This is a genomic window from Caulobacter sp. GW821-FHT12D05, from assembly GCF_058807295.1.
In genome coordinates, this window is the sequence record NZ_JBXAQO010000001.1 from 52549 (window position 1) to 109311 (window position 56763).

47 protein-coding genes and 1 pseudogene (2 of these 48 cut by a window edge) are annotated in these 56763 nt (G+C 68.0%); 25 read left to right on the forward strand and 23 right to left on the reverse strand.

The annotated features are described in order from the left end of the window. Positions 1 to 1066: the 3' portion of an MFS transporter gene (locus tag AC1RRR_RS00345; RefSeq protein WP_492809596.1), read on the forward strand. 134 nt of this gene lie to the left of the window's left edge; the window shows 1066 of its 1200 coding nt (coding positions 135-1200); its start codon lies off the left edge, out of view; the stop codon is at positions 1064 to 1066. On the opposite strand, the gene cysN is transcribed toward AC1RRR_RS00345, so the two are convergent. Then, the gene (cysN, locus tag AC1RRR_RS00350; RefSeq protein WP_492809597.1) at positions 1054 to 2961 is read right to left on the reverse strand and encodes a sulfate adenylyltransferase subunit CysN; all 1908 of its coding nucleotides are present in this window, start codon (positions 2959 to 2961) and stop codon (positions 1054 to 1056) included. The two genes, AC1RRR_RS00345 and cysN, sit on opposite strands and share 13 nt — an antisense overlap. Next, on the reverse strand, positions 2961 to 3926 hold the full coding sequence (gene cysD / locus AC1RRR_RS00355; protein WP_492809599.1) for a sulfate adenylyltransferase subunit CysD: 966 nt from the start codon (positions 3924 to 3926) through the stop codon (positions 2961 to 2963). The genes cysN and cysD overlap by 1 nt, the downstream gene beginning before the upstream one ends. A gap of 220 nt (positions 3927 to 4146) precedes the next feature. On the opposite strand from cysD, the pseudogene AC1RRR_RS00360 reads away from it, so the two are divergent. The 3 genes and pseudogenes from AC1RRR_RS00360 to AC1RRR_RS00370 all read left to right on the forward strand — a co-directional run. Further along, a pseudogene (locus AC1RRR_RS00360) lies at positions 4147 to 4234 on the forward strand (hypothetical protein); the annotation flags it as partial. A gap of 287 nt (positions 4235 to 4521) precedes the next feature. Continuing rightward, on the forward strand, positions 4522 to 7194 hold the full coding sequence (locus AC1RRR_RS00365) for a polar localization protein TipN (protein ID WP_492809601.1): 2673 nt from the start codon (positions 4522 to 4524) through the stop codon (positions 7192 to 7194). Further along, positions 7195 to 7755: a sugar transferase gene (locus tag AC1RRR_RS00370; RefSeq protein ID WP_492809602.1), complete on the forward strand. Its 561-nt coding sequence runs from the start codon at positions 7195 to 7197 to the stop codon at positions 7753 to 7755. It abuts the gene before it with no gap. On the opposite strand, the gene AC1RRR_RS00375 is transcribed toward AC1RRR_RS00370, so the two are convergent. Both AC1RRR_RS00375 and AC1RRR_RS00380 read right to left on the reverse strand, forming a co-directional pair. Beyond that, positions 7752 to 9200, reverse strand: coding sequence for a mannitol dehydrogenase family protein (locus AC1RRR_RS00375; RefSeq protein ID WP_492809604.1), 1449 nt, complete (start codon positions 9198 to 9200; stop codon positions 7752 to 7754). The genes AC1RRR_RS00370 and AC1RRR_RS00375 overlap by 4 nt on opposite strands. Positions 9201 to 9326: 126 nt before the next feature. After that, positions 9327 to 10151 carry an NmrA family NAD(P)-binding protein gene (locus AC1RRR_RS00380; protein WP_492809605.1) on the reverse strand — a complete coding sequence of 275 codons (825 nt, stop codon included), beginning with the start codon at positions 10149 to 10151 and terminating at the stop codon, positions 9327 to 9329. Between the two features lie 93 nt (positions 10152 to 10244). On the opposite strand from AC1RRR_RS00380, the gene AC1RRR_RS00385 reads away from it, so the two are divergent. After that, positions 10245 to 10865: a TetR/AcrR family transcriptional regulator gene (locus AC1RRR_RS00385; RefSeq protein ID WP_492809607.1), complete on the forward strand. Its 621-nt coding sequence runs from the start codon at positions 10245 to 10247 to the stop codon at positions 10863 to 10865. 1 nt (position 10866) lies between these two features. Here the strand turns inward: AC1RRR_RS00385 and AC1RRR_RS00390 are convergent, their stop codons facing one another. Further along, on the reverse strand, positions 10867 to 12375 hold the full coding sequence (locus tag AC1RRR_RS00390) for a UxaA family hydrolase (protein WP_492809608.1): 1509 nt from the start codon (positions 12373 to 12375) through the stop codon (positions 10867 to 10869). A 160-nt stretch (positions 12376 to 12535) separates the two neighbouring features. Between AC1RRR_RS00390 and AC1RRR_RS00395 the strand changes: the two genes are divergently transcribed. The 7 genes from AC1RRR_RS00395 to AC1RRR_RS00425 all read left to right on the forward strand — a co-directional run bounded on the left by AC1RRR_RS00395 (position 12536) and on the right by AC1RRR_RS00425 (position 22194). Next, positions 12536 to 13609: a LacI family DNA-binding transcriptional regulator gene (locus AC1RRR_RS00395; RefSeq protein ID WP_492809609.1), complete on the forward strand. Its 1074-nt coding sequence runs from the start codon at positions 12536 to 12538 to the stop codon at positions 13607 to 13609. Between the two features lie 111 nt (positions 13610 to 13720). Next, positions 13721 to 15187: a glucuronate isomerase gene (uxaC, locus tag AC1RRR_RS00400; RefSeq protein ID WP_492809611.1), complete on the forward strand. Its 1467-nt coding sequence runs from the start codon at positions 13721 to 13723 to the stop codon at positions 15185 to 15187. A gap of 24 nt (positions 15188 to 15211) precedes the next feature. After that, positions 15212 to 16054, forward strand: coding sequence for a 5-dehydro-4-deoxy-D-glucuronate isomerase (kduI, locus tag AC1RRR_RS00405; protein WP_492809613.1), 843 nt, complete (start codon positions 15212 to 15214; stop codon positions 16052 to 16054). A gap of 126 nt (positions 16055 to 16180) precedes the next feature. Beyond that, on the forward strand, positions 16181 to 16936 hold the full coding sequence (gene kduD / locus AC1RRR_RS00410; RefSeq protein WP_492809614.1) for a 2-dehydro-3-deoxy-D-gluconate 5-dehydrogenase KduD: 756 nt from the start codon (positions 16181 to 16183) through the stop codon (positions 16934 to 16936). Between the two features lie 174 nt (positions 16937 to 17110). Continuing rightward, the gene (ppc, locus tag AC1RRR_RS00415; protein WP_492809616.1) at positions 17111 to 19840 is read left to right on the forward strand and encodes a phosphoenolpyruvate carboxylase; all 2730 of its coding nucleotides are present in this window, start codon (positions 17111 to 17113) and stop codon (positions 19838 to 19840) included. Between the two features lie 566 nt (positions 19841 to 20406). Beyond that, positions 20407 to 21081 (forward strand): bifunctional 4-hydroxy-2-oxoglutarate aldolase/2-dehydro-3-deoxy-phosphogluconate aldolase, encoded by a 675-nt coding sequence (locus AC1RRR_RS00420; protein WP_018113188.1) that lies wholly within the window; start codon positions 20407 to 20409, stop codon positions 21079 to 21081. 6 nt (positions 21082 to 21087) lie between these two features. Continuing rightward, positions 21088 to 22194 carry a sugar kinase gene (locus AC1RRR_RS00425; protein ID WP_099579441.1) on the forward strand — a complete coding sequence of 369 codons (1107 nt, stop codon included), beginning with the start codon at positions 21088 to 21090 and terminating at the stop codon, positions 22192 to 22194. A 4-nt stretch (positions 22195 to 22198) separates the two neighbouring features. On the opposite strand, the gene AC1RRR_RS00430 is transcribed toward AC1RRR_RS00425, so the two are convergent. Both AC1RRR_RS00430 and AC1RRR_RS00435 read right to left on the reverse strand, forming a co-directional pair. Next, a complete protein-coding gene (locus AC1RRR_RS00430) occupies positions 22199 to 22432 on the reverse strand; it encodes a hypothetical protein (RefSeq protein ID WP_492809617.1) in 234 nt (77 codons plus the stop codon). A 774-nt stretch (positions 22433 to 23206) separates the two neighbouring features. Continuing rightward, entirely contained in the window at positions 23207 to 23569 is a 363-nt protein-coding gene (locus AC1RRR_RS00435) for a hypothetical protein (RefSeq protein WP_492809619.1), read from the reverse strand. 142 nt (positions 23570 to 23711) lie between these two features. Between AC1RRR_RS00435 and pip the strand changes: the two genes are divergently transcribed. Next, the gene (gene pip / locus AC1RRR_RS00440) at positions 23712 to 24797 is read left to right on the forward strand and encodes a prolyl aminopeptidase (protein ID WP_492809620.1); all 1086 of its coding nucleotides are present in this window, start codon (positions 23712 to 23714) and stop codon (positions 24795 to 24797) included. 139 nt (positions 24798 to 24936) lie between these two features. Further along, complete coding sequence (locus AC1RRR_RS00445; protein ID WP_492809622.1) at positions 24937 to 25668, forward strand: hypothetical protein; 732 nt, start codon at positions 24937 to 24939, stop codon at positions 25666 to 25668. A 3-nt stretch (positions 25669 to 25671) separates the two neighbouring features. Here AC1RRR_RS00445 and AC1RRR_RS00450 read toward each other — a convergent pair whose 3' ends face one another. Both AC1RRR_RS00450 and AC1RRR_RS00455 read right to left on the reverse strand, forming a co-directional pair. Then, positions 25672 to 26172, reverse strand: a complete 501-nt coding sequence (locus AC1RRR_RS00450) for a PIN domain-containing protein (protein WP_492809623.1) — start codon at positions 26170 to 26172, stop codon at positions 25672 to 25674. After that, a complete protein-coding gene (locus tag AC1RRR_RS00455) occupies positions 26172 to 26441 on the reverse strand; it encodes a type II toxin-antitoxin system Phd/YefM family antitoxin (RefSeq protein WP_492809624.1) in 270 nt (89 codons plus the stop codon). Before AC1RRR_RS00455 ends, AC1RRR_RS00450 begins: the two co-directional genes overlap by 1 nt. A 180-nt stretch (positions 26442 to 26621) precedes the next feature. Here AC1RRR_RS00455 and AC1RRR_RS00460 point away from each other — a divergent pair, with 180 nt between their 5' ends. Then, positions 26622 to 27986, forward strand: a complete 1365-nt coding sequence (locus AC1RRR_RS00460) for a cation:proton antiporter (RefSeq protein ID WP_492809626.1) — start codon at positions 26622 to 26624, stop codon at positions 27984 to 27986. A gap of 258 nt (positions 27987 to 28244) precedes the next feature. Continuing rightward, positions 28245 to 29903, forward strand: coding sequence for a flagellar hook-basal body complex protein (locus AC1RRR_RS00465; protein ID WP_492809628.1), 1659 nt, complete (start codon positions 28245 to 28247; stop codon positions 29901 to 29903). A 176-nt stretch (positions 29904 to 30079) separates the two neighbouring features. Here AC1RRR_RS00465 and AC1RRR_RS00470 read toward each other — a convergent pair whose 3' ends face one another. After that, positions 30080 to 31627, reverse strand: coding sequence for a tryptophan halogenase family protein (locus AC1RRR_RS00470; RefSeq protein ID WP_492809629.1), 1548 nt, complete (start codon positions 31625 to 31627; stop codon positions 30080 to 30082). 205 nt (positions 31628 to 31832) lie between these two features. On the opposite strand from AC1RRR_RS00470, the gene AC1RRR_RS00475 reads away from it, so the two are divergent. Then, on the forward strand, positions 31833 to 32942 hold the full coding sequence (locus AC1RRR_RS00475) for an epoxide hydrolase family protein (protein ID WP_492809631.1): 1110 nt from the start codon (positions 31833 to 31835) through the stop codon (positions 32940 to 32942). On the opposite strand, the gene AC1RRR_RS00480 is transcribed toward AC1RRR_RS00475, so the two are convergent. The 3 genes from AC1RRR_RS00480 to AC1RRR_RS00490 are packed head-to-tail and all read right to left on the reverse strand — an operon-like array spanning position 32930 to position 35764. Beyond that, positions 32930 to 33601 carry a helix-turn-helix domain-containing protein gene (locus AC1RRR_RS00480; protein ID WP_492809632.1) on the reverse strand — a complete coding sequence of 224 codons (672 nt, stop codon included), beginning with the start codon at positions 33599 to 33601 and terminating at the stop codon, positions 32930 to 32932. The two genes, AC1RRR_RS00475 and AC1RRR_RS00480, sit on opposite strands and share 13 nt — an antisense overlap. Continuing rightward, positions 33601 to 34830, reverse strand: coding sequence for a PQQ-dependent sugar dehydrogenase (locus AC1RRR_RS00485; protein ID WP_492809633.1), 1230 nt, complete (start codon positions 34828 to 34830; stop codon positions 33601 to 33603). The genes AC1RRR_RS00480 and AC1RRR_RS00485 overlap by 1 nt, the downstream gene beginning before the upstream one ends. A 34-nt stretch (positions 34831 to 34864) precedes the next feature. Continuing rightward, the gene (locus AC1RRR_RS00490; RefSeq protein WP_492809634.1) at positions 34865 to 35764 is read right to left on the reverse strand and encodes a LysR family transcriptional regulator; all 900 of its coding nucleotides are present in this window, start codon (positions 35762 to 35764) and stop codon (positions 34865 to 34867) included. 94 nt (positions 35765 to 35858) lie between these two features. Here AC1RRR_RS00490 and AC1RRR_RS00495 point away from each other — a divergent pair, with 94 nt between their 5' ends. Continuing rightward, positions 35859 to 36251 carry a RidA family protein gene (locus AC1RRR_RS00495; RefSeq protein WP_492809635.1) on the forward strand — a complete coding sequence of 131 codons (393 nt, stop codon included), beginning with the start codon at positions 35859 to 35861 and terminating at the stop codon, positions 36249 to 36251. Here AC1RRR_RS00495 and AC1RRR_RS00500 read toward each other — a convergent pair. The 3 genes from AC1RRR_RS00500 to AC1RRR_RS00510 form a co-directional block, all read right to left on the reverse strand. Further along, positions 36248 to 37291, reverse strand: a complete 1044-nt coding sequence (locus AC1RRR_RS00500; protein WP_492809637.1) for an oxidoreductase — start codon at positions 37289 to 37291, stop codon at positions 36248 to 36250. The genes AC1RRR_RS00495 and AC1RRR_RS00500 overlap by 4 nt on opposite strands. Positions 37292 to 37363: 72 nt before the next feature. After that, on the reverse strand, positions 37364 to 38638 hold the full coding sequence (locus tag AC1RRR_RS00505) for an MFS transporter (protein ID WP_492809639.1): 1275 nt from the start codon (positions 38636 to 38638) through the stop codon (positions 37364 to 37366). A 39-nt stretch (positions 38639 to 38677) separates the two neighbouring features. After that, the gene (locus AC1RRR_RS00510) at positions 38678 to 39499 is read right to left on the reverse strand and encodes a 2-keto-4-pentenoate hydratase (protein ID WP_492809641.1); all 822 of its coding nucleotides are present in this window, start codon (positions 39497 to 39499) and stop codon (positions 38678 to 38680) included. Between the two features lie 280 nt (positions 39500 to 39779). Between AC1RRR_RS00510 and AC1RRR_RS00515 the strand changes: the two genes are divergently transcribed. Further along, positions 39780 to 41861: a hybrid sensor histidine kinase/response regulator gene (locus AC1RRR_RS00515; RefSeq protein WP_492809643.1), complete on the forward strand. Its 2082-nt coding sequence runs from the start codon at positions 39780 to 39782 to the stop codon at positions 41859 to 41861. Here the strand turns inward: AC1RRR_RS00515 and AC1RRR_RS00520 are convergent. Genes AC1RRR_RS00520 through AC1RRR_RS00530 form a run of 3 tightly spaced genes read right to left on the reverse strand, consistent with a single transcriptional unit; the run spans position 41791 to position 44257 of the window. Further along, entirely contained in the window at positions 41791 to 42135 is a 345-nt protein-coding gene (locus tag AC1RRR_RS00520) for a hypothetical protein (protein ID WP_492809645.1), read from the reverse strand. The genes AC1RRR_RS00515 and AC1RRR_RS00520 overlap by 71 nt on opposite strands. Positions 42136 to 42162: 27 nt before the next feature. After that, positions 42163 to 43830: a TadG family pilus assembly protein gene (locus AC1RRR_RS00525; RefSeq protein WP_492809646.1), complete on the reverse strand. Its 1668-nt coding sequence runs from the start codon at positions 43828 to 43830 to the stop codon at positions 42163 to 42165. A 1-nt stretch (position 43831) separates the two neighbouring features. Next, entirely contained in the window at positions 43832 to 44257 is a 426-nt protein-coding gene (locus tag AC1RRR_RS00530) for a TadE/TadG family type IV pilus assembly protein (RefSeq protein ID WP_492809648.1), read from the reverse strand. Positions 44258 to 44495: 238 nt separating this feature from the next. Here AC1RRR_RS00530 and AC1RRR_RS00535 point away from each other — a divergent pair, with 238 nt between their 5' ends. Together AC1RRR_RS00535 and AC1RRR_RS00540 are read left to right on the forward strand one after the other, a co-directional pair. Next, positions 44496 to 45386 (forward strand): PAS domain-containing protein, encoded by an 891-nt coding sequence (locus AC1RRR_RS00535; RefSeq protein WP_492809650.1) that lies wholly within the window; start codon positions 44496 to 44498, stop codon positions 45384 to 45386. A 58-nt stretch (positions 45387 to 45444) separates the two neighbouring features. After that, entirely contained in the window at positions 45445 to 45810 is a 366-nt protein-coding gene (locus AC1RRR_RS00540; RefSeq protein WP_492809651.1) for a BlaI/MecI/CopY family transcriptional regulator, read from the forward strand. A gap of 145 nt (positions 45811 to 45955) precedes the next feature. Here AC1RRR_RS00540 and AC1RRR_RS00545 read toward each other — a convergent pair whose 3' ends face one another. The 4 genes from AC1RRR_RS00545 to AC1RRR_RS00560 form a co-directional block, all read right to left on the reverse strand. Further along, positions 45956 to 47443 carry an alpha,alpha-trehalose-phosphate synthase (UDP-forming) gene (locus tag AC1RRR_RS00545; protein WP_492809652.1) on the reverse strand — a complete coding sequence of 496 codons (1488 nt, stop codon included), beginning with the start codon at positions 47441 to 47443 and terminating at the stop codon, positions 45956 to 45958. Next, entirely contained in the window at positions 47440 to 48234 is a 795-nt protein-coding gene (gene otsB, locus AC1RRR_RS00550; protein ID WP_492809653.1) for a trehalose-phosphatase, read from the reverse strand. The genes AC1RRR_RS00545 and otsB overlap by 4 nt, the downstream gene beginning before the upstream one ends. Before the next feature lie 268 nt (positions 48235 to 48502). After that, the gene (locus tag AC1RRR_RS00555; protein WP_492809654.1) at positions 48503 to 51445 is read right to left on the reverse strand and encodes a TonB-dependent receptor; all 2943 of its coding nucleotides are present in this window, start codon (positions 51443 to 51445) and stop codon (positions 48503 to 48505) included. Between the two features lie 98 nt (positions 51446 to 51543). Then, the gene (locus tag AC1RRR_RS00560) at positions 51544 to 53352 is read right to left on the reverse strand and encodes a glycoside hydrolase family 15 protein (protein ID WP_492809656.1); all 1809 of its coding nucleotides are present in this window, start codon (positions 53350 to 53352) and stop codon (positions 51544 to 51546) included. A gap of 208 nt (positions 53353 to 53560) precedes the next feature. Here AC1RRR_RS00560 and AC1RRR_RS00565 point away from each other — a divergent pair, with 208 nt between their 5' ends. From AC1RRR_RS00565 to AC1RRR_RS00580, 4 genes are all read left to right on the forward strand, one after another. Beyond that, on the forward strand, positions 53561 to 55045 hold the full coding sequence (locus AC1RRR_RS00565) for a L,D-transpeptidase family protein (RefSeq protein WP_492809658.1): 1485 nt from the start codon (positions 53561 to 53563) through the stop codon (positions 55043 to 55045). A gap of 72 nt (positions 55046 to 55117) precedes the next feature. Further along, positions 55118 to 55771 carry a peptidoglycan L,D-endopeptidase MepK gene (gene mepK, locus AC1RRR_RS00570; RefSeq protein ID WP_492809660.1) on the forward strand — a complete coding sequence of 218 codons (654 nt, stop codon included), beginning with the start codon at positions 55118 to 55120 and terminating at the stop codon, positions 55769 to 55771. A gap of 121 nt (positions 55772 to 55892) precedes the next feature. Further along, positions 55893 to 56237 carry a hypothetical protein gene (locus tag AC1RRR_RS00575; protein WP_492809662.1) on the forward strand — a complete coding sequence of 115 codons (345 nt, stop codon included), beginning with the start codon at positions 55893 to 55895 and terminating at the stop codon, positions 56235 to 56237. A 263-nt stretch (positions 56238 to 56500) separates the two neighbouring features. After that, positions 56501 to 56763 carry the 5' portion of a GFA family protein gene (locus AC1RRR_RS00580; protein ID WP_492809664.1) on the forward strand. 97 nt of this gene lie beyond the right edge of the window, so 263 of the gene's 360 nt are visible here — the first part of the coding sequence; the start codon lies at positions 56501 to 56503; its stop codon lies off the right edge, out of view.

A 56763-nucleotide genomic window follows, 5' to 3' on the forward strand; every position in this document is an offset into this window, starting at 1 on the left:
CATGAGCGGTGGTGAGATCGGCCTGATCCTGGCCGTGCCGCTGTTGCTGAAACCCTTCACCGGCGCCTCGCTGGCGGTGTGGGCGGACGGCTTCACCCTGCGGCGCACGCCGATGATCCTGCTGCTGGTCGGGGCGGGGCTGGGTTATGCAGGCCTGCTGCTCGCGCCGAACCTGTGGTGGTTCATCCTGGCGTGGTTCATCGGCCAGACCCTGCTGTCGACCGTCTCGCCGCTGATCGACGTGATCACCCTGCGCCGGGCGCGGCTCGAGAACTTCAACTACGGCATTCCGCGGGGCACGGGTTCGTCCGCCTTCATCGCCGCCAACCTGGCGATGGGCGCGATCCTGACCTTCGCCGCGCCGACCATCATCGCCATCTGGATCGCCGCGGCCTGCCTGATTGGCGCCGTGGCGGCCGCTTTGGCGGTGCCGCCCGAGCGGGTTCACGCCGAGGGCGCCAAGCCCGACCGTTCGGAACGCTGGAAGGGGCTGAGCGATCTGCTCTCCAACCGCACCTTCGTGCTGGCGGTGGTCACGGCCGGCCTGATCCAGGGCGCGCACGCCTTCTACTACGGCTTCTCGGCCATCCTCTGGCGCAAGCAGGGGATCAGCGAGCCGATGATCGGCATCCTGTGGGGCGTGGGCGTCGCGGCCGAAGTCGGCTTCATGTGGTTCCTGGAGCCGCTGCGCCGCCGCTGGGGTCCGGAGCGGTTCCTGATCCTGGGGGCGAGCGCCGCCGTGCTGCGCTGGACCTGCTACGCCTTCGAGCCGCCGTTGTGGGCGCTATTCCCGCTGCAGATGCTGCACGCCATGACCTTCGCCGCCAGCTTCCTCGCCTCGCTGCGGCTGATCGAGAAGCTGGCCCCGCCGGCCGCCGCGTCGCCCGCCCAGGCGATCAATTCGGCGCTGTCCTCGGGTTTCACGCTGGGCATCGCGACCCTGGCGTCTGGCCCGCTGTTCGACGCTCTGGGCGCGAAAGGCTACCTGGCCACCGCCTTCATGGCCCTGCTGGGCCTTGGCGGCGCGATACTGCTATCGCGCCGCTCCAGACATCAGATCGTGTAGTCGATCTCCTGGCCTTCCAGCCAGGCGACGATCTTTTCGGCCGCCTCCACCGGATCGATCGCGGTCGTGTCGATCCGCAGTTCCGGAGCTTCCGGCGCCTCGTACGGACTGTCGACCCCGGTGAAGTTCTTCAGCTGGCCGGAGCGGGCCTTCTTGTAGAGGCCCTTCACGTCGCGGGCCTCGGCCACGGCCAGGGGCGTGTCGACGAAGACCTCGATGAACTCGCCCTGGTCCAGCAGGTCGCGCGCCAGTTGGCGCTCGGCCCGGAACGGCGAGATGAAGGCCGTCAGCACGATCAGGCCGGCGTCGACCATCAGCTTGGCGACCTCGGCCACCCGGCGGATGTTCTCGACGCGGTCCTCCTCGGTGAAGCCGAGGTCCTTGTTGAGGCCGTGGCGGACGTTGTCGCCGTCCAGCAGATAGGTGTGGCGGCCCAGGGCGTGCAGGCGCTTTTCGACCAGGTTGGCGATGGTCGACTTACCCGCGCCCGACAGGCCCGTCAGCCAGACGACCTGGCCGCGCTGGCTCTTCAGCGCCGAACGCGACGACTTCGTCACGTCGGTGTGCTGCCAGTGGATGTTGTCGGCCCGGCGCAGGGCGAAGTTCAGCATGCCAGCGCCAACCGTGCGGTTGGACAGGCGATCGACCAGGATGAAGCCGCCCATCTGGCGGTTGTCGGCATAGGCCTCGAACGGGATGGCCTGGTCGAGCGAGAGGTTGCAAACCCCGATTTCGTTCAGCTCCAGCCGCTTGGCGGCCGTGTGCTCCAGCGTGTTGACGTTCACGCGGTGCTTGATGTCGGTGACGCTGGCGCTGACCGTGCGGGCGCCCAGCTTCAAGAGATAGGTGCGGCCCGGGGGCAGGGGCTCGTCGTCCATCCAGACGACGGTGGCCTCGAACTGGTTGGCGACCGGGGCGGGCGCGTCGGCCGAGGCGATGACGTCGCCGCGCGAGATATCGATCTCGTCTTCAAGGGTCAGGGTCACCGACTGGCCGGCGACGGCCTGGTCCAGATCGCCCGGCAGGGTGACGATGCGGGCCACGCGGCTTTCGCGGCCGGAGGGCAGGGCGCGGATACGGTCGCCCGGCTTGATGGTCCCCGAGGCGACCAGGCCCGAGAAACCCCGGAAGTCCAGGTTCGGGCGATTGACCCACTGCACCGGCATGCGGAAGGGCTTGGCCTGCAGGTCGTCCTCGACCTCGACGCCTTCCAGCCAGTCCATCAGGATCGGGCCGTCGAACCACGGCGTGTGCTCGCTGCGGACGGCCATGTTGTCGCCGCCCAGCCCCGAGATCGGGATGGGCGTGAACACTGTCAGGCCGATCTGGTCGGCGAAGGCGCGGTAGTCGGCGACGATGGCGTCAAAGACGCCCTGGTCCCAGCCGACCAGGTCCATCTTGTTCACCGCCAGCACCACGTGGCGGATGCCGAGCAGGGACACGAGATAGCTGTGACGGCGCGTCTGGGCCAGCACGCCCTTGCGCGCGTCGATCAGGATCACGGCCGCGTCGGCGGTCGAGGCGCCGGTGACCATGTTGCGGGTGTACTGCTCGTGGCCGGGCGTGTCGGCGACGATGAACTTGCGCTTCTCGGTCGAGAAAAAGCGATAGGCGACATCGATGGTGATGCCTTGCTCGCGCTCGGCGGCCAGGCCGTCGACCAGCAGGGCGAAGTCGATCGCGCCGCCCTGGGTGCCGACCTTCTTGCTGTCGGCTTCGAGGGCCGCCAGCTGGTCCTCGAAGATCATCTTGCTGTCGTACAGCAGGCGACCGATCAGGGTGGACTTGCCGTCGTCGACGCTGCCGCAGGTGATGAAGCGCAGCAGCGACTTGTGCTGGTGCTGGTGCAGATAGGCTTCGATATCCTGGGCGATCAGGGCGGACTGGTGCGCCATCAGAAGTAACCTTCCTGCTTCTTCTTCTCCATCGAGGCGGACTGGTCATGGTCGATGACCCGGCCCTGTCGCTCCGACGTGGTGGTCAGCAGCATCTCCTGGATGACCTGGGGCAGGGTGGTGGCCTCGCTCTCGACCGCGCCCGTCAGCGGGTAGCAGCCCAGGGTGCGGAAGCGCACGCTCTTGGTCTGCGGAACCTCGCCCGGACGCAGGCGGAAACGATCGTCGTCGACCATGATCAGCGCGCCATCGCGCTCGACCACCGGCCGCTCGGCCGCGAAGTACAGCGGCACGATCGGGATGTTCTCCAGGTGGATGTACTGCCAGATGTCCAACTCGGTCCAATTGGAGATCGGGAAGACGCGCAGGCTCTCACCCGGATGCTTGCGGGTGTTGTAGAGGTTCCACAGCTCCGGACGTTGGTTCTTCGGGTCCCAGCGGTGCTCGGACGAGCGGAACGAGAAGACCCGTTCCTTGGCCCGGCTCTTTTCCTCGTCGCGACGGGCGCCGCCGAAGGCCGCGTCGAAGCCGTACTTCGAGAGGGCCTGCTTCAGGCCTTCGGTCTTCCAGAGGTCGGTGTGCAGGGCGCTGCCGTGGTCGAACGGATTGATGCCGCGCGCCTCGGCGTCGGGGTTCTTGTGGACGATCAGGTCGAAGCCCAGCTCGGACGCCACCTTGTCGCGCAGGGCGTACATGTCCCGGAACTTCCAGGTCGTGTCGACGTGCAGCAGCGGGAAGGGCGGCTTGCTGGGATAGAACGCCTTGGCGGCCAGGTGCAGCATCACCGCGCTGTCCTTGCCGATCGAATACAGCATGACCGGACGTTCGCACTCGGCCGCCACTTCCCGCAGGATGTGGATGCTCTCGGCCTCCAGGCGCTGGAGGTGCGTGAGACGGGCCGGCGAGATCTGGGTCGTCATCGGTTCCGTCGGGTACGCGGCGGGTGCGAATTGGGTAAGGGCCAAGGCGAAGATCCGCAAAGGGAAAATGTCCGGGTCCCGCTCGTCGAGCAGGGCGCCGAATGTAGGCTGGGACCTAGGCCCGACCGTCTCCGGGGACAACCGCCGGAAATCTGGGGGCGCTGTCAGTTGGCTTGGCGCCACACCTCGTAAGCTTGTGCTTTCATGACCAAAAGTTCACTCGCGATCGTCTGTCGAGTCTCGCATAACGGCGCTATCGGTTTCGATAGGTGGGGCAATGGGCTTCCTGACCGAAATGTTGGCCGTGGCGATCGTTTGGCTGTCGTCGTTCGCGCTGTGCCAGTTCGGCATGGCGGTCGAACAGGCGTGTCCGCACGCCAAGAGCCAGGCCCAGCACAAGACCGTCGCCCGCTCGCCGCGAGACCTGGTCAAGCCGCTGCCGATCGCCGTCAGCGCCCCCGCGGGCCCGTCGCGCGACGCCTGAAGGCGCTTCCAGACGCCGCAACCCCTGCAAACACAAGCAAAGTTGCTTTCCGTCAGGGCGTTTCGCCGTTAGGTTCATGTGACACGCGAATGAGGGGTTCGGCGCGCGAAGGTTGTCTCTGCGCCCCCCTCCGACGCTCTGGGACCCTGGCTGTGTATGAAGCCTAAGAAGCGCCAACCGCTCGATTTCTCCGCGACGCCGACGGAAGTTCCTCCCGAGGAGACCAAGATCGCGCCCGAGCTCCCTCCTGAGCTTCCTGAAACGACGTCGTTTGCCGAGCCCGAGGCGGACATTCCGACCGCCGAGCCCTTGAGCCTGCAAGAGACCCTGCACGACGATCTCGCCGTTCCGCCGCCGTCGGCCGTGCGCTCGCGCCGTCGCCGCGAGCAAGCGCCCGACCCGGTGACCAGCTTCGCCGAGCCTGAACTCAAGCCGGCCACCTCGCTGGCCTTCGGCGTCCAACCGCCCGCGCCGGTCGTTGAGAGCGCGTCGTCCGCGCCGGCCAAGACCGAGAAGCGTGACGTGGACCTGCGCGGACCGGTGTCCGAAACGCCCACGCCGCTGACCGCCGAGCCCGCGCCGCGCCGCATGTCGGGCGTGCTGTTCTGGACGATCGCCACCGCCATCGCGGCCCTGTGGGCCCTGGCCCCGATCGCCTTCGCATTCGGTTTCGCCCGTGGCGTGCCGGCCTTCAAGGTCGAGGGCTTCGCGCTGATGGTGTTCGCGGGCCTGGCCATCGGGCCGGCCCTGCTGACCCTGCTGGGCGCCTATCTGCTGCGTCAGGCCACCGGCATCGCCGACGAGCTGAAGCGCACCCGCACCCTGACCGATCGCATCATCACTCCGGCCGCTCTGGCCTCTGTCGGCGCGTCCAGCGCGGCCGAGGCCATGCGCCAGGGCGTCGAGAACGCCGCCAATGCCGCCGAACGGGCGCGCGAACACATCATCTCGCTGCGCCAAGCGCTGGCCGAAGAGACCGCCCGCCTGGCCGAGGCCGCCGGCGAGTCGGCCAAGATGGCCAACCAACTGGCCCAGGGCCTGAGCCACGAACGTACGGCGATGGAGACCCTGTCGCAGTCGCTGGACGCCCGCTCCACGGCGGTCGTCGACGCCATCGGCAGCCAGGCCCGCATGGTGGCCGAGGCCTCCGACCTGGCCGAGACCCAGCTGCGCGAAGCCGAGGCCGCCCTGGCCGCCCGGGCCGCCGACCTGGCCGCCGCCGCCGCCGAGGCCTCGGACGCCGCTCGCGTCGGGGCCGAGGACCTGTCGCGTCAGATCGCCCGCCTGGAAACCGCCGGCACCGGCGTCGGCGACCAGGTCGCCACCGTCGAGAAGAGCCTGGCCGCCCAACGCGCCGCCCTGGTCGAGATCAGCCAGTCCCTGCGTTCGGAACAGGAAGACTTCGCCGCCGAGGCCGAGACCCGCACCGCCCAGCTCACCGAGTTCGTCGCCTATACCCGCGTCGGCGCCACCGAGCTGTCGGACACCGCCGCCATGGGCGCGGAGATCCTGCGCGGCCTGATCAGCGCGGCGTCGGACCAGTTCCGCGAGATGGGCGAGAGCGCCACGGCCCAGCGCGAGGCCTTCGCCGACAACGCCAAGAAGACGCTGGAGACGATCGGCGACGCGGCCGAGCAGCAGCGCACCCTGCTGGAAGACGAGCTCAAGGCCGCCATGGAAGCCATGGCTGAGGCTGCGCTCAAGGCCGGCGAGAGCGTCGAGGCCCGCGTCGAGGCCGCGCGCAGCCGCGTCGACCAGCTGAACGAGATCGCCTTCGCCGCCGGCCAGAAGGCCGACGCCGTCTTCGAATCCCGCATGGAAGAGGCGCGCGACATCATCGAGCACTCGGCCCAGATGGTGGAGCAGGCCGGGGCCCGCACCTCGCAGAAGCTGGCCGACTCCGTCCAGGCCGCGCGCGGCACGCTGGACGAGCTGGAAGCCATGCTGGCCGAGATCGGCAAGCGCACCGCCGAACTGCCGGCCGAGGCGCTGCACAAGGCCGGCGAGGTCCGCGTCTCGATCGAGCAGGGCGTCGAGCACCTGATGAACGCCATCCGTCGCACCGCCGAGGAGACGGCCGCGATCGACCAGGCCTTCCAGGAGCGCGTGCGCCGTAACTACGAGATGCTCAGCGAGGCGGCTGGGGCCGTCACCGCGTCCAGCGCCTCGACCATGGCTGCCCGCGCTGCGTCGGCGACCGCGCCGCCTGTCCGGACCCGCACGGCCGCGCCGCCGCCGCCGCCGCCGACTGATCCTCTGCCGATGATCGAGTTCGAGGATGAGGACGAGCCGCCGGCCGATCGCCGCCGCCTACGCCTGACGCCGACGGCCACCGACGAAGAGTTCCGCTCGGTGTTCGAGCAGGCCTCCACGCGCAAGCAGGCCGCCCAGTCCGCGCCCGAGCCGGACGGCGACGGCGGCTGGAGCTGGCGCAACCTGCTGGCCGGCATCGAGAACAGCACGCCGGGCGATAGCGGCCTGGGCGAGAAGCTGGCTGCCGAAATCACCGCCATGGGCATCGATCCGCACGCCCTGTTGCCGCGCGGCCGCATCGACGAGATCGCCGCCGCCCTGCAGACCCGCGACGCCGTCGGCGCCCGCGAGGTGGTCAAGCGCCTGGCGCCCGCCGCCATCCGCCGTCTGGTTCGCCGCCTGTTCTCGGACTCGACGCTGAAGAGCAATACCGAGCGTTTCCTGACGCGCTATGCCGGTATGATCGACGAAGCCGCCGGTCAGGATCGTGAGGGCTTCCTGCTGGCGGCGCTGCTGTCGTCGGACGCGGGTCGGGCCTATCTGCTGCTCGACGCGGCCAGCGGCGACCTACGCTAGGTGAAACGCCTTTTCGATTTCACGGCGGCGGCGATCGGCTTGATCGTGCTGGCCCTGCCGCTCGTCGTGCTGTGGGGTCTGGTGCGCCTGACCTCGCCGGGGCCGGGGCTCTACTGGTCGCAGCGGGTGGGGAAGGGCTCGGCGCTCTTTCCGATGCCGAAGTTCCGCACTATGCGGATCGACACGCCCGAGGTCGCCACGCACCTGCTGGACAACCCCGACCAATGGCTGACGCCGGTCGGGCCGCTGATGCGCAAGCTGAGCCTCGACGAGCTGCCACAGCTGTGGAGCGTGTTGGTCGGCCACATGAGCCTAGTCGGGCCGCGCCCGGCGCTGTTCAATCAGGACGACCTGATCGCGGCGCGTCAGGCCGCCGGCGTCGACGTATTGCGCCCTGGCGTGACTGGCTGGGCGCAGATCAACGGCCGCGACGAACTGGCCATTCCGGACAAGGTGGCGCTGGACGCCGAATACCTGGCCCGGCGCTCGTTCCTGTTCGACCTGGAGATCCTGGTCAGCACCGTCGTGCCGGTGCTGACCGCTAAGGGTGTGACCCGCTAGGCGAGGTCCGTGTAGGCCTTCTCGACCGCAGCGACGAACGTCGGGTTCGAGGTCAGAGCCGCCGGGAACACGCTGTCTAGCGCCAGGAAGGCCGCGACGTCGGTCTTGGCGTCGCCGGTGACGCCGACGCCGATCTCGGTCAGCTTGTCGTGCAGCGGGTCAGTGATGGCCTCGCCGGTCTTGGCGCGCAGGGCGACGAAACGCATCCAGGCCGCCAGCGGGATCGCCAGGCGCTCGATCGAGCGACCAGCGTCCAGGGTCTCGGTCAGGGTGCCCAGGATGCGGAAGGGCAGCTTTTGGGTGCCGTCCCAGGCGATCTGGGCCAGCAGGTGGCGGATCTCGGGATTGCGGAAGCGGGCCAGGATGGCCTCGGCGTATTCGGCCAGGTCCAGGCCGCGCGGCGCGGTGAGCGTCGGGATGATGTCCTTGGCCATCATTTCGCGGGCCAGGGTCTCCAGCACCGGGTCGCTGACGGCCTCGAACACCGTCTCGTGGCCGCGCAGGATGCCGACATAGGCCAGGGTCGAGTGCACCCCGTTCAGCAGGCGCAGCTTGGCGCGCTCGAAGCCGCGTACGTCGTCAGTCAGGATGACGCCGACGCTGGCCAAGTCGGGGGCGTCGCTCGGCAGCACGTCCTCGACCACCCACTGGGTGAAGGCCTCGCGCTGGATCGGCCAGGCGTCTTCCAGGCCGGTGGCGGCCTGGACGCGGGCGCGCAGGGCGTCGTCGGTGGCCGGCGTGATGCTGTCGACCATGGTGCGCGGGAAGCTGCCATTGGCGTCGATCCAGGCGGCCAGATCCGCGTCGACCTTGCCGGCGAAGGCCACCACGGCCGCCTTCAGGCGCCAGCCGTTGTCGGCGAGGTTGTCACAGGCCACGACGGCGTAGGGAGCCAGACCGGCGGCGAAGCGGCGGCGCAGGCCCTCGACGATGTAGCCGACGGCGCTCTTGGGTTCGCGCGGATTGGCCAGGTCGTGGACAATGTCGGGGTGCTTCTCGTCCAGCCCGCCTTCGGCCGACAAGGTGTAGCCCTTCTCGGTGACGGTCAGGGTGACGATGCGGGTCGAGGGGGCGGCCAGGCGGGCGAAGACCGACGGCGGATCCTCGGGGGCGACCAGCACCTCGCGGATCGCGCCGATGACGCGGAAGGTGGTCTCGGCGTCCAGCTGGGCCAGGGTGTATAGGCCGTCCTGCGGGACCAGGGCGTCACGGACGCCGGGGCTCTTCAGCGAGACAGCGCAGATTCCCCAGCGCGGGTCCTTGGCCAGCAGCTGATCGAAATAGAAGGCCTGGTGGGCGCGGTGAAAGGCGCCGGGGCCGAAGTGGACGACGCCGATCTCGACCTTGTCGCGGTCATAGGTCGGCAGAACCGTGCCGGGGACGGCGCCCGGATAGCTGGTCGGGCTCAGACGCAGGGCGGAGGAGGTCGCGGAGGTAGCCGTCAAGGGAGCACGCCTGGGTTCGAAATCGGGTCGGGAAGGAGAGTCCCCACGCGGGAGACTCTCCTAACGGAACCCTTATTTGCGGCAGTGTGCCACCGGTGGCAACAGGATTGGCCTGACCGGTCGGCTTCAGTTCCAGACCCCGGTCGCGGCGGTGCGGGCGACATAGTCCTGGAAGCTGCCCGGCGGGCGGCACAGGGCTTGTTCGACGCCATGGGCCAGGGGGATGTTGCGGCCGTCCAGCACGGTGGAGAACAGGTAGACGATCAGCTCGACCAGTTCGGGCGGCATGACTTCGGCCAGCCCCTGGCGATAGGCTTCCATCGGCACGGTGACCAGGGTGATCTCGCGTCCGGTGGCGCGGCCGATCATGTCGGCGGCTTCACCGAAACTCAGAGCCTGCGGTCCGGTCACTTCATAGAGCTTGCCGTTGTGGCCAGGGTCGACCAGGGCCAGGGCGACGATGTCGGCGATGTCGTCGACGTCGACGAACGGCTCGGGGGCCAGGCCGTGGGGCAGCACCAGCGTGCCTTCGCGGATCGGATCCAGGAAGAAGGCCTCGCTGAAGTTCTGCTGGAACCAGCTGGCGCGGACGATGGTCCAGTCCAGGCCGCTGGCCTGCAGGGTGTCTTCGGCTTCGATGCACTCGGGCTCGCCGCGGCCCGACAGCAGCACGATTTTGCGCACGCCAGCCTTGGCGGCCTCGACGTAGAAACGCTTGACGATCGGCAGGGCGCCCGGCGCGGCGATGTCGGGCTGGTAGGTCAGATAGACCGTCTCAACCCCGGCCACGGCCGCCGGCCAGGTGGCGTCGTTCTCCCAGTCGAACGGGATTTCTGCCTGGCGCGAGCCGGGGCGGACGGCGTGGCCTTGGCTCTGCAGGCGTTGCAGGACGCGGGCGCCGGTCTTGCCGGTGGCGCCCAGGACGAGGATCGGAGCGGTGGTGGTTGCCATGGGGGTATCTCCTGTTAATGTGAGGAAGTCTCGTATTCGAGAAAAGTGATAAATCCTCATATTTTTGCCGTCAATACCCCTCCTGGTGTTTTCATGTCCGAAGCCGATCCCACCGCCGCCCGTCGCACGCCCAGCCAGGCGCGCAGCCGCGAGCGGCTGGAGCGCATCCAGTCCGTCGCCTGCGAGCTGATCTCGAAGACGGGCAGCGATCAGGTGAAGATGAGCGAGGTGGCGGCCCTGGCCGGGATCTCGATCGGGTCGCTGTACCAATATTTCCCCGACAAGAGCGCCCTGATCCGCAGCCTGTTCGAGCGCTACGCGACCCAGTGTCGGGAATGCATCGCGCAGGTGCTGGAGGAGGTGACCGACCTGCCCAGCCTGCTGAAGGCCTTCGACGGGCTGGTCGATATCTATTTGGACGTCGTCATGGCCGAGCCGGTGATGCGTGACATCTGGTCGGGCACCCAGGCCGACAAGCACTTGGCCGACCTGCAACTGGCCGAGAGCCGCGTGCAGGGCGCGCTGCTGGCCGACGCCATGCGGAAGGTGCATCCCGGCGTCGCCGCCGAGGTGATCGACCGCAACGCCTTCTTCATCTGGGAGATGGGCGAGGCGGCCGTGCGGCTGGCGATCTCGGTCGGTCCCGAGGAGGGCAGGGCCCTGGTCGAGATCTACAAGCGGATGAGCCTGAAGGAGATCGCTGAGCCTAAGTAGCTTAGAGCGTGACGCCGGACTTCCAGATGGCGATCTCGCGCTCGCCGTTCAGCTCGGCCTTGGTGGCCTTGCCCGAGGCGGTGTCGACCACCAGGTCCATCAGACGGTCGGCGGCGTCGTCCATCGAGACGCCCTCCAGCACCTGGCCGGCGTCGAAGTCGATCCAGCCCGGCTTGCGCTGGGCCAGGCCCGAGTTGGAGGCGATCTTCAGGGTCGGGGCAGGGAAGCCCAGCGGCGTGCCGCGGCCCGTGGTGAACAGGATCACCGTGGCGCCGGCCGCCGTCAGGGCCGTCGACGACACCGCGTCGTTGCCCGGCGCTTCCAGGAAGGTCAGGCCGTGCGGGCCGACCTTCTCGCCGTAGCGCAGCACTTCGACCAGCTGGGCCCGGCCGCCCTTCTGCACCGCGCCCAGGGACTTCTCCTCCAGCGTGGTGATGCCGCCGGCGATGTTGCCGGGCGATGGGTTCTCGTAGATCGGCTGGTTGTTATCGATGAAGTAGCGCTTGAAGTCGTCGATCACCGCCACGGCCTGGTCGAAGATCTCGCGGCTGGCGGCGCGTTGCAGCAGCACGTTCTCGGCCCCGAAGACCTCGGGGATCTCGGTCAGCACCGGCGTGCCGCCGGCGTCGGCGACCTTGTCGGCGATGCGACCGACCAGCGGATTGGCCGTGACGCCCGAGAAGCCGTCCGAGCCGCCGCACTTGAGGCCCACGACCAGTTCCGAGACCGGGATCGGCTCGCGCTTGTCCTGCTCGGCCAGTTCGACCAGCGCCTCGACGGCGGCCAGGCCGTCTTCCAGCTCGTCCTCGACCATCTGGGTGGTGAAGCTGCGCAGACGATCGCGGTCGATCTCCGGCGCGCTGTCCAGCAGGGCCTTCAGCTGGTTGTTCTCGCAGCCCAGGCCCAGCAGCAGCACGCCGCCGGCGTTGGGGTGGCTGGCCAGGGCGGCGATCAGCTTGCGAGTGTGGGACAGGTCGTCGCCCAGCTGCGAGCAGCCGAACGGGTGGGGAAAGGCGAAGACGCCGTCGACGCGGCCGGCGAAGCGCTGGTTGGCCTTCTCGGCGATGCGGCGGGCGGTGTTGGCCACGCAGCCCACGGTGCACAGCACCCAGATCTCGTTGCGTGTGCCGGCCCGCCCGTTCTTGCGGCGATAGCCGTCGAAGGTGCGGGGCAGGGGCTCGAGATGCGGCTCCGGCGCGGTCGGGGCGAAGCTGTAGCCCTCGACGCCTTCCAGGCGGGTGTGGACGTTATGGACGTGGACATGGTCGCCCACGGCGATGTTGACGACCGCCCGGCCGATCGGCCAGCCGTACTTCAGGACGTCGCTGCCAGCGCTGGCAGCCTGGATAGCGATCTTGTGGCCCTTAGGGATGTCGGCGCGCACCGTGATGGCCTGGCCGTGCAGGTCCAGGGTCTCGCCGGCGACGAGGTCGCGCAGGGCGGTCGCCACGTGATCACGGGGGTCCACCGGGTGGATCGATTCGCGCTGGGCCAGGGTCGTTTCAGTCATCTTGGATCGTCGTCGCCAGAAGGAGTGTCGTCGATTTGCACATTCAATGACATGGTAACCGGTGTCAGCCGGGTCGCAAGCAGACGTTTCGACCTAGGTTGGCGATGCTTACGCCGCTAGAGTATGACAAAAGAAAATGACTTAGGCTGCTGGAAACGCCGTGAACTCTTCGAAGACGCCTTTGTCGCCCCCGGCCGAAGATAGTGAGAGCGTGGAGGGCGGTCGCCGCCGCGCCACGATCAATGACATCGCGAGATTGGCGGGGGTATCGAAGAAGACTGTCTCCCGCGTGATCAACCAGTCGCCGTTCGTCCGCGACGAGACACGCGAGCGGATCGAGGCGGTGATCGCCGAGTGGGGCTATGCCCCCGACCCGCAGGCCCGAGGCCTGGCGTTCCGCCGCTCGTTCCTGATCGGCATGATCTACGACAACCCGAACCCCCAGTACGTCGTGAACATGCAGCTGGGTCTGCTGGACGGCATGCGCGGTTCGGGCTTCGAGCTGGTCGTCCACCCCTGTAACCGCGCCAGCCCGACCTTCCTGACCGACATCCGCTCGTTCGTGGAGCGTCAGAAGCTGTACGGCGTGGTGCTGCCGCCGTCGGTGTCGGAAGACGAACGGGTCGCCAAGCTGCTGAACGAGATCGGCTGCTCGTACATCCGCATCGCCTCGGTCGAGCTGGACAAGCCCGAGCACATGATCGTCGGCCACGACCGCATGGGCGGCGCCCAGGCGGCGCGTCACATTCTTGAGCTGGGCCACAAGACCATCGCCTTCATCTCCGGCCCCGACACCTTCCGCTCGTCGCACGAGCGGCGAGGGGGCTTCGAGGACGGCCTGGCCGAAGCGGGCCTGAAGCTGGATCCCAAGGACATCGTCCAGGGCGCCTATACCTTCGAGTCCGGTGTGGCCTGTGGCGACGAGCTGCTGGCGCGCACGCCGCGTCCGACCGCCATCTTCTGCGGCAATGACGAAATGGCCGCCGGCGTCTTGCAGTCGGCGCGCAAGGCCGGCCTGACGGTGCCCGCCGACCTGACCGTCGTCGGCTTCGACGACTTCCAGATCGCCCAGGCCGTCTGGCCGCCGCTGACCACGGTGCATACGCCGACCCGCGAGATCGGTAAGATGGCCGCCGAAAAGCTGATTGGTGTCGAGCGGCGCGAACCGCGCGACGCGACCAAGACCGAACCGAGCCTGGTGGTCCGTGAGTCCTCGGGACCGGTTCCCAGCTAGAGTATTCGCGACCCGATCGGGTTGCATCGGATCATGACACCGGTTACCAAGCGGGCCGCAGCAGCGGCCACCCGTGAAGCCGCCGGTCATAAAGGGAGCAGACGCGTCGCCATGCCCAGGCCTCTGAATTTCCACGAAGATCGGCTTTTCCCGTCGGACGCCACGACGCGTTCGTACGCGCGGGGCCTGTACGGCCTGGTCAAGGACCTGCCGATCATCAGCCCGCACGGTCACACCGATCCGTCGTGGTTCGCGACCAACGAGCCGTTCCAGGACGCCACCGACCTGCTGCTGGCCCCGGACCACTATCTGTACCGCATGCTCTACAGCCAGGGCGTCAGCCTGGACGCCCTGAAGGTGCGTTCGAAGGCCGGCGTGCCGGACACCGATCCGCGCGCGGCCTGGAAGCTGTTCGCGAGCAACTTCCACCTCTTCCGCGGCACGCCGTCGTGGATCTGGCTGAACCACGTGTTCAGCAAGGTGTTCGGCTTCACCGAGTTCCTCGAAGCGTCGAACGCCGACGACTATTTCGACCGCATCAACGAGGCCCTGGCCTCGGACGCCTTCCGCCCGCGCGCCCTGTTCGATCGTTTCAACATCGAGACCCTGGCGACGACCGAAGGCCCGCATGAGGTGCTCAAGCACCACCAGGCCATCCGCGAGAGCGGGTGGGGCGGCCACGTCATCACCGCCTACCGTCCCGACGCGGTCATCGATTTCGAAGATGAGCGCAGCCCGCGCGCTTTCGAACGCTTCGCCGACGTGTCCGGCAAGGACGTCTACAGCTGGAAGTCCTACCTAGAAGCGCACCGTCTGCGCCGCCAGGCCTTCATCGAGGCCGGCGCCACGTCCAGCGACCACGGCCACCCGACCGCCGCCACCGCCGACCTGTCGGACGTCGAGGCCGAGGCCCTGTTCGCCGACCTGGTGAAAGGGAACGTCACGCCTGAGAAGGCCGAGCTGTTCCGCGCCCAGATGCTGACCGAAATGGCCAAGATGAGCCTGGACGACGGTCTGGTCATGCAGATCCACCCCGGCTCGCACCGCAACCACAATGTCGGCCTGCTCGAGACCCACGGTCGCGACAAGGGCGCCGACATCCCGATGCGCACCGAATACGTCTCGGCGCTGAAGCCGCTGCTGACCCGCCTGGGCAACGATCCGCGCCTGTCGGTGATCCTGTTCACCCTGGACGAGACCGTCTACAGCCGCGAACTGGCCCCGCTGGCCGGCCACTATCCGGTGCTGAAGCTGGGTCCGTCCTGGTGGTTCCACGACAGCCCGGAAGGCATGATGCGCTTCCGCGAGCAGGTCACGGAAACCGCCGGCTTCTACAACACCGTCGGCTTCAACGACGACACCCGCGCCTTCCTGTCGATCCCGGCCCGCCACGATGTGGCCCGTCGTGTCGACTCGAGCTTCCTCGCCCGCATGGTCGCCGAGCATCGGATGGACCTGGTCGAGGCCGAGGAGTTGATCGTCGATCTGACGTACAACCTGCCTAAGAAGGCCTACAAGCTCGACCAGCGTCCCGACTGGGCTCGTCCCACGACGGCGCTGCGCGCAGCCGCCGAATAAGAACACCCTTCCGGAGACTTCCCGATGTTCGCCAAGACCTACCACGCCACCCATCCGGACATGATGTTCGCGGTCAGCAATGACGACCTGCGCGATCGCTACCTGATGCAGGGCCTGTTCCAGGACGGCCAGATCGTCCTGACCTACAACCACGCTGAGCGCTTCGTCGTCGGCGGCGTGGTGGCCACCTCGGCCATCAAGCTGCCCGACCAGACCGAGCCTGCCTCGGCCGCCGGCCACCCGTTCCTGGAGCGCCGCGAGCTGGGCGTGATCAATGTCGGCGACACCACCGGCAAGATCACCGTCGACGGCGTCGTCTACGAGATCGTTCCGCGTGACGGCCTGTACGTCACCATGGGCGCCAAGGACGTCGTGTTCGAAGGCCTGAACGGCGAAGCCGCGCGCTTCTACCTGGTCAGCCTGCCGGCCCACGCCGCGTTCGAAACCAAGAAGCTGGCCTTCGCCGACGCCGTCGCCCTGGAGCGCGGCGCGCTGGAAACCAGCAACGAGCGCACGATCTACCAGTACATCGTCCCGACCACCTGCAAGTCGGCTCAGCTGCTGCTGGGCATGACCGTGCTGAAGCCGGGCAGCGTCTGGAACACCATGCCGCCCCACCTGCACGACCGTCGTTCGGAAGCCTATTTCTACTTCGGCCTGGGCGAGAACGACCGCGTGTTCCACTACATGGGCGAGCCGGACGAGATGCGTCACATCGTGATCGCCAACGAGGAAGCCGTGATGAGCCCGCCGTGGTCGATCCACATGGGTTCGGGCACCGCCAACTACACCTTTATCTGGGCGATGGGCGGCGAGAACCTCGACTACACCGACATGAACGTGCTGGACATCTGCCAGCTGAAGTAGGGGCCTTAGGCCACCGCGCTCCGACCTGTCATCCCGGGCGAAGCGCAGCGTAGACCCGGGACCGCTCCAGTGCGTGGCGGTCCCGGCTTTCGCCGGGATGACAGCATTCTCAGACAGGAACTCGACATGGCCAATCCGTTCAGCCTCGAAGGCAAGGTCGCGCTCGTCACCGGCGCCAACACCGGCATTGGCCAGGGCATCGCCATCGCGCTCGCCCAAGCCGGCGCGGACATCGCCGCCGCGGGCCGCAGCGAACCGACCGAAACCCAAGCCGCCGTCGAGGCCCTGGGCCGCAAGTTCCTGTCGATCAAGGCCGACTTCGGTTCGACCGAGCCTGTCCAGCGCGTGGTCGACGAGACCGTCGCCGCGTTCGGCAAGGTCGACATCCTGGTCAACAACGCCGGCATCATCCGTCGCGCCGACTCGATCGAGTTCTCGGAAGCCGACTGGGACGCGGTGATGGACACCAACCTGAAGGTCGTCTTCTTCCTGACCCAGGCCTTCGCCAAGCAGGCCCTGAAGCAGGGCGGCGGCAAGGTGATCAACATCGCCTCGCTGCTGTCGTTCCAAGGCGGCATCCGCGTTCCGTCGTACACGGCCGCCAAGTCGGGCCTGGCCGGTCTGACCAAGATCCTGGCCAACGAGTGGGCGACCAAGGGCATCAACGTCAACGCCATCGCCCCCGGCTATTTCGACACCAACAATACCGAGGCCCTGCGCGCCGACGCCGACCGCAACGCCTCGATCCTGGCCCGCATCCCGGCCGGCCGCTGGGGCCGGCCCGAGGACATCGGCGGCGCTGCCGTGTTCCTGGCCTCGTCGGCTGCGGACTACGTCCAAGGGATTACTCTGCCCGTGGATGGTGGCTGGCTGGCCCGCTAGCGAAACAAATTCGTTCAAAAGCACGATGGTAGCGCAACCATCGTGCCGGGCGGCTTTCCCCGCCCTATGAACCGCGCTAGAGGGCGCCGCAGCGTTAGCAGCTGCGGCGCCCGACGCGTTTCTAGATCCATTCCAGTACGGGATCGCCGCCTTGGCGGTCCCTGGAGTCCGCCCATGCGCAACCCGGCCCTGTCGATCGACGTCGACCGTCCGACCAGCCGCCACGTCCGCCAGAACGCCAATCTGCTGAGCGACCTGCTCATCGAGGCGATCACGTATCTGGAAGGCGAGGAGGCCGCCGCCCTGGTGGCCAAGGCGCGCAAGGCGGCGTCGCGTGAGGACGAGGAGACGGGCGACGCGCCGGTGCTGGACCACCTGTTCGCCGACCTGTCGACCGACCAGGCCGTGTTCCTGGCCAGGGCTTTCGCCAGCCACTCGCTGCTGGCCAATATCGGCGAGGACGTCGCCGGCCGCCGTCGCCACGCCGAGGCTGACGCCCAGCCGGGCGACGAGCGCCCCCGCACCCTGATCGACGCCGTCGAGGTCCTCAAAGGTCGCGGCAAGACCGACGAGGAGCTGGCCAAGATCTTCGCGGCCATGAACGTCGTGCCGGTCCTGACCGCTCACCCGACCGAAGTTCGCCGCCGCAGCATGGTCGATCGCGAGACCGAGATCTCGCGCCTGATGGCCCTGCGTCGCCACCATCTGCCGCCGGACCTGGAAGCCGAGATCCGCGAGGGCCTGTTCCGCGAGATCGCCCTCATGTGGCGGACCCGCCTGTACCGTCCCGAGCGGATCACGGTGAAGGACGAGATCCGCAACGCGCTGTCGATCGTCCGCACCTCGATCCTGCCGGCGATCATCGACCTGTACGGCGACTGGACCGCCAAGATCGGCTCGCACGGCCACCTGGCGCCGCTGCTGAAGATGGGCTCGTGGCTGGGCGGCGACCGCGACGGTCACCCCGGCGTCAATGGCGAGACCCTGAAGCTGGCCTTCGCCAGCCAGTCGCGCGTGATCCTCGACTGGTACGCCGGCGAGGTGCGCAAGCTGTGGTCCAACCTGGCCGTCTCGACCGCCTATACGCCGGTGTCGGAAGAGCTGCTGGCCCTGGCCGCCCAGACCCGCGACCCGTCGGTGCACCGCCTGGACGAGCCGTATCGCCTGGCGCTGGAGCTGATCTTCGACCGCCTGACGGCTGTGTCGCAGAAGCTGACCGGCCAGCCCGTCGCCTATGCCAATGGCGCGACCGACGTCGAGCCCTACGGCCACCCGGAAGCCTTCGTCGCCGACCTTTCGGTGATTATCGACAGCCTGGAGCGCAACGGCGGCGAGCGCCTGGTCGGGTCCAGCCTGCGCACCCTGGTCGAGGTGGCCAAGGCCTGCGGCTTCCACCTGATGAGCCTGGACCTGCGCCAGAATGCCGACGTCCACGAGCGCACCGTCGACGAGCTGTTCCAGCGCGCCGGGGCCGGCGTCCAGTACCTGAAGCTGGACGAGGACGCCCGTTGCAAGCTGCTGATCGAGGAGCTGTCGCACCAGCGTCCCCTGGTCTCGCCGTTCACCGCCTATGGCGAGGAGACGACCAAGGAGCTGGCGACGATGGAGGCTGCCGCCCAGGCGGTTCGCGACTACGGCCACGGCTGCATCGGCGCGTACATCATTTCGAAGGCCGCGACCCTGTCGGACATCCTCGAGCCGCTGGTGCTGCTCAAGCAGGTCGGCATGGTCTGGGGTGGCGCGGCGCCGCGCGCCTCGGTCAAGGTGGCCCCGCTGTTCGAGACCATCGGCGACCTGGAGAACGGCCCCGCCGTGCTGCGCCAGTGGCTGGAACTGCCGCTGGCCCGGACCATCCTGGGCGACCGGCCGGTGCAGGAAATCATGCTCGGCTACTCCGACAGCAATAAGGACGGCGGCTATGTCGCGTCCCGTCGCGGTGTGGCGCGCGGCGCCTCGGCCTTGGCGTACGAGGCCGACCGCATGGGCGTGGGCCTGCAGCTGTTCCACGGCCGTGGCGGCAGCGTCGGTCGCGGGGGCGGTCCCGCCGCCGAGGCCGTGCTGGCCCAGCCGGCCGGCACCGTGCAGGGCCGCATCCGCATGACCGAGCAGGGCGAGATGATCGCCCGCCGCTTCGGCGACCAGCCCACCGCCCGCCGCAACCTGGACGGCCTGGCCGCCGCCGTGCTGATCTCCAGCGACCGCCCGGTCCACCAGCCCGACCCCAAGGTCGAGGCCGCCATGACCGCCCTGGCAGAGGCTTCGTTCCACGGCTTCCGCGCCCTGGTCTATGACGATCCGGCCTTCGAGGACTTCTTCTGGTCGGTCACCCCGATCAGCGAGATCGTCGGCCTCAATATCGGCAGCCGTCCCGCCAGCCGCACCGCCAGCCGCAAGATCGAGGACCTGCGGGCCATCCCGTGGGTGTTCAGCTGGTCACAGGCCCGCTTCATGCTGCCGGGCTGGTATGGCTTCGCCTCGGGCGTCGAGCGGGCCAATCTGTCGGTCGAGCAACTGCGCGATCTGGCCGGAAACTTCGATTTCTTCGCGTCCCTCCTGTCCAACATGGAGCTGGCCCTGGCCCAGAGCCACATGGGCATCGCCGCCTGCTACGTGGCCCTGTCGCCCGACAAGGCCGACGCCGAGCGGATCTTCGCCACGATCCAGCGCGAGCACGACGCGGCCACCAACCTAGCCCTGGCCATCCGTGGTGGTTCGAGCCTGCTCGACAACCAGCCGGACCTGGCCGAGTCGGTGGCCCTGGCCGGTCGTTCGGTCGACCCGCTGAACCACCTGCAGCTGGAGCTGTTGTCGCGCCGCCGGGCAGGGGACCAGGACGAGGAGCTTCGCCTGGCCATCCAGCTGACCGTGGCCGGCATCGCGGCCGGCCTGCGCAACACGGGCTGATCGACCGGGCTAAACCGGAGTTGAGGGAGCGCCGTTCTCTCAACTCCACAAACCCGATTTGTTTCAAATATTTGCTGCCTGAAAAATCCCAGCTTCACGGCGCTTGCGCGAACCGGCGGTTTCTGGTTATCTCCCCATGACACCGGTGGCGAAGTGGCCAGGCCACTTTCCCCGTTTACGGTGACACCGGTGTCATTACGGTTCGGATCCAGCGTCGTGGTTGGTCCGTCTCGTTTGCGGCTCTTTGAGCTCGCTCCTGCGCAAACTTTTGGGGCGTCGGCGAAATCCGACGCCCTCAATTTTGCGCTCGGAGCAGGCTCCGAAAGCTGAAGGAAAAAGGTTCGGGGAAGGAAGCGACGACCAGTGACTGCAAGCGGACGGAGCCGGGGAAACCCGCCTGACCGCGCCTTGTGACCCTTAAGTTTGACGCTGCGGCAAGCCCGGTATGGCGCCCGCGCGCAACGCGGTCTAAGGGAACCCCCTGAGCCACTACCGGCGAAATATTGCGTGCGCGGCGGCCCTCGCGGCGGTCCGCGCAAGAACGATCCTTCGGGAAGGAGTCTACGATGGTAAAAGACCGTATGGCGGTGCTGACCGCCCTGATGGACCAAGGCGTCATTCCGGTTTTCTATCACCCGGACGTCGAGGTCTGTAAGAAGGTGATCCAGGCCTGCGCCGACGGCGGCGCGCCCTGCATCGAGTTCACCAACCGCGGCGACTTCGCCAGCCACGTCTTCTACGAAGTGACCCGTCACTTCGCCTCGGCCGATCCGCGCGTGATCATGGGCGTGGGCTCGATCGTCGACGCTCCGACCGCCGGCATCTACATCGCCAACGGCGCCAAGTTCGTCGTCGGCCCGATCCTGAACGCCGACGTCGCCAAGGTCTGCAACCGTCGCAAGATCCCGTATTCGCCGGGCTGCGGTTCGGCGTCGGAAATCTCGTACGCCGAAGAGCTGGGCTGCGAGATCGTCAAGGTGTTCCCGGGGTCGTCGGTCGGCGGCCCCGATTTCGTCAAGGCGGTGCTGGGCCCGATGCCCTGGACCCGCATCATGCCGACGGGCGGCGTCGATCCGGACGAAGCCTCGGTCAAGAAGTGGTTCGGCGCGGGCATCGTCGCCGCCGGCATGGGCTCCAAGCTGATCACGCAGGAGCTGCTCGACGCGGGCGATTACGCCGGCATCACCGCCAAGGTCCGCGAGACGGTGGACCTGATCAAGAAGGTTCGTGGGAAGGCCTAAGACCAAATGACCGACAACATCCTCAACATCCGTCCGGCTTCGGAAACCAAGTGGGACTGCGCGTCCTTCGGTGAAGTGATGCTGCGTTTCGACCCGGGCTTCGGCCGGGTCCGCAACGCTCGCCAGTTCCAGGTCTGGGAAGGCGGCGGCGAATACAACGTCGCCCGCGCTTTCAAGAAGTGCTGGGGCAAGCGCTCGACGGCCGTGACGGCTCTGCCGGTCAACGACCTGGGTTGGCTGGTCGAGGACCTGATGATGCAGGGTGGCGTCGACACCTCGCACGTCATCTGGCGTGACTTCGACGGCCTGGGCCGCAACACCCGCGTCGGCCTGAACTTCACGGAAAAGGGCTTTGGCGTTCGTCCGGCCCTGGGCTGCTCGGACCGTGGCCACTCGGCCGCCTCGCAGATCCGCCCCGGTGAAGTGAACTGGGAAAAGCTGTTCGGCGAAGAAGGCGTGCGCTGGTTCCACACCGGCGGCATCTTCGCGGCCCTGGCCTCGAACACGGCTGAAGCCGTGATCGAAGCCGTGGAAGTGGCCCGCAAGTACGGCACCGTGATCTCCTACGACCTGAACTACCGCGCCTCGCTGTGGAAGTCGCAGGGCGGCAAGGAAGGCGCTCAGAAGGTCAACCGTCACATCGCCCAGTACGTCGACGTGATGATCGGCAACGAAGAAGACTTCACCGCCTGCCTGGGCTTTGAAGTCGAAGGCCTGGACGAGCACATCAGCTCGATCGACCCGGCCAACTTCAAGAAGATGATCGAGACTGCCGTGAAGCAGTTCCCGAACTTCAAGGTCGCCGCGACCACCCTGCGCAATGCCAAGACCGCCTCGGTCAACGACTGGTCGGCGATCCTGTACGCCGGCGGCGAGTTCTACGCCTCGATGATGCGTGAGAACCTCGAGATCTATGACCGCGTCGGCGGCGGCGACGGCTTCGCCTCGGGCCTGGCCTTCGGCTTCATGGAAGGCAAGGGCCCGCAGGCCGCCGTCGAGTACGGCGCGGCTCACGGCGCTCTGGCCATGACCACCCCGGGCGACACCTCGATGGTGCGCCAGGCGGAAGTCGAAGCCGTGATGAAGGGCAAGGGCGCGCGGGTCATCCGCTAAGCCTTCAGTCCTCGGACGATGATGAGCCCCCGGTCGCAAGGCCGGGGGCTTTTTCGTGGGCAAAGCGGAAGTCGCCGTTGGCGAGGGCGTTCTGGCGCTGACGTTCGACGAGCTCGGCCATGTAGGCGAACTTCTGCTCGAGCTTGGCGGTGAGCCAGGTTTGCGTGTGCCGTCGGCGACGCGTGGAGCGTGATCCACCGGGGCGGCGCTTAGGGCGGGGTTTGCGGGGCAGGGGCATGAGTGGGTCTCCTTCGTGGATCCTCCCCCGCGATGCGGGGGAGGTGGCCCAGAGGGCCGGAGGGGGCTAGCTCGGCTTTCGCAGCACTCGCCCCCTCAGTCGCTCCGCGACAGCTCCCCCGCATCGCGGGGGAGCATCTAAGTGCGCGCGAAAGCCGCCTGACGCGAAAACGCCAGGAGCGGGGAGGGATGCGGAGCGCCGGGCCACGCCCGGAGTTCTGTTGTGTTGGTTACCGTTTCGACGCAGTCCGACGCTCCGCGCGATCGTTTTCCGCCAGCGTCCCGTCAGGTGGCCCTGTTCAGGCCTTACCGGGACCCAGACCCCGCCGTTTCCGGCAAGCTCTGGCGGTCGAAGAAGGCGAGCCAGAAATGGCTAGGACGCACCCCTTTACCTTCGACCACGCCGACGGCGGGCGGGCCTGGTCAGCGAACCAGGTCCCCGGACCGTCCGAGTATCCCCCTCGGACCTCCACCGCTCGACCGCCTCCCGAAGCCGCAAAGGTCGCTGGCCGCGCGCCCTCCCCAGTGCTTCGAGGTGGAGACAGGATAGGGCGGGATTTAGGGCCGGGGACGAAAGGGCGTGAACGCTCGTCCTATTCCCTTCTCCCCTTGCGGGAGAAGGTGGCCCGGAGGGCCGGATGAGGGGTTGATAGGCCTGCCGGATTGGCGTTGTGGCGCAAGGCGTTGAGGTGTGTGCGACCCCTCATCCGTCCGCCTGCGGCGGCCACCTTCTCCCGCAAGGGGAGAAGGATTTTACACCCATCCCCGTCGCGGATTAGTGCGCCGAGAACTGCAGCATCGCCGGCTTGGCCGCCACCCCGTCCAGCGACTGGAACTTCTTGAACCGGTCGTTGTTGAAGCCGATCCAGTAGTCCTTGCCGGCCTCGATCGTGCAGTTCAGCGTGAAGGTTCTCTTGTCGGCCGACTGCACCGGGGTCTTGGCGCAGTCGGGATAGGTGGCCGGGTCGCGCATCACGAAGGACCAGCTGGCCATCATCGGCTGGTCGAAGGTGACCTTGATCTGGATCTTGCCCGCCGCGACCTCGGCCCCGACGGCGGGGGAGACCGCCCGCACCTGCGGGATGGCGCCGGCGGGAGGGCTGGCGAGCGCGAAGGCGGCGACGAGCGGGATGATCATGGCGGGTTCCACCTGAGGGCGAGACGGCAGATCAACACGCCTTCATGACCGCTGCAACGCTCGGCGAACCCTGTTTCTTCTGGAGTCTGTCGCGGCGCGGCGCGAAACTGCCCGCCAGTGCTTCGACAGGAACTTGAGCGTCATGGATTTCTCGCGGCTGCGCACGACCAGCAAGGTCACCACCGAGTGGACCTACGAGCAGGGCGCGCCCCTGAGCACCGGCTGGCTCAAGGTCGATAGCGCCCCCGACCACGAACTCTATTGGGAAGAGTACGGCAATGCTCACGGCGAGCCGGTGATGTTCCTGCACGGCGGGCCGGGTGGGGCCTGCGCGCCGGTGATGTCGCGGTTCTTCGATCCCAAGCGTTACCGCGTGATCCTGTTCGACCAGCGCGGCTGCGGCAAAAGCCGCCCGACCGTGGCCGCTGACGGCCCGGCCGTGGCGCTGGCCAACAACACCACTGATCATCTGGTCGCCGACATCAACGCTCTGCGCGACGCCTTGAACATCACCGGCAAGATGCACGTGTTCGGCGGCAGCTGGGGCAGCACCTTGGCCCTGGTCTACGCCATCCGGAATCCGGAAAAGGTCGCCTCGCTGATCCTGCGCGGCATCTTCCTGGGGCGGAAGGAGGACCTGCTCTACATGTACCAGGGCAACGCCGCGACGTTCGCGGAAGCGCCCTATGCCCTGACCGAGCCGGGCGCCTACATCGCCTATCCGGACGAGTGGAAGGCCTTCGTAGAGATCATTCCGGCGCCCCAGCGTGGCGACATGATGGGCGCCTACAAGGCCATCTTCGACATGATCCCGGCCAATGACGCCGAGCGCGACCTGCAGCTGAAGGCGGCCCTGGCCTGGTCGGTGTGGGAGGGCACGATCTCGAACATGATCCCAGCCGACGAGGACGCGGGCAAGTTTGGCGAGGCCGAGTTTGCCCTGTGCTTCGCCCAGATCGAGGCCCACTTCTTCGCCAACCACCTGTTCCTCAAGCCCGACGAGATCACCGACGGGGTAGGGGCGCTGAAGGACGTTCCGGTGCACATCGTCCATGGCCGCTTCGACCAGGTCTGCCCGCTGACCCAGGCCTCGCGGCTGGTCGAGGCGCTGGAGGATGCGGGGATGCCGCCGGCGACCTATGTGCGCACCGATGCGGGCCATAGCGCCATGGAGGCCCAGGCCGTCCTGGCCCTGACGGCGATCATGGACGGGCTGCCCCGGATCTAGGGCGCTCATCACGATCACGCGCCTGACGGAACGGGCAGGGCGATTCCCGGGTTGAACCGGCATGGATAAACCGTGCGAGTTCACGAAGATGTCGTCGCCAGTTCAACAGCCTACCGTCGGCGCGTGGCGTCGATGCGGCGTGGCCGTTCTGGCGCTGTGCGTGGGGATGGGGGCGGCCGACGCGGCGCTGGCGGGCAAGCAGGAGGCCAAGGTTCCCCAAGAAGCCAAGGTCCCGAAGACCTCGGCCGAGGCCAATACCGACAGCCTGGGCTCGGCCGTCGTCTCGCCGCTGCGCGACATCAATGTCGTGCGCTCGCAGATCCCGGATTTGCTGACCAAGGCCGTCGCCGACCCCTACGCCCCGCCCAAGACGGGGTGCGAGCCGCTGAAGGCTGAGATCGACAGCCTGGATGCGGTGCTGGGCGACGACTACGACGACCCCAAGGACGACAACAAGGCGCCCGGCATGGGCAAGCCCGTCCTGGGCGTGGTGGCCAGCACGATCACCGACGTCATCCCGATGCGCGGCTGGGTGCGCCGCCTGACCGGGGCCGAGCGCCATGACCAGATGGTCCGTGACGCCATCAAGGCCGGCTTCGTACGGCGCGGCTATCTGAAGGGCCTCTACAACGCGGGCACCTGCAAGAGTAACCGCATCGTCTTCGTCGCCGCCAAGGCCGCGCCCAAGCCGGTGTTCGTCGCCGCCTCGGCGGTCCCGCCGCCCGCGCCGGTGCAAGTGGCCGCCAACCCCGCGCCGCCACCAGCTCCGCCGCGCGATCCGGGCCTGCCGCCGGCCGGCGCGACCGTACCCTTCGGTCCCGCCGCGCCGCCGCTGGCCGTGGCCTCGGCCGCCGTTACCGGGATCCAGTAGGGCCTAGCCCCGGACGAAGATGTTGCGCAGCCACTGGGTGCCGGCCTTGGCGGCCTGGCCCCAGTCTTCCTCGTCGTCCAGCGCCTCGGGCTTGTAGCCCCAGGGATTGAACACCTTCAGGCGCGGGACCTTGGCGAAGACCGCCGGATCGCGCGTGGCCAGGGTCAGGCCGTGCTCTAAGGCCGTGGCGGCCAGCAGGGCGTCGCGGCTATCGGCCAGGGGCACATGCGCCCGGCGGCGGACCACGGCGGCGTCGATCGACAGGATGCGGCCCTCGAAGGCCGGAGCCACGCGGTTGTCCAGCCAGTCCCGCAGCGCCGCGCCCTTGGCCTTGTCCTTGCGCTCGGCGCGGGTGGTGGCGGTCTCCAGTTCCAGCAAGGTGAGCGCCGAGACGAACAGGCTGGAGCGCGCGGCCCGCGCCGCCCAGACGGCCAGGCCCGCATCGGTGGTGCCGGCCTTGGCGTTGCGCAGCTCGAAGACGACGTCGGTGTCCAGCAGATGCATCAGTCGTCTCCCCGCCGATCCCACGCCTCGGTCGAGCGCGGCAGCTCCACGGCGGGCAGGCCGGGCATGGCCAGGAGGTCGACGATGGTCTCGGTCTGGCCCGTCAGCCGGCGGTAGTTTTCGACGCTCATCAGCACGTGGGTGGGGCGGCCGCGATCGGTGATGAACACCGGCTCGATTCTGGCCGCGCGCTTGGCCTGGCTGACATCCTGGTTGAATTCACGGCTGGTGATGATCTTCACGGCGGCTCGCTCAACCTGCAATGACAAGGCTGTCTTGTAGGTACGTTACTACTTTGTGTCGTTCCAGCAACAGAAATTTGGTCAGCAAAAACAATCGACTGACAAGGCTGTCAAAAATGGATGCGCCGCATTGCGCCGGGCACGGATTCCTGCGCGGCATGGGCTCAAGGCGCAAAGCCAGACGACATCGATTAGGGGGCTAAGACAGTGTCAGACCTACTCTCGCAGACCATCGCCGTGGCGGGTGATCTGCTGAACAAGCACGGACCGGCCATCAAGGCGGCGCCAAGCAGCTTCTCGCCGACCGACTTTTCCGTCCATTTCTTCCTGCAGTTGGCCGTGATCGTACTGGCCTGCCGCGTCGTGGGTTGGCTGGGCCAGAAGCTGCTGAAGCAGCCCCAGGTCGTGGGTGAGATGATCGCCGGCGTGGTGCTTGGCCCTTCGCTGCTGGGCCTGCTGGCCCCCGATCTCCAGGCCGCCATCTTCCCCAAGGAAACCAAGAACATCCTGTATGTCGGCGCCCAACTGGGCGTGGGCCTCTACATGTTCATGGTCGGCACCAGCTTCCAGGCGGGCCACTTCAAGGCCAAGGCCAAGAGCGCCATGAGCGTCTCGTTCGCCGGCATCGCCGCGCCGTTCCTGATCGCCGCCGCCATCACCCCGTTCCTGCTGAAGGTCCCGGGCCTGTTCGCCGCCGGCATCAGCCAGGCCAACGCCACGCTGTTCATGGGCGCCTGCATCGCCCTGACCGCCTTCCCGATGCTGGCCCGGATCATCAATGAGCGCGGCCTGGCCAAGACTTCGCTGGGGACGCTGTCCCTGACCGCCGGCGCCTTCGACGACGCGGTGTCGTGGTGCGTGCTGGCCCTGGTGCTGGCGACGTTCGGCGGCGGTCCCGGCGTGGCGGGCCTGGCCATCGGCGGCGGCCTGCTGTGGGTGCTGTTCGTCGTCACCATGGGTCCCAAGATCCTGGCTCCGATCGGCCGTATGGTCGAGCGCGACGGCGAGATGACCACCTCGACCCTGGCTCTGGTCATCCTGGCCTTCTGCACCTCGGCGTTCCTGATGGACGCGGTGGGCATCCACGCCATCTTCGGCGGCTTCATCCTGGGCGTGGTCATGCCGCGCGGCCTGCTGGTCGAGGAGCTGAAGAAGAAGGTCGAGCCGATCGCCGTCGTGCTGCTGCTGCCGATGTTCTTCACCTATTCGGGCCTCAACACCCGGATGGATATGGTCAACTCGCCGCAACTCCTCTTGATCGCGCTGGGCGTCCTGGCCGCCTCGATCGTAGCCAAGTGGGGCGCCTGCTACGTCGCCGCCCGCCTGACCGGCGAGAACCACGCCACCTCGATGGGCATCGGCGCGCTGATGAACTCGCGCGGCCTGATGGAGCTGATCATCATCAATATCGGCCTGCAGAAGGGCATCATCGGCCCAACCCTGTTCTCGATGCTGGTGCTGATGGCGATCGTCACCACGGTGATGGCCAGCCCGCTGTTCGAGGTCGTCTACGGCAAGAAGGCCCGGGAATCGGGCGAGCTGGGCGCGGTCCCGGATCCGGCCCGCGCCTGAAGACTTTCGATCTAGGCATTCCCCTCGGGCCCGCTTCGGCGGGCCCTTTTCTTTTGTCAGGGGGCGCCCGCTTCGGCGGGCCTTTTCTTTAACCATGCACCGGGCAGGAAACGCCGCCATGCGCGGGCGGCGCCCGGCAGTTTCGCTCCAAATATGGTAAACGATTCCGTGGGTTAACCATCTAATCCACTCAATGTTGAGTGAATCTGCAAACTCGCACGATCGCTGCATGGGGGCTCCCGCATAACGGGAGCCGTCATGACTGTAGGTAGCGCATTCCACGCGGCGGTTTCTGGCCTGCTGGCCAATTCGCAGGCCCTGGCGGCGATCTCCAACAACATCGCCAACGTCAACACGCCTGGCTACAAGCGCCAGACGACGGCGTTCTCGTCCCTGGTCGGCAATGCGGGGGGAGCCGGAGGCGTGGCCGCCAAGGCGCGCCAGCATGTCTCCCAACAGGGCGTTGCGATGTCGACCCAGTCGACGACAGACCTGTCGATCGCCGGCGCGGGGTTCTTCGTCACCACCAAGAAAGCCGAGGGGGCGACGGCGGCCGACAGTCGCCTGTTCGTCCGCACCGGCTCGTTCCTGCCCGACAGCCAGGGGTATCTGCGCAACGACGCGGGCCTGTACCTGCAGGGCTGGCTGGCCGACCCGGTGACCGGCGCGATCACCCCCGATCCGTCGAACCTGTCGAACCTGTCCACGATCCGGGTGTCCTCGAGCGGCGGCGCGACCGACAAGACCACCCGTGTCGGGCTCGGCGGCAATCTGAACGCGGCCCAGGCTATGTCGCCGGCCGCCCGCGCCAGCCTGTCCAAGCCCGGCGCGCCGGAAACCCCCTCCGGATCCGCCGACTACGAGGTCACCTACAGCCCGACGGGCCAGGGCAATCAGTACGCGGTCGAGATCAAGCGCGAAGGCGTCGCCATCTCGTCCGGCGTGGCCGCCTACGACCCGGCCAGCGGCGCCCTGATCAGCTACACGCCCAAGGGAACGACCACGCCCGTCACCAGCCTGACCACGGCCGGCCAGACGGTGGCGTTGGCCGACCTGGGCCTGGGCGACAAGACCGATGTCGCGGGCCTGGCCGTCTACGACCCGGCCTCCCGGTCGATGGCCGACTACGCCCGGGATCCGTCCATCGGCGTCAAGCCGGACTTCGAGATGCAGATCCCGATCTCGGACTCCAAGGGCGGCGATCGCAGCCTGACCCTGTCCTTCATCAAGGGACCGGGCCCGAACGAATGGTTCGCCGAGTTGCGCGCCAGGCCGGGCGAGCTGGCCAATAACGCCAATGGCCTGATCAGCTCGGGCAAGGTGACCTTCACCAATGACGGCAAGCTACTGGACAGCGGCGGCCTGCTGACGGGCGATCCGCCCTCGATCGCGATCGGCGGCTCCGACCCGTCCGCGACCGGCAGCGCGCCGCGATGGGCCGATAGCCTGGGGATCGCCGCTCAGACGATCAAGGTCGACCTGACCGGCGCGACCGGCGGCCTCACCCAGCTCAGCGCCCCGTCCGTGGCCGGCACGGTCGAGGCCAACGGCGCGGCGGTCGGTGAACTGACGGGCGTCGAGATCGACGAGCAGGGCTATGTCACCGCCACCTACGACAACGGCGTGGTTCGGCGGATCGCCCAGGTCCCCATCGCTACCTTTGCCAACCCCGACGGCCTGCAGGCGGTCGACGGCGGCGCCTATCAGGTGACCAGCGACAGCGGCGGCTATCAACTGCACGCGGCGGGACAGGGCGGGGCAGGCGACATCGCCCCGGCCACGCTGGAGGCCTCGACGGTCGACCTGGCGGTGGAGTTCACCGACCTGGTCACCGTGCAGCGGGCCTATTCGGCCTGCTCGCGGGTCATCAAGGTCGCCGACGATATGCTGGTCGAGCTGCTCGACATGAAGCGATGAGGGGGATCTGGGCTCATAGGGCTGCTTCCTCCCATCACCCACAACCGATCATCCCCGCGAAAGCGGGGATCCAATCGGCCTTGCAGGATGAGGAGAGACGGCGCGATGACCCGCTGACTCGGCTTGGATCCCCGCTTTCGCGGGGATAGTCGGATTTGGGGTTGGCGTGAGTTCGCCTAAGCCCCCTCCAGCGCGAACCCGAACTTGTTGATCTGGGCGATCAGGTCGCGGTGGCTGGGCAGGTCCTGCGTCGCGCGGTCGGCGAAGCCGCGGATCTTGGCGAACAGCTTGGCGGCCGCCGCGACGTCGGGGAACTCGCCCGCGCCGTCGGTCAGGTCGGTTTTGAAGCCCATGCCGTACAGGATGTACTGGTAGTTGAAGAAGGCGAAGGTCTCGAGGTCGAGGATGAAGTCGAACCGGGCCGGCGGGCGGTGACGCCACTGTTCCAACAGGTCGACCAGGCGCTCGGGGATGGTCGCGGGATCGGCATTCTCGCGCCAGAACGGCTCGGGCCGTTGGCTGAGCGCGTAGTGCAGCTTCAGGAAGACGATGATGTTGTCGTAGCGGGCCGTCATCAGCTCGTTGAAGCGGCGGGCCGGGGCGCTGACCGGGCCTGAGTGCGGGAAGAGCTCGGCGATCATCGCCACGGCCGCCTCGATCAGCACCACGCCGGTGGACTCCAGCGGCTCCAGGAAGCCGGCCGACAGGCCCACGGCGACGCAGTTCTTGATCCACTGCTTCTCCCGATAGCCGGCGTCGAAGCTGATCTTGCGGGTCTCGATTTCAGCGCCGCCGAGGTAGTCGCGCAGAATCGCCTCGGCGCGGTCGTCATCGATGTGGTCGCTGGAATAGACGCAGCCGACGCCGCGGCCGTGGGCCAGGGCGATGTCCCAGATCCAGCCGGCCTCGTGGGCGGTGGCGACGGTGTAGCTCTGGATCGGCGCGTCGGGGCGCTCATAGGGCGCGCGACAGGCGATGGCGCGGTCGGCGAACAGGATCGGTTTCACCGACTTGAACGGCGCGCCCAGGGCCTTGCCGATCAGCTCGGCGCGGAAACCGGTGCAGTCGACATAGAGGTCGGCGGTGAGGTCGCCGTGCTCGGCGCTGACGATGTGGTCGATCGCGCCGGTCTCATCCAGCACGGCCTCCGACAGGTTGCCCTTCAGGTGGCGTACGCCCAGCTCTTGGGCGCGCTCGGCCAGCACCGCCGCCAGCTTGGCCGCGTCGAAGTGGTAGGCGTAGTTCAGCGGGCCGGCGAAGTCGCTCTCGTGCGGGCGCTTGGGCGCGCGCTGGGCGTCAGCGACGCGGGCCTGGATGGTCACGGCCTCGGCGAACGGGGCGCGGGTGGTCTCGCTTTGCAGCAGCCAGTAGGGCGCCAGCGACGCGCCCTCGGTCGAGAACGGGGCCTCGAACGGATGGAAGAAGGCGTGATGCTTGTCGCCCTCTGGGGCGCGCGCCCAATCGACGAAGCGGATGCCTTGCTTGAAGGTCGCCGAGGTCTCGCGAATGAACCGCGCCTCGTCGATCCCCAGGAACCGCAGGGTGTTGCGGATGGTCGGGAAGGTGGCTTCGCCGACGCCGATGATGCCGATGTCGGGCGACTCCAGGAGGGTGATCTCCAGGTGCGACTGCTCGGCCACGCGCAGGGCCTTGGCCAGATAGGCGGCCGTCAGCCACCCAGCCGTCCCGCCGCCCACGATCAGAATGCTTCGCCTGCGCTGCATAGCGACCTTGATAGCAGAGTTCGGCGAAGGGGGAGGGTTTTCGCATTTCTACAATTAGCGCCCGGGGCGGGTCGGTAGCCTGACTTCACTGAACGAACACAGGACGCCCGCCATGAACCGCCGCGACTTCGGAAAAACCCTTTTCGCGACGGCCCTGACGAGCGGCCTGGCTGCCCAACCCGCCCGTGCAAAGGACCGCCCCGCCATGACCCCGACGCCCTTCAAGATCGCCATCCCGGACGCCCAGCTGGCCGACCTGAAGTCGCGCCTGCAACACACCCGCTGGCCGGACGAGCCCGCCGACTCCGCGTGGATGTTCGGGACCAGCCTCGGCTACATGAAGTCGCTGACCGACTACTGGTTGAACCAGTACGACTGGCGCAAGGCCGAGGCCCAGCTGAACGCCTTGCCGAACTACAAGGTCGCCATCGACGGCGTCGACCTGCACTTCGTGCACAAGCCGGCCAAGAAGGCGGACGCCCCGGCGCTGCTGCTGGTGCACGGCTGGCCCGACAGCTTCTACCGCTATCACAAGGTGATCGACGCCCTGTCCGAGGACTTCCACGTCGTGGTCCCGTCGATCCCCGGTACGGGCTTCTCCAGTCGTGTGGCCCAGCCGGCCGACAAGACCGCCGACCTCTTCGTTGATTTGATGGGCAAGGTGCTGGGGCATGACCGCTTCATGGTCGCCGGCGGCGACCTGGGCTCGGTGATCGCCATGTCGCTGACCCAGCGCCATCCCGACAAGATCATCGGCATCCACGTCACCGACGTCGGCTATCCGGACCACACCACCGACTTCTCGGTGCTGAGCGGCCCCGAGCAAGCCTATGCCGGCGCCATCCAGCAGTGGTTCTTCGCCCACGGCGCCTTCAACCTGGTGCAGGCCACCAAGCCGCAGAGCCTGGCCTTCGCGGTCAACGACTCGCCGGTGGGGCTGGCGGCCTGGATCATGAGCTTCATGGGCGGCATGGGGCTGGGCGACGGGGTTGATGCGCGCTTCGGTCGAGACGAGATCCTGACCAACATCATGATCTATTGGCTGACCGAGACGGCGGCGTCGTCCTTCCGCATCTACAGCCAGAACGCCATGAACGCGCCGACCATCAAGGGCGCGGGCACGAAGGTCCCGGCAGCCGTGGCGACCGAGGCCCCGATCCCCGGCGGGGTGCGCCTGCCGCGCGCATGGGCCGATCGCCAGACGGGTGGCAATGTCGTGCGGTTCACCGACATGGCGACGGCGGGTCACTTCGCGGCCTGGGAGGAGCCGAAGGCGTATGTGGCCGACCTGAAGGCCTTCGCTCAGAGCTTGTGAACCGCCTCGAGGTTCGAGGGCAGGGCGCCCATGATCTTCTTGATCGACTTGATCATGTGCGGCTGGTCGGTGAAGCCCAGGTCAGCCGCCACGCCCGCCGAGGCCTCGCCCGCCTTCAGCCGCCGCACCGCTTCCTGGGCGCGGCGGATCTGCTGGAAGCTCTTCTGGGTGATGCCGGTGGTCTGCTTGAAGTGCTGCTGCACAGAGCGTGGCGAGGCGGCCTTGGGGGTCTCGGTGAAGGCGCGGGCGACCAGGTCGTTGGAGAGCAACAGGCCCGCGGCGACCATGGCGTCCACTAGCGGCTCGGCGTTCTCGAAGGTCGGCAGAGGGAACGCGACGCCGTCCAGTTCGAAGGTCTCGCCGCTCACGGGCAGGACGCGGATCTCAGGGCCGACCCGCGTCTCCGGATCCCGCGCCAGATAGACGTGGGCGGCGAAGGAGAGCACGACCGAGCTCTCCCCCGCCTTGTACGGGACCTCGACCGGCTCGGTGGCCTGGCCGCTCAGGAAGACGAACGACCCGCCGTCCGGTGCGATGCTGCGGATCAGGTCCCACGAGCCGTCGGGTGTCGCCGAATAGACGCCGTCGGTGAGACAGACCGTCTGCCAGACCGTGTCGATCCAGGGATGCGGCGACTGCCGGGCCGTATGCTTCTGCATCAGCCTTTCGGGGTGATCTTGATCAGCTTGCCGTCGTCCTCGTCGGTGACGACATAGATCGCGCCGTCCGGACCGGTGACGACGTCGCGGACGCGGCCGCCGATGTCGGTGAACAGGCGCTCCTCGCCGACGACCTTGTCGTCCTTGAGGACCAGGCGGTCGACATGCTGTTCCTTCAACGAGCCGATCAGCACGCTGCCCTTCAGGGCCGGGAACAGGCTGGCCTCATAGAAGGTCATGCCCGAGGGGGCGATGACGGGGTCCCAGTAATAGACCGGCTGTTCTAGCCCGTCCTTCTGGGTGATGCCGTCGCCGATCGGCTTGCCCGAATATTCCTCGCCATAGGTGATGGTGGCCCAGCCATAGTTCTTGCCGGCCTCGGGATGGTTCAGCTCGTCGCCGCCCTTGGCGCCGTGCTCAACGGTCCAAAGCTTGCCGCTGGGATCCAGGGCGGCGGCCTGCAGGTTGCGGTGGCCGTACGACCAGATCTCGGGCTTGGCGCCGGCCTGGCCCACGAAGGGGTTGTCGGACGGGATCGAGCCGTCGGCGTTGATGCGCACGACCTTGCCCAGGGTGGCGTCCAGCTTCTGGGCCTGGACGCGGCCTTCCTGGATCGAGCGCTCGCCGGTGGTGATGAAGAGCTTGCCGTCACGCGCGAAGACCAGGCGGCCGCCGAAGTGCAGGGTGCTGTCCATCTTCGGCGCCTGGCGCCAGATGACCTGGACGTTCTCCAGCTTGGGCGCGGCGCCCAAAACGAGCTTGCCGCGCGCGGCGCTGGTGCCGTTCACGCTGCCGTCCGCTTCCGAGAAGGTCCAGTAGACCAGGCCGTTGCTGGCGTAGTTCGGGTCGATCGCCAGGCCCAGCAGGCCGCCTTGGCCCTCGGCGAACACCGGCGGCAGGCCGGTGACGGCGGGCGAGAGCTTGCCGTCCTTGCCCAGAATACGCAGGCGGCCAGCGCGCTCGGTGACCAGGATCTCGCCGGTCGGCAGGAAGGCCAGGGCCCAGGGGTGATCCAGGCCGCTGGCCAGGGTCGTGTACTGGCCTTGGGTGTTCGACGAGAGGCCCGGCGCGCGGGTCTGGCCGACGAAGGCGGGCTTCTGCTCGGGCGCGTTGGCGACGCGGCTCTCGACGGGGGCACCGCCGGTTTGCCCCGGTTGGGCGGGAGCGGGACCACAGGCGGCCAGAGCGGCGGCGAGGGCGGCGGAGGCGGTGAGCAGGGAAGCGCGCATGGCCGCGACCTTAGGATGATTTCCGTGACGGCGGCTAGCGGTCTCGGCTGGTCTCCCGCACCACATCTAGGAAGGCCCGCAGGGCAGGCGGCACGGCGCGATGGCCGGGGTAGTAGACCGCCGCGGGCTCGGCGAACTGCAGCCACGGCGCCAGCACCTCGCGCAGCTGGCCAGCGGCAAGGGCGGCCTGCGCGGCGGTTTCGATCACATAGGCCACGCCCAGGCCGCGCACGGAGGCGTCGACCATCAGCTCCTCGTCGTCCAGCGCCACGGGGCCAGTGACGTCGAGGGTCATCGTCTGGCCGGCGCGCTCGAACTCCCAGCGATACAGGCGGCCGCTGGGCAGGCGGTGGCCGATGCACTGGTGGCGCGTGAGGTCGTCGGGCGTGGTCGGGGTTCCGGCGCGCTCCAGATAGGCCGGCGAGGCGATGCAGACGAAGCGCAGCGGCGCGCCGATCGGCACGGCGATCATGTCGCGCGGGACCGAGCCGGCCAGCCGCACCCCGGCGTCGAAGCCGGCCTGGACGATGTCGATCAGCTGGCCCTGGACCACCAGGTCGACCGTCACGTCCGGATGGCGCTGGGCCATCACCGGCAGGACGTCGCGAACCAGGATGGCGGCGCCCACGCGCGGGGCGTTGATGCGCACGACGCCGGCGACTTGGCCCCGGAACGGCGCGACGCTGTCCAGGGCGCCGTCCAGCGCGGCCAGGGCCGGTTGCAGGCTCTCCAGAAGCTGGAAGCCGGCCTCGGTGGGCGAGACGCTGCGGGTGGTGCGGTTCAAGAGGCGCACGCCCATGCGCTCCTCCAGCGCCCGCATCGCATGGCTCAGGGTCGAGGGCGCCGCGCCCAGCTCGTCGGCCGCGCGGCGGAAGCTGCGATGGGTTGCCACTGAGACGAAGGCGGCGAGGTCGTTGAGGGACGGACGGCTCATTGCTGGGGATTTTGCATCAGCTCATGCCGATTTCAACGCCTAGTGGGTCACTGGCGCGCCGCCTATCTCGCTGGAACAGAGAAAGGAAACTGTCATGTCCAAACGAGACGCCATCTTCCCCGCCGGCCGCCATGCTCTCTACGAGAAGCACCGGTACTCGCCCGCCATCCGTTCGGGCGATCTGCTGTTCGTGTCCGGTCAGGTCGGCAGCCGCGAGGACGGCACGCCCGAGCCGGTGTTCGAGGACCAGGTGCGTCTGGCCTTCGCCAACCTCCAGGCCGTGCTGGCCGCCGCCGGCGCCAGCCTGGACGACGTGGTCGACGTCACCAGCTTCCACACCGACCCGGAAGCGCAGCTGGAGACGGTGCTGGCCGTCCGTGACGAGGTGATCGGCGCACCGCCCTATCCGAACTGGACGGCGATCGGGGTCAATTGGCTGGCCGGCTTCGACTTCGAGATCAAGGTCATCACCCGGATCCCCGGCTAGCCGACTGGCAACTCGCGCCGCTCGTCGCTGGCGCGCTGGGCCAGTTCCAGCAGCCTCATCGTCCGCAGCGCCTCCTCGACCGGCACGGGCGAGGGGGCGCCGTGAAGGATGGCCTCGCGCACCCCGGCGTAGAACTGGCGGTAGCCGGTGACCTCGGGCCGCACGTCCGTCTGGACCGGGACCTCGTCCACCACCGTGGTCAGCACCCCGTGGCGGCTGTCGCGGCCCCAGCCGGAGGCGCCGGGGGTCATGCCGGCCTTCAGCTGGGCTTCCTGCGGGTCCAGGCCGTGCTTGACGAAGCTGGCCTTGGTCCCGTGCACGGCGAAGCGCGGGCCCGAGGCGGCGGTCAGCAGGTTGCCGTGCAGGATCACCCGCAGCACCGGGTAGCACAGCGTGACGTGGAAATAGTCGTCGGCGGTGGCCCCTTCACGCTGGGCGCCGATGTCGGCCGAGATGGCCAGGGGATCGCCGAACAGCACCAGGGCCTGGTCCAGCAGGTGCGGCCCCAGGTCGATCCAGGCGCCCGAGCCCGGACCGGCCCGCTCGCGCCAGCGGTCGCGCACCTCGGGGCGGAAGCGGTCGTAGCGGTTCTCGCACAGGACGATCTCGCCCAGCACGCCCTCGGCCAGCAGGCGCTGGACGGTCAGGAAGTCGCTGTCCCAGCGGCGGTTGTGGAACACGGCCAGGAGTTTGCCGGCGGCCTTGGCGGCGTCGGCCATGATCCGCGCTTCGGCGGCGGTGACGGCGAACGGCTTGTCGACCACCACGTGCTTGCCGGTGGCGAGGGCGGCCAGGGCCTGGGGCGCGTGCAGGACGTTGGGCGTGGCGATGACGACGAGGTCGATGGCCGGATCGGCCAGGGCTTGATCGAGATCAGCGACGACTTGGACGTTTGGCAGGTCGGCCGCCACCTTGGCCGGGTCGCTGGACACCACGGTCCGCAGCGCAAAGCCCGGAGTCGCGTTGATCAGCGGGGCGTGGAAGGTCTTGCCGACGTAACCGTAACCGACAAGCACGACGTTCAGGTCAGGAGCGCTCATAGGGTCGCCTTCTAATGAAAAGGGCCGAGGATTGCTCCCCGGCCCTGATCGCATTCACGTGAAGCGCGCTGGTTAGATAACCACCGGCTCCATCTTGGGCGTCAGCAGGTGGATCACCAGCAGCGCGACCAGATAGACCGAACCCGCGACGATGAAGATCGGGGTGTAGGTGCCGATCTGCTCCAGCACGTTGCCGATGTACTTCGAGAAGGCCATGCCCCCGAAGGCGCCCAGCATGCCGCCGATGCCGACGACCGAACCGACCGCGGCGCGCGGGAACACGTCCGACGGCAGGGTGTAGAGGTTGGCCGAGAAGCCTTGGTGAGCCGCGGTGGCGACGCCGATGATCAGCACGGCCAGCCAGACGCTGTCGGCCTTGGCGGCGAACATCACCGGGATGGCCAGCAGGGCGCAGACCAGCATGGTCAGCTTGCGGGCCTTGTTGATGGTGGCGCCGTTCTTCATCAGCGTGGAGGACATCCAGCCACCGGCGACCGAACCGACGTCCGACAGCAGGTAGATGGCGATCAGCGGCGGGCCGAAGGTCTTCAGGTCAAGGCCGTAGCGCTTGCCCAGGAAGTCCGGCAGCCAGAACAGGAACATCCACCAGATCGGGTCGATCAGGAACTTGCCCAGGGCGAAGGCCCAGGTCTCGCGCTTGGTCAGCAGCTTGGCCCAGCCGATCTTCTCGACGGGGTCGGCCGGATCCTGCTCGATATAGGCCAGTTCGGCCGGCGACAGCTTCTTGGCTTCGCGCGGACGGCGATAGACGATCAGCCAGATCGGCAGCCAGACCAGGCCGGCGACGCCGGTGACGATGAAGGCCATCTGCCAGCCGAAGGCCAGCACGATGCCCGGAACGACCAGCGGCGTGACGATGGCGCCGATGTTGGTGCCGGCGTTGAACAGGCCGGTGGCGAAGGCGCGTTCCTTCTTGGGGAACCACTCGGCCACGGCCTTGATGCCGCCCGGGAAGCCGCCGGCTTCACCGATGCCCAGACCCATGCGGGCCGCCACGAAGCCGCCGAAGCCGGCCGCCGCCGCGTGGGCGATGTGAGCGATCTGCCAGATGGCGAAGGCCACGCCGAAGCCCCAGCGGGCCCCGATCTTGTCCATGATCTTGCCCCAGGCCAGGTACGCGATCGCGTAGGCCAGCTGGAAGTAGAAGACCAGGTCGGCGTAGTGTTTCTCGTTCCAGCCGAACTCGTGCGACAGGTCGGCCTTCAGGAGACCGATCGTCTGGCGATCGACGTAATTGATGACCATCGCCGCGAACAGCAGCGAGACGACCACCCAACGGTACCGTCCGATTTTCTCGGACGGCGCGGGCGCTTTTGAAAAGTCCATGGACGCCTTCCTTCCCCCTTGTTGTCGGGTCTTTTTCTTTTATTTCGCCGGAACAGCCACGCAGTCCACGGTTCCGAACGGGCCGAAATCGATGTGAGCCACGTCTCCGGCCGCCACGTCGTGGATGCCGGTGGTCGCGCCGGTGGTGACGATCTGACCCTTCTTCAAAGGCTTGCCGCGAGCCGCGACGGCGCCGAGCAGGAAGGCCAGAGCGGCCAGCGGAGAGCCCGGGATCGTCGCAGCGGTCGCCTTACCGACCGACTTGCCGTTGATGATGGTCTCGACCGGCATATCCTCCCAGGCGATGTCGCGCCAGTTGGAAATGGCCTGACCAATGATCTGACCATCGTTGTTGCCGAAGTCCGAGCAGACGACCGTCGGGCCCAGGGCGTTGATGGTGGCCAGCGGGCTGCCGGCGATCTCGACGCCGACCAGCAGCTCGCCGACATAGTCGGCGGCTTCTTCGGCGGTCCATTCGGTCTTGTCGGCCGGGGCGTCCTTGCCCAGGCGGATGATGAACTCGGCCTCGACGGCGCAGAAGCCGCCTTCGATGGCGCGGAACTCGTTCGGCGCGCCGACCTTGGCGTCCTGGACCTTGCTCTTGAAGATGCAGCCGGCCAGGCGCTCGGCGCCCAGGCGTTCACGGTGCTGCGGGGGCACCAGGCCCACCTTCCAGCCGACCAACTCGTCGGGCCACAGGTCGATGGCGATGTCCTGCACCGAGTAGCCTTCGGCCATGCTCGAGGGAATCACGCCGCCCGGATAGCTGGGGACCGAAACGCCATCCTGGCGCGCCTTGACGAATTGGGGGGCGATGGCCGCGGGGGTGAAAACCACGCTGTCGGCCTCAGAAACGGTCACGCCGTAGATCCTCCCTCGAAAATCGGCACAGGTCCCGCTTGGCGGGTGTTGTGACGTCTCTAGTGGAAACCGGTGTCATTGACAATGTGCGCATTGGGGAGGGCTTAACCTCGGCGGCCGACAAGCCCCGGAAGTCGCATACCCGACATGAGGTCGCTCGACGGTGGAGCTGTCTCGACAGTTTCAATTGTCGGGCGCAAAAGATCGCCAGATTTGTGGATAGAGCAGACAGTAGATTTTATGTCTTCTGTATCCTGAACATTGCCGCAAGTCGTGTTGTATGGGGTGCAACTCAGTGGTGTATCGCGGGGAAGAGCTGCTCGAATACCTCGAGAAGCGTAATCGCCATCTGCTTGAAATTTGCCGCGTGCAATCGAAGCTTGTAGCGGCCGACTTCGATCTCGATGAATTCATGCAAATGTCGGTCAATTTGCTGCGTTCGGTCTTCGGATCGGGCGGGGTGGTGGTCGAACTCGTGGACGGCGACGAGATGGTCTATGTCGCGATCGACGCCGACCATGCCGGCTATCACGGCCTGAGGCTGTCCAAGGACGCCTCGCTGTCGGGCCGCGCCGCCACCGAAGGGCGGCTGATGCACTGCGACGACGCTCATGAGGATCCGCGCGTCGACCGAGCCAATTGCGAGAAGATCGGCATCCGTTCGATGGTCTGCGCGCCGCTGCTCCAGAACGGCCGGGCCGTGGGCGTGCTCAAGGCGTTCGACGCCGCGCCCAAGGCCTTTGGCCGCGACGACATCGAGGCCGTGACCCTGGTCGCCGAGACCCTGGGCGCGGCCCTGGCCAAGCAGCTGGAATATGGCGACCGCGAAGGCCTGATGCTGGAGCTGGCCATGGCCCGCGACGAGGCCGAGGCCGAGGCCCGCCGCGCCCATATGGCCGAGGCGATGGGCGGCCTGGGCCGCTGGCGTTTCGACTATGTGACCGGACGCAGCGACTGGTCCGATCAGATGTACGACCTGCATGGCCTGCCGCGCGGCATGGTGGTCAGCAGCGAACACATCATGGGCATGGTCCATCCCGACGATATCGATCGGGTGCGGGCCCTGGTGCGCGAGCCCAGTCCGCTGGGCGCGGACCGGCCGTTCATCGACTTCCGCCTGACCCGCGCCGACAACGGCCAGCAGCGCCGGATGCAGGCCATGACCACCATCGAGCTGGACGCGCGCGGGGAGCGCACGGCGGTGATGGGCGTGCTGCGCGACGTCACCGAACAGTACGAGCGCGAGCGCGACTTGGCCGAGGCCCGCCGCGAGGCCGAGGCCGCGGCCCGCACCAAGGCCGCGTTCCTGGCCAACATGACCCACGAGCTGCGCACGCCGCTGACGGCGGTGCTGGGCTTCTCGCGCCTGGTCGAGCGCCGCGCCGATGTCGGCGAGGAGAGCCGGGCGATGGTCCGCCGCATCCTCAACGCCGGCGAGGCCCTGCTGCACACGATCAACGACCTGCTGGACTTCTCCAAGCTGGAGGATGGTCAGGTCGAGATCCGGCCGCGCCCGGTGAAGGTGGAGACCTGTGTTCGCGACACCCTTGAGTTGCTGGCGCCTCAGGCCGGGGCCAAGCGGCTGGACCTGGAGCTGGTCGTCGATCCCACCACGCCTCAGCGGGTGATGCTGGACCCCGACCGCGTGCGCCAGGTGCTGCTGAACCTGACCGGCAACGCCGTGAAGTTCACCGATACCGGCGCGGTGGTCGTGACCCTGGCGCCCTCGGCGGATCGGCAGTCGCTGGTCTGGAGCGTCAGCGACTCCGGACCGGGCATCTCGGCCGAGGGCGTCGAGCGCCTGTTCGTCCGCTTCTCGCAGGTCGAGGGCGGCGGACAGAGCGGCGGCGCGGGCCTGGGCCTGGCCATCTGCAAGGGGCTGATCGACGCCATGGGCGGGACGATCGGCGTCGAGAGCCGGCCGGGGCAGGGCTCACGCTTCTGGTTCTCGCTGCCAGCGGTCGACGTCGGCGCGGACGAGGCGGAGGAGGACTTCGCCGTGTGCGTCGAGGGCCGCAAGGTGCTGGTGGCCGACGACAATCCGGCCAACCGGCTGCTGCTGCGGACCATCCTTCAGGCCTTCGGGGCCGAGGTGGCCGAGGCCTGTGACGGCGGCGAGGCCGTGGACCTGGCCGACGGCGGCGGCTTCGACCTGATCCTGATGGACCTGCGCATGCCGGGCCTGGACGGGATCAGCGCCGCCCGCCAGATCCGCGCCGCGGCCGGCGAGCGCGCCGTCCCGATCCTGGCCTTCTCGGCCGATCGCGACCCGGTGATCGACGCCGCGCTGTTCAGCGGGTCGGTTCCGAAACCGATCGAGCCGGAAACGCTGTTGGCCGCGATGTCCCGAGCGATGGGCTAGGGGGCGATGGCCTGAGGGGCGAGGGGCTGGCCGCGTCGGGCCGCCAGCCGTTCTCCAGCAGGTCCAGCGCCATCAGGTGGGCGACCTCCAGGGTCAGGGCCTCCAGCCCGTCCAGCAGTTCCTGCCGCCGTTCCTGCACGGGGGTGTAGGCGTAGAGCGCGCAGATGGCGTGCAGCCGGGCGCGGATGTTCGGCGGCTCGAAGCTCGAGCCCAGCAGGCTGAACTCAGACGGCGGGGTCTGGGCGAGGCGCAGTTGGTGATAGGCGAGGGGCATGGGAAGGACTCCTTTCTAGAGTTGGGGTTAGGCGACCAGGGCGGCGTCGCGGCAGCGCAGGCCGTTCATGCGGACATCGGCCTGGCCCAGGCGCACGCCGACCAGGCCGGTCAGGGTGTTGAGGATCTCGTCCAGGGGGCGGGCCAGCGGGGTGAGCAGGCCGCCGACCGCGCCGACCAGGGCGCTCTCGCCCAAGCCGAGGCCCAGGCCCAGAAGGTTGACGTCCAGCGTCAGGTTGCCCAGCAGGGTCGAGACGGTGGCGCGGGCCAGGTCGGTGGTCGAGACGGTCTTGACCACGCGGCCGCGCACCTCGTCCTGGCGGAAGCGCACCGTTTGCCAGGCCTGACCGCCCAGCGACACCGACGCCTTGCCGGTCACCGAGAACAGCGGGGCCTTGGCGATGGTCGCCGAGGCGGGGGTCAGAGGGGTCTTGAAGTCATCCAGCTTGGCGGTGTCGATCTCGCCGATCATCAGCGAGCCCAGGCCGGGGGCGACGTCCAGGGCGGCTTCGTCGCTAGCGCAGGACATCGACTTCAGCCTGGCCGCGCCCGAGGCGGCCTCCACCAGGATCGGCAGCTTGACCTGCGCGGGAGCCAAGAGGCCCGAGCCGCCGACCTTGGCTTCCAGATAGAGCCGGGTCTGGGCGGTGCGGACGATGACGTCGCGGCTGGCGGTGATGGTCATCCAGGGGGCGTTGTTGGGCGGCTCGCCGATCGCCAGCCAGGCCTTGAGGTCGGCGACGCCAGGGATGGCCGCGCCGAGGTCCAGCTGGACCTGACGCGCGCCGTTCGACAGCTGCAGCACGGCCTTGGACAGGTTCAGGGCGTCCAGCTGCACCTTGGCTCCGCCGCCGCCCAGCACGCGGGTCTGCGCGCCATAGGGGCCGGGATCGAACAGGCGGTTCATGTCGGCCGGCGTGCGATCGCCGGCGGCGTTGGCCAGGGTGCGGGCGGCGTTCGAGGCGCGGGTCTGGCCCTTGCCGGCCAGGGCGCGCGACAGGGCCTTCAGGGCCTTGCCGGTGCTGAGCTTGGCGTCCAGCACCTCGTCGTACGAGGCGGCGGTCAGGTTCAGCTCGGTCTTCAGCGCGTCCAGATAGTCGAACAGGTCGACATCGGCGTCGGCCAGGGCGTCGTAGTCCATCACCGACAGGCTGACGTTCGAGCCCGTCAGGCCGCCCAGCAGGGCGTTGGCCAGGCCGCCGTCCAGGGCCGCCAGGCGCGTGCCGATCGAGAAGCTGGCCAGGTCGGCGCGGGCGGCGGTGGCCTGGCGGGCGATCGGCTGGCTGTCCTTGCCGGTGAAGGCCTTGCCGAAATAGAGCGGCGTCTGGCTCTCGATCCGCACGCGCACCGCGTCGGGATCGGTCCCGCCGGGCTGGAACCGCGCCTTGGTCGCGACGGCCTGGTTGGCGGCGTAGCGGCCCTTCTCGACGATGACCGTCAGCGGGCCGTCCCAGCCGTTGGCGCGGGCCGTGGCCAGGGCGGCGGCCTCGGCGTGGTCCAGGTCGCGGGCGGCGGCCAGGGCGGCCAGGTCCGCGGTGCCTTGCAGCTTGCGGCTCTGCAGGAACACCGAGCCCATGTCGACGACCAGGGCGGTGGTCCCCAGCAGGGCGGACATGGCGACCGCGCTGATCAGCGCGATGCCGCCGTCCTCGTTACGGGCGAAGTCGGGGTTCGAAGCAAGGTTGGGGCGGGCCATCTCAGTACCCTCCCAGACGGACCGAAGCCTGGCGCAGCACGGTCTTGGGCGGCGAGGGGACCAAGCCGTCGAAGGCCCGGAAGGCGTCCTGGCCGGTGTCGTAGCGGATCGACACCGTCAGCCGGTCGGGCTGGTTCTCGACGACCACGGCGGCGGCCTCGGGGCGCAGGCTGGGATAGTCGGCGACCTCGGCGGTCAGCGTGGCGCGGGCCAGCGACTCGCGCTCAGCCGTGTTGAGGCCCGCCAGGGCCGCGCGGGCCGAGTCGTTGGCCAGCTGCTGCACCGTGTGCGAGACCCAGAAATACTGGCCCCAGACCAGGATCCCGATCAGCAGGACCAGGAACATCGGGCCGACAATGGCGAATTCGACGGCGACCGCGCCGCTCTCGGGGCCGCGAACCGTCTTGTTTTGCGTACGTCCTCTCATGTGACGTCTCCTCCTCAGGAAGAGAAGTGTGCGTATGCACGCCTTGAGATTGGTAACGGCCCGATCGCGCGGATTCTTCGTGATTAGTGCGACACCCTGCCGCACGGGTTGCACGCGTCCCGGATGTTGTGGCGCGCGTTATGCAACAATAACGTGCTCGCGTGATGGTTCGGAGTGAACGTCCTTAAGGCGAGCGTGTCGGCGTTTTACGGATTTTACGGACAGCCAGGAGGCTGCGATGAAGACCCTGAACTCCGAGCCGTTGTCGGTCACCGCCGGCGAGATCAGCCGCAACTTCGGTCATTGGCAGGATCGGGCCCTGGAAGCGCCGGTCATCGTCACCCATCACGGCCGCCCGCGCGTGGCGGTGGTGTCGGCGGGGCTGTTCTTCGGCCTGTCGGAAGACACCGGCGGGCGCGAGGCCCAGGCGCGGTCGCAGACGGCGCTCTCGGCCATCCTGGGCGCGATGAGCGAGGCCTTCATCGCCTTCGACGAGCATCTGAAGGTCGCGGCCGTGAACCACCCGTTCGAGGCGCTGGCGGGCCTCAGCGCCAGCCAGCTGGAGGGATTGGCCTGCGCCGACCTCTTCCCCGCGCCGTGCCAGGCCCTGATCGGCGAGCAGCTGCTGCGCGCCCTGAAGGCCGGCGAGGTCCTGGAGTTCGAGGCCAACGCCTCGCCCGACGGCGCGCGCCGCTGCAGCATGCGGGCCTTTCCGTATCCGGGCGGCGCGGCTCTGGTGCTGCTCAACCGCAGCGAGGAGCGCGACCTGCGCCGCCGGTACGAGGCGGCCGAGGCGTTCCGCACCGCGACCTCGAACCTGCACGACGTGGGCGCGGCCCGGCTGAACGTGCGCGGCGCCTTCGCCGAGCTGGACGAGCGGTTCGCGGCCATGACCGGCTTCAAGGTCGAGGAGCTGATCGACTACCGTCTGACCGACGTGGTGCGCCCGGCCGAGCGTCACGCCCTGTCGGCGCAGATCGAGTCGGTCTTGCGGACGAATGTGCCGGCGGTGACGGTGGCGACTCTGCTGGTCAAGAACGGCGGCGAGCGTTCGGTGGAACTGAGTCTGGCCCCGGTCCTGGAGGATTATGCGCCCACGGGGCTGATAGCTGCCGCCCGCGCCGCCTAGCGGCTTGACACACGTAATAGCGGGTATAGCGTCACCCGTTGAATTACGGGTGTACGTCATGCACATCACCGCCGCCGAAGCTCACGTCATGGAAGCGCTCTGGCGCCGTCAGCCGCTGTCGGCCGACGAGCTGGTCGCCGAGGTTGGCGAGTCCCAGCAATGGGGCGAGGCCACCGTCAAGACGCTGATCAACCGCCTCCTGAAGAAGAAGGCAATCAAGTCCGAGCGCGCCGAGGGCAAGCACGGCTATCGCCCGCTGGTCGACCGCAGCGCCTATGTCCAGGCCGAGAGCCAAGGCCTGCTGGACCGCCTGTTCGACGGCCAGCTGGCCCCGCTGATCAGCCACTTCGCCCAACACCGCCCGCTGCGCGCGGATGAGGTGGAGAAGCTGAAGAAGCTGATCGACGAGATGGGCGAGAAGTAGGATTTTCCCTCTCCCCCTGCGGGAGAGGGTGGCCTGCGGAGCAGGTCGGGTGAGGGGTTGCGCTCCGTCATCCGGACAGGCCTTTCGACCCCTCATCCGTCAGCTGCGCTGACACCTTCTCCCGCAAGGGGAGAAGGGATCATTCTTAAGCCCGCATCGCCTTCGCCTCAGGCTGGGCCCGCAGCTTCTTGGCCGCCACGTCCAGGCTCTGCACCGGCGTCGGCGGTTCTTCCCGATCATCGTTGTCTGGATCCGGCCGCGCCCGCAGCGCGCTGACGAAGTTGTCACGCCAGGCGGTGACGTCCTCGCGGGTGACGTTCTCGAACAGGGCCTCCCAGCGGCGCTTGCGCTCGTCGACGCCCATCGACAGGGCGCGTTCCAGGGCGTCGGAGATCTCCTCCGGGCTGTTGGGGTTGATGATCAGGGCGTCCTTCATCTGCCGCGCCGCGCCAGCGAAGCGCGAGAGGATCAGCACGCCGGGATCTTCCGGGTCCTGGGCCGCGACATATTCCTTGGCCACCAGGTTCATGCCGTCGCGCAGCGGCGTCACCAGGGCGGCCTTGGCGGCGCGGTAGATGCCGGCCAGCTCGTCGCGGCGGTACGAGCGGTTCACATAGCGGATGGGCGTGGAGTCCATCTCGGCATAGGCGCCGTTGATCCGGCCGATCAGGCCGTCCAGCCGTCCGCGCAGGTCCTGATAGGCCTCGACCTCGTCGCGCGAGATCGGGGCGATCTGCAGCAGCATGGTCTCGCGGACCTTATCCGGATGGTCGTGCAGGAACCGCTCGAAGCCGATCAGCCGCTCTTCCAGGCCTTTGGAATAGTCCAGGCGATCGACGCCCACGACCATCTTGCGGAAGACGCTGTGGGCCATCATCCGGTCGTAGGTCTTGCGCGCCGTCTCGCCCTTGACGATCTGGGCGAAGTCCTGGGCGTCGACGCCGATTGGGAAGGCCGAGGCGTCCAGCTTGCGCCCGAAGGCCTGCAGCTCGCCGCGCTCGTTCTTGGAGCCGTGCACTTCCGAGAACACGTAACCCTCAAAGGCGTGCAGCGACTCCTCGGTCTGGAAGCCCAGCAGGTCGTAGTCGAACAGGGCCTCGACCAGCTGCCGGTGGCGAGGCAGAGTGACCACCAGCTGGTGGGCCGGCCAGGGGATGTGCAGGAAGAAGCCGATCCGGTTGGTCACGCCCATCCGCCGCAGCTCCCGCGCCAGCGGGATCAAGTGGTAGTCGTGCACCCAGACGATGTCGTCCGGCTCGATCAGCGGCAGCAGGGTCTCGGCGAACCGCTTGTTGACCCGGTCATAGCCCTCGCCGAACGAGCGGTCATAGGCGGTCAGGTCGACGCGGTAGTGGAACAGCGGCCACAGCGTCTTGTTGGCGTAGCCGTTGTAATACTCCTGGTAGTCGGTCTCCTCGAGGTCGACCGTGGCCACGGTGACGCCGTCGATCCGCTGCATGTTCAGCTGGCCGGTGAACTCCGGGATGGTCTTGCCGCTCCAGCCGAACCAGATGCCGGAATATTCGCGAAGGGCCGCGGCCAGCGCCATGGCCAGACCGCCCACCGAACCTTCGCCGCCCTCCGCCGGATTCGGCGGATTGACGCGGTTCGACACCACGATGAGCCGGCTCATGCGTGCACCCCAAAAGCACGCTGGGGAGCCGTGAGGCTCTCCAGCCAGCGGAAGACCGCGTTGGTGTCCTCCAGGCAATAGCGCGCTTCGGTGGGGCGGCGCTGGCCGACCAGCACGCCGAAGCCTCCGAGACGATTGGCGGCGGCGAAGCCGTCCTCGTCGGTCAGGTCGTCGCCGATGAACACCGGCGTCGCGCCTAGGAACGGGGCCTCGCGCAGGAAGGCGGTGACCGCCGCGCCCTTGTCGGCGCCGGGGGTGCGCAGCTCGACGACCATGTCGCCCAGCTGCAAGACTAGGCCCGTGGCTTGCGACAGGCGCTCGCCGGCCTCGATCACCGCCTCGGCGCAGGCCGGGGCGTTGCGATAGTGCAGGGCGACCGACAGGCTCTTGTCCTCGAACAGCAGGCCGCGTTCGCAGTGGGCCAGCTCGACCAGGATGCGGCGGGCGTCGGCCAGGCCGGGGTGCGGCTCGCGCGCGATGACCGCTCCGTCGGCGGTGCGCCGCACCAGGCCGTGGACCGCGCCGATCGCCGGCATTTCGCCGCCCAGGATGTAGTCCAGGTTCGGCAGGTCGCGACCGCTGACCACGGCGACGCGGTCCTCGAAGGTTACGCGCAGCCGCGCCAGCACCTGCGCGCGGCGCGCGTCGGGGCCGACGTCGTCGGGGCGAGGCATGATCGGCGCCAGGGTGCCGTCGAGGTCGAGAAACAGCGCCGTACGGCGCGGCAGGTCGACAGGCGGGGGCGGGAAATCAACAGATTCCAGGCGCGAGACCGTGTGAGCCGCGGTCATGGCGTGAACCCCCTCATCAATAAGCAACATGCGCCAAGAACGTCGAACGGCCCGGTTCGATCCCGCGATAAACTGAAGCTCACGGGTTTTTGCGCAGGTGCTTAAGGAGGAGGCAGCCTGGGAGCGCCCCCTCCGTCACGTCGCCTATCGGCGCCGCGCCACCTCCCCCGCAAGCGGGGCAGGAGGGAGCGCTCTTCTCCTGCCCCGTGAAACGGGGGAGGTGGCGCGCTGCGGATACGCAGCGTGACGGAGGGGGCGCTTGCTGCCTCTAGAACAGCAGCTTCCGCACGTTGAACTGGATCACCCGCCCGCGCGGATCCAGGTAGTCCTGCTGATACGTCAGAGGCGTCACCCCCGTCGCGTCACGCACGGTTTGCTGCTGGTCGAACAGGTTGTTGACCGACAGGGTCAGGCGCGTGCCGCGCAGCAGCGGATGCTTCTGGACCAGCTCGCGGCGCACGCCCAGGTCGGCGAACAGGCGCAGGTTGATCGTGGCCAGGCTGGAGAAATCCAGGTCGGTGCTGGCGCCGCCGGCGCTGGCGTTTACGTGGGTGCCGCTCTTCCAGTTGGCGGTCATCCGCGCGCCCAGGCCGTAGCGGGTGATGCCCGCCTGGGCCTCGATCTCGTTGCGGGCCTGGCCGCCGCTGGAGCCGATGACGTCGCCGTTCAGCAGGTTCAGGGCGGGCACGCCGTCGGCGATGGTCACCGTCTCCTTCAGGTGGACGGTGTGGAAGAGGGCCAGCTGCAGGCGGGTGGCGCGGGGATTGCCGCCACCGCCGCCCCGGCCGCCGCCGAACCCACGACCGCCGCCACCGCCACCGCCACCGCCGCCGAAGCGTTGGCCGCCCTGGCCGCCGCCTTCGCCGCCGAAGTTCGGGCGCGGGGGCTCTTCGCCGGTCGGCTGGGTCTGGCTGGCCTGCTGTTGTTGGGCGTTCGGATCGGAGGGCGTTTCGGGCTGAGGCGCGCGCGGCGTTTCAGCGTTGTCGCCGCCGCTCGGGCGGTTCTGCCGTTGCAACAGCTCGGCGCCGGGCGGTTGCGCTGCGCCTGGAGCGCCGCCTTGCCGACCGCGCCAGCCGCCGGCCGGCGGAGGCGGCGTCTTGCCGATCTGACGCGAGAAGTTGAAGCCCCAGCGGATCTGCTCGCTCTCGCGCTTCTGGAAATTCACCGGCCGGGTGTCGATGCGGGTCAGGTTGCCGTCGGCGTCGCGGGTGAAGCGGTCGGGGAAGGCGGCCTCGACCGCCGCCGTGGCGGCCGGGAAGCCGGCGACGGGATTGTCGATGCGCGAGCGCGTGTAGTTGGCCGTCAGCGACAGGCCCTGGATCTTCTCGGGCTTATAGCTCGCGCCGAAGCGCAGGACGTTGCGGGTCTCGCCCTTCAGGTCGGGATTGCCGCCGCTGATCCGGGTGACGTCGACGCTTTGGCCTCGCACATAGTCGAAGACCTGGCTGTTGGGCGTGGTGATCAGCGGATTGCCCAGCTGGCTGATGCTGGGGGCGTTTTCCTGGCGGTTCGCCGAGACGATGAAGCTGATCGGCTTGACCGGCGACCAGTTCAGGCCGCCGCCGATCGTGGTCAGGCTGCCGTAGTCGGCCACCTGGCGCACGGCCAGGTTCAGGTTGGTCGACAGGTCGCCGATCGCCAGCACGCCCTTGCGGCGGCTGGCTAAGGGCAGGTCGAAGCTGACCTGGGCGCTGGCGTCGCCGCGCGACTGGGTGCTGTCGCTTTCGACGCCCGCGCGGATCGAGTGCGCCACCAGGCGCGAACCGCTGACGCCCAGCTTCACGGTCGAGGACAGGTCGCCGGCCGGCAGCTTGGCCAAGGCGCGGTTGGCGACGAACTGCAGGTCGGCGCTGTCGGTGGTCGACTTGGCCCGGTCGCTGTTGACCCGCTGGCCTTCCAGCGGCCCGAACGGGTTGAAGGTCGGGTCAAGCGCGGTCAGGCGGGCCTGGGTGTTGGTCAGGTCGACGCTGCGGTCGGTCTCGGTCTTGTTGATCGCGTGATCGTAGTTGCCGGTCAGCGACAGGCGCAGGGTCTCGGTGTCGCGGTTCAGGGTGAAGCCGGCATGACCTGCCAGGTTCTTGGAGGTCTGGCCCAGGGCGGATTGGTCGCCCAGGTAGCGATAGAGGGCCACGTCCTGGCCGAACGGCGAATAGGGATTGGCCCCCGGGATCAGCAGCCGCGCCCGCGCCGGGCCCAGCAGCGAGTCGCTCTGTGAACCGGTCAGGCCCAGGTTCAGCGTCGCGGAGACATTGTCGAGGATGTAGCGGTTGGTGACGCTGTTGATCGACACCTGGGTGTTGCGCGGCAGCAGGGTGCGGTCGTCGGTGATGTCGCTGACATTGGCCTTGTTGGCCATCGGCAGGAAGGTCGCCAGGCTCGGCGCGCCCGATCCCAGACCGCTCGGCACGCCGGCTACCGTCACCGGCGTTCCGGCCAGGGCGCTCAGCGCGTTGAGGTTGCTGCCCGAGGCAGGACCGATGTTGCCGACATAGTCGTAGAGGCCGCTGTTGGTGCGGCTGACCAGGTCGCGGTCGCTTTCCAGCATGTGGTCGGCGTTCTGCAGCTTGATCGACAGGTTGGTGCGGCCCTGGCGGTTCAGGCGCAGCTGGCTCCAATTGGCCTGCTCGGTGATCTGGCCGCCCTTGGCCGAGCCGCCGACGGTGGCGTCGATGGTCGAGGCGCGGAAGCGCTGGCGCAGGACGATGTTCACGACCTTCTGGTCGGCCGAGTAGCCGTATTTGAGGGCCACTTCCTCGGGCAGGATCTCGACGCGCTGGATGGCTTCGGTCGGGATGTCGCGGATCTCGCCCTGGCCCGAGATGCGCCGGCCGTTCAGCAGGGTGACCGGATCGCCGCCCAGGCCGCTGGTGGTCTGCGGCGCCAGTTCGGTCAGCAGGTCTTCCATCGACGAGACGCCGAACGAGCGCACGTCGGCGGCGCTGAAGGTCTCTTCCGGCGGAATGTCGCCCAGCACCGCGCCATAGGGCTTGCCGCTGGCGGTGATGGTGACGGCCTCGACCTCGGTGTCGAGGTCTTCGGGCGTGACGGGTTTCTGGGCCGCCGCGGGGGCCGCGGCGGGCTTCGCGGCCGGCTTGGGAGCCGGTTGCGCGGGGGCTTGAGGCGTGGGGACGGGCGGGGCGGCCTCCTGCGCATGGGCGGTCGTCGTCGCGACACACCCCAGGATCCCGACCAGGGCCAGCTTGCGGCTCATCAAAGAGCTTCTCCGAATTCTCTACGTCCCACGATTGCGGTGCCTGTCCGATGTGACGGCCAGATTTCAAGATCGCAACATCGGCGCAGGCTCGAGGTCTAGCGAACCGATGTCCAGGGCCGGCTGAGCAGCACTGCGCAGTTGATGATGCCCACGAGTGAGTAGGTTTGAGGATAATTGCCCCACAGTTCGCCGTCCGCGAAGCCGATATCTTCTGATAGCAGTCCCGCGCCCGTTCGACGCGAAAGCATGTCCTCGAACAGCTCGCGCGCTTCTTCGGTGCGACCCGACAGATGCAGGGCCTCGACCAGCCAGAAGGTGCAGATGTTGAACGCCGTCTGCGGCGAGCCGAAGTCGTCGGGAATGGCGTAGCGTAGCAGGTAGGACCCGCGCCGCAGCCCGTCCTCGATGGCCTTCAGGGTGGCGACATTGCGCGGGTCGTCGGGCTTGTGGAAGCGCAGGTCGACCAGCTGCAGCAGGGAGGCGTCCAGGGTGTCGCCCTCGAAGGTCGCCGAGAAGCGGCCTAGTTCCTCGTTCCAGGCGCGGTCCTCGATGACCTGGCGGACCTGGGCGGCGCGACCGTTCCACAGGGCGGCCTTGTCAGTCAGGCCCAGCTTCTCGGCGGCGTTGCCCAGGCGGTCGCAAGCGGCCCAGCACATGGCCGAGGAATAGGTGTGGACGTTCGCGCGGCCCCGGAACTCCCACAGGCTGGCGTCGGGTTGGTCGTGCATCCGGTAGGCCTGCTCGCCCACCGGCTCCAGGGCCTCGAAGTCCTCGACCGTGGCCGGGCGCAGCAGGCGTTCGTCGAAGAAGGCCTGGACGGTCGACAGGATGATCTGGCCGTAGACGTCGTTCTGGATGTGCTCGAAGGCCTGGTTGCCCACCCGCACCGGTCCCATGCCGCGATAGCCGGGCAGGTCGGGGGCGAAGCGCTCGGTCAGCTGCTCCTCGAAGCCCACCCCGAACAGCGGCTGGATATGGCCGCCGTTCGCCCGGTCGACGATGTTGCGCAGGTAGCCGAGGTAGTTCTCCAGGATGTCGACCGCGCCCAGCCGGTTCAGCGCCTGGACCACGTAATAGGCGTCGCGCAGCCAGCAGTAGCGATAGTCCCAGTTGCGGCCGCTGTCGGAATGCTCCGGGATCGAGGTGGTCAGGGCCGCGACGATGGCGCCCGTCTCCTCGTGCATGCAGAGCTTCAGCGTGATGGCCGCGCGGATCACCGCCGTCTGGTAGTCCAGCGGGATGGCCAGGCCCCGCACCCAGTTCTTCCAGTAGAGATCGGTCTCGCGCAGCATCCGCTCGCAGGTGGCGCCGATATTGGCGTCGAAGCCTTCGTCCGCGCCCAGGAACATGGCGATCGGCCGCTCCAGCCGGAACGTGCGCTCCTCCAGGATGTGCGACACCGGCGCGTCGGTGGACAGGCGCAGGGTCATGTCCGAGCACAGGAAGCGGATGTGGTTCGAGCCCGAGGTGTGCTCGGCGACCTTGGCGCCCCAGCCGGCGGTGGGCTTCACGCGCAGGGTGACGCGGGCCACGCCGGTGATCGGCCGGATCATGCGAATGAAGGCGGTCGGGCGGAAGGTGCGACCGTGCTGGATGTAGCGGGGGGAGAAGTCGATGATCTCGAACCGCGCCCCGTCCTCGTCGGCGATCTCGGTGCGCAGGATCGGGGTGTTGCGCAGATAGCCCTGGCGGACCTCGGCCCGGCGGTCGACCTGGATGTCCCACAGGCCCTTGGCGTCCGGGCCATCGGCGTCGACGTCGTCCAAGAGAGCGCTGAACACGGGATCGGAATCGACGCGCGGCGCGCAGGCCCACACGAACCGGCCGCAGCTGTCGATCAGCGCGCTGACCGCGCAATTGCCGATCGGAAACAGGTCGAGCGTCTTTTGCGAGCTTCTAGTCATCGAGACCCCGGATGCGTGCTTTTGGGATTTCCCCATTTCGGGTGAAACCGACGGTGTGGCTTGCGGGTTCCTGTTCTTGAAAAACGTCTCCGTGGGGGCCGGGGAGGGTTCGCCTTTCACGCTACTCGCGTTGACGCGACAGGCCGGTACCGGCCATCTGGTTTCCTTAACGCGGCAAGGCCGCGCGAGTGCGGCGGGCTGTTCGACGGTGATGCGATTTACGAGAACCTGCGGCGTCCTGGCGGCGGCGATGAGCCTGCTGTCCCTGGAAGTCGCCCAGGCCCAGTCGCAGCGTCCGGCCTTGGCTGGCGGTCGTCCGGTTCAAGCGAGCCCGCAGCAGGCCGTGCCGCTGGTCCAGCCGCGCGCGACGGTGTTCCAGGCTGACCTGTCCGCCGTTCAGCTGCGCCCCGACCAGGCCGACATGCTGCGCCGCGTGCTGGGCGACGCCTACACCCACGGCTTCGACCCCGCGACCTTCTCGCCCGAGCGCGCGACCACGCAAGCCCAGCTGGTCAGCCTGACCCTTGCCTATGCCAAGGCGGTGCGCAGTGGTCGCCTGCCGGTCGCCAACTTCATGGAAGAGTGGGGCCTCAAGCCCGCACCGTACGATCCAACGATCGACTTCATCAACGCCGTGCAGCAGGACCGCCTGGGGCCGTGGCTGGACACCCTGCCGCCGCCCTATACCGGCTACCAGACCCTGCGCGGGGGCCTGGCCACCTATCGCGACATCGCCGCCAAGGGCGGCTGGCAGCCCCTGGCTGCCGGTCCGGACTTGAAGGAGGGCGCGACCGGCGCCCGCGTCGTGGCCCTGGAAGCGCGTCTTGCCGCCGAGGACCCGACCATCGCGGTCGACGCCGCCCCGATCTTCGACGCCGCCCTGACACAAGCCGTGCAGCGCGCCCAGAAGCGCTTCGGCCTGAACCCGAACGGCATCGTCAACAAGGCCACGCTGGACGCCCTGAACACGCCCGTCGAGCGGCGCATCGACCAGATCGTCGCCAATATGGAGCGCTGGCGCTGGCTGCCCCAGACCCTGCCGGCCGAGCGGATTCAGGTGAACGTCGCCGCCGCCATCCTGTCGGTGTTCAGCCACGACACCCCGACCCTGACCATGCGCGCCGTCACCGGCCGTCCGGGCGACGAGACGCCGATGCTGTCGTCGATGATCCACTCGATCGTCTTGAACCCGCCGTGGAACGTGCCGTCGTCGATCGCCTCCAAGGAACTGTGGCCCAAGGAGCGCAAGAGCCCGGGCTATCTGCGCCGCAATGACTTCATCGTGATCCCGACCGGCGACGGCGGCTCGCGCCTGCAGCAGAAGGCCGGCCCGTTGGCGGCGCTGGGCAAGCTGAAGTTCGACTTCGCCAATCCCTACGGCGTCTATCTGCACGACACCCCCAGCCGCGCCCGCTTCGACAGCTTCAGCCGCCTGGCCAGCCACGGCTGCGTGCGCCTGCAAAAGCCGACCGAACTGGCCAAGGCGCTGCTGGACGGCGACGCTGTCTGGACGCCCGAGAAGATCGACGCGACCCTGGCCTCGGGCGACACCGTGCGCGCCAAGCTGCCGCAACAGATCGCGGTCTTCCTGCTGTACTGGACGGCCTATGTAACCCCGGACGGGCAGGTCAATTTCCGCCAGGATCCGTATGGCTGGGATCGCGAGTTGGTGCAGCGGATCGCCGCACTGTGATCCTGCTCAGCTTGCTTTCTTAACATTCTTGCGGTGTCCTCCCGCCACTTAGTGTCGGGATAGGGCGTACGCATGCATCGACGTAAGCTGCTCCAGTGGGGGCTGGGCGCTGTCGCAACGGGGCTTTTGCCCCTGGCCGCACGGGCTGATGACGACATCATCGGTGCGATCCTGGAAGGGAAACAGGTCGGCGTGCCGGCGGTTCCCACGGCGCCGGTCGCTTTGCGTCCGACCCCGGTCGAGAGCCCAATTGTAAAATCCGCCGCCGTGATCGAGCCGCGCTGGGTCAAGCTGCGCAACATCCACACCGACGAGAAGCTGGAAGCCGTCTACTGGGAGAACGGCGAGTACGTTCCCGATGCGGTCAAAGCCCTGAACCACGTCCTGCGCGACTATCGCAATGACGAGAGCCACCCGATCGATCCGGGCCTGTACGACATCCTGGGCAAGATCGCCGAGAAGACCGGCACCAAGGCTCACTTCCAGGTGATCTCCGGCTACCGCTCGCCGGCGACCAACCGCCTGCTGGCCGAGCGCAGCGGCGAAGTGGCCAAACGCAGCCTGCACATGGACGGCAAGGCCATGGACATCTACCTCGAGGACATCGCCCTCGAGGAGATCCGCGCCGAGGCCCTGGGCCTGCAGCTGGGCGGCGTCGGTTATTACCCCAAGAGCAAGTTCGTGCACGTCGATGTCGGTCCCGTGCGCAAGTGGTCGGGTACCTGAAGCTGTACAATTCGCTTGGCAGGCGAGCCCCTTGGCGAAACGGGTAACCAAGCTCTAGTTCGCACGTTTAGAGCATGGTAGCCGGGCTCTAGCCGGTAGCGTTTCAGGGGAAGCAGGCCAGATGAGCGAGCGTCGCAGCAATCCGTTCGGCTGGATGATCCTCGGCTTTATCGTCGGCGTCCTGGTGACGTTCGGCACGATCCTGTTCCTGACCTCCAGCGGGGGCGGCTACGAGGACGGCCCGTCCGAGACCCGCACCGCCGCCGACGACGCCGCCACCGCGGCGATGAACGCCTCGACGACCGGCTCGCAGCCCGCGCCCCACAAGATGGAAACCTCGGCTCCGGTCCCGACGGATCCTACCGCGGCTGCTCCGCGCGCCGAGCGGCAGGCCGCGCCGCAGGAGCTGGATCCGCAGGTCGCGGATGACGCGGCGGCCGCCGGGATGACCTCGCGGACGCGCTAGGCGCCGCTTTTCTCCATTTCTTCCCCGTCATCCCGCGCTTTATGCGCGGGACCCATCTGTCCGCCGCAGGTGCGGTGCGGGCTCACACTCCCACGTAGAAGCTGAACCATGGGTCCCGCGCATAAAGCGCGGGATGACGGTTGTTGTGCGTGTGAGCCAGGGCACCCTCTGCGACACCTCGCCCCACCGTTATCCACAGCCTGCTGCCACCAAGCTGGCGGCAGGGGAGGCGCAGAACCTTGGGAGTCCAAGGAGATGCGCATTTGTCGATCAAGGGAAGTTGCTGCTGCGGCGGCGTCCGCTTCGAGCTGTTCGAACCGCCCCTGATGCTGGGGACCTGCCACTGCTCACGCTGTAGAAAGGCCGGCTCGGGGGCCTATGCCTATGTCCGGGCCGAGGCGTTCCATTGGCTGGCGGGCAGGGAGCTGGTGGCCCGCTATCACCCCAAGCCGCCGATGAAATTCAACCGGTCATTCTGCAAGCGCTGCGGCACGTCGCTGGGCGATCCCGACAGCGGCCGCATCCT

Excerpts from the sequence above, each read along its gene's own strand:
- AC1RRR_RS00505 (WP_492809639.1), bottom strand. The coding sequence starts at position 38,638 with ATGGACTTTTCAAAAGCGCCCGCGCCGTCCGAGAAAATCGGACGGTAC.
- AC1RRR_RS00575 (WP_492809662.1), top strand. The coding sequence starts at position 55,893 with ATGAGCGAGCGTCGCAGCAATCCGTTCGGCTGGATGATCCTCGGCTTT.
- kduI (WP_492809613.1), top strand. The coding sequence starts at position 15,212 with ATGTTCGCCAAGACCTACCACGCCACCCATCCGGACATGATGTTCGCG.
- AC1RRR_RS00515 (WP_492809643.1), top strand. The coding sequence starts at position 39,780 with ATGGGGTGCAACTCAGTGGTGTATCGCGGGGAAGAGCTGCTCGAATAC.
- AC1RRR_RS00545 (WP_492809652.1), bottom strand. The coding sequence starts at position 47,443 with ATGAGCCGGCTCATCGTGGTGTCGAACCGCGTCAATCCGCCGAATCCG.
- AC1RRR_RS00480 (WP_492809632.1), bottom strand. The coding sequence starts at position 33,601 with ATGCAGAAGCATACGGCCCGGCAGTCGCCGCATCCCTGGATCGACACG.
- AC1RRR_RS00385 (WP_492809607.1), top strand. The coding sequence starts at position 10,245 with ATGTCCGAAGCCGATCCCACCGCCGCCCGTCGCACGCCCAGCCAGGCG.
- uxaC (WP_492809611.1), top strand. The coding sequence starts at position 13,721 with ATGCCCAGGCCTCTGAATTTCCACGAAGATCGGCTTTTCCCGTCGGAC.
- AC1RRR_RS00495 (WP_492809635.1), top strand. The coding sequence starts at position 35,859 with ATGTCCAAACGAGACGCCATCTTCCCCGCCGGCCGCCATGCTCTCTAC.
- AC1RRR_RS00435 (WP_492809619.1), bottom strand. The coding sequence starts at position 23,569 with ATGATCATCCCGCTCGTCGCCGCCTTCGCGCTCGCCAGCCCTCCCGCC.
- kduD (WP_492809614.1), top strand. The coding sequence starts at position 16,181 with ATGGCCAATCCGTTCAGCCTCGAAGGCAAGGTCGCGCTCGTCACCGGC.
- AC1RRR_RS00465 (WP_492809628.1), top strand. The coding sequence starts at position 28,245 with ATGACTGTAGGTAGCGCATTCCACGCGGCGGTTTCTGGCCTGCTGGCC.
- AC1RRR_RS00555 (WP_492809654.1), bottom strand. The coding sequence starts at position 51,445 with ATGAGCCGCAAGCTGGCCCTGGTCGGGATCCTGGGGTGTGTCGCGACG.
- AC1RRR_RS00500 (WP_492809637.1), bottom strand. The coding sequence starts at position 37,291 with ATGAGCGCTCCTGACCTGAACGTCGTGCTTGTCGGTTACGGTTACGTC.
- otsB (WP_492809653.1), bottom strand. The coding sequence starts at position 48,234 with ATGACCGCGGCTCACACGGTCTCGCGCCTGGAATCTGTTGATTTCCCG.
- AC1RRR_RS00420 (WP_018113188.1), top strand. The coding sequence starts at position 20,407 with ATGGTAAAAGACCGTATGGCGGTGCTGACCGCCCTGATGGACCAAGGC.
- mepK (WP_492809660.1), top strand. The coding sequence starts at position 55,118 with ATGCATCGACGTAAGCTGCTCCAGTGGGGGCTGGGCGCTGTCGCAACG.
- AC1RRR_RS00450 (WP_492809623.1), bottom strand. The coding sequence starts at position 26,172 with ATGCATCTGCTGGACACCGACGTCGTCTTCGAGCTGCGCAACGCCAAG.
- pip (WP_492809620.1), top strand. The coding sequence starts at position 23,712 with ATGGATTTCTCGCGGCTGCGCACGACCAGCAAGGTCACCACCGAGTGG.
- AC1RRR_RS00380 (WP_492809605.1), bottom strand. The coding sequence starts at position 10,151 with ATGGCAACCACCACCGCTCCGATCCTCGTCCTGGGCGCCACCGGCAAG.
- AC1RRR_RS00535 (WP_492809650.1), top strand. The coding sequence starts at position 44,496 with ATGAAGACCCTGAACTCCGAGCCGTTGTCGGTCACCGCCGGCGAGATC.
- AC1RRR_RS00475 (WP_492809631.1), top strand. The coding sequence starts at position 31,833 with ATGACCCCGACGCCCTTCAAGATCGCCATCCCGGACGCCCAGCTGGCC.
- AC1RRR_RS00390 (WP_492809608.1), bottom strand. The coding sequence starts at position 12,375 with ATGACTGAAACGACCCTGGCCCAGCGCGAATCGATCCACCCGGTGGAC.
- AC1RRR_RS00430 (WP_492809617.1), bottom strand. The coding sequence starts at position 22,432 with ATGCCCCTGCCCCGCAAACCCCGCCCTAAGCGCCGCCCCGGTGGATCA.
- AC1RRR_RS00560 (WP_492809656.1), bottom strand. The coding sequence starts at position 53,352 with ATGACTAGAAGCTCGCAAAAGACGCTCGACCTGTTTCCGATCGGCAAT.
- AC1RRR_RS00530 (WP_492809648.1), bottom strand. The coding sequence starts at position 44,257 with ATGAGAGGACGTACGCAAAACAAGACGGTTCGCGGCCCCGAGAGCGGC.
- AC1RRR_RS00540 (WP_492809651.1), top strand. The coding sequence starts at position 45,445 with ATGCACATCACCGCCGCCGAAGCTCACGTCATGGAAGCGCTCTGGCGC.
- AC1RRR_RS00520 (WP_492809645.1), bottom strand. The coding sequence starts at position 42,135 with ATGCCCCTCGCCTATCACCAACTGCGCCTCGCCCAGACCCCGCCGTCT.
- AC1RRR_RS00365 (WP_492809601.1), top strand. The coding sequence starts at position 4,522 with ATGAAGCCTAAGAAGCGCCAACCGCTCGATTTCTCCGCGACGCCGACG.
- ppc (WP_492809616.1), top strand. The coding sequence starts at position 17,111 with ATGCGCAACCCGGCCCTGTCGATCGACGTCGACCGTCCGACCAGCCGC.
- AC1RRR_RS00470 (WP_492809629.1), bottom strand. The coding sequence starts at position 31,627 with ATGCAGCGCAGGCGAAGCATTCTGATCGTGGGCGGCGGGACGGCTGGG.
- AC1RRR_RS00490 (WP_492809634.1), bottom strand. The coding sequence starts at position 35,764 with ATGAGCCGTCCGTCCCTCAACGACCTCGCCGCCTTCGTCTCAGTGGCA.
- AC1RRR_RS00425 (WP_099579441.1), top strand. The coding sequence starts at position 21,088 with ATGACCGACAACATCCTCAACATCCGTCCGGCTTCGGAAACCAAGTGG.
- cysN (WP_492809597.1), bottom strand. The coding sequence starts at position 2,961 with ATGGCGCACCAGTCCGCCCTGATCGCCCAGGATATCGAAGCCTATCTG.
- AC1RRR_RS00525 (WP_492809646.1), bottom strand. The coding sequence starts at position 43,830 with ATGGCCCGCCCCAACCTTGCTTCGAACCCCGACTTCGCCCGTAACGAG.
- AC1RRR_RS00485 (WP_492809633.1), bottom strand. The coding sequence starts at position 34,830 with ATGCGCGCTTCCCTGCTCACCGCCTCCGCCGCCCTCGCCGCCGCTCTG.